This is a genomic window from Halonotius sp. GCM10025705 (assembly GCF_042662885.1).
Classification (GTDB): domain Archaea; phylum Halobacteriota; class Halobacteria; order Halobacteriales; family Haloferacaceae; genus Halonotius; species Halonotius aquaticus.
Genome location: NZ_JBHSZD010000003.1, coordinates 1 through 57,671, shown reverse-complemented (window position 1 = coordinate 57,671; position 57,671 = coordinate 1). Strand labels below are relative to the sequence as shown.

Annotated in this window: 40 protein-coding genes and 9 pseudogenes (1 of these 49 running past the window's edge); 19 read left to right on the top strand and 30 right to left on the bottom strand. The window is 53.3% G+C overall.

Annotation, left to right across the window (positions count from 1 at the left end):
• From ACFQJB_RS14610 to ACFQJB_RS14580, 7 genes and pseudogenes are all read right to left on the bottom strand, one after another.
• Positions 1-523, bottom strand: partial view of a hypothetical protein gene (locus ACFQJB_RS14610; protein WP_379728564.1) — the 5' portion only. It extends 260 nt beyond the left edge of the window; the window shows 523 of its 783 coding nt (coding positions 1-523); its start codon is at positions 521-523; its stop codon lies off the left edge, out of view.
• A gap of 349 nt (positions 524-872) precedes the next feature.
• Positions 873-1,229 (bottom strand): hypothetical protein, encoded by a 357-nt coding sequence (locus ACFQJB_RS14605; RefSeq protein WP_379728562.1) that lies wholly within the window; start codon positions 1,227-1,229, stop codon positions 873-875.
• A gap of 90 nt (positions 1,230-1,319) precedes the next feature.
• The gene (locus ACFQJB_RS14600) at positions 1,320-1,874 is read right to left on the bottom strand and encodes a hypothetical protein (RefSeq protein ID WP_379728560.1); all 555 of its coding nucleotides are present in this window, start codon (positions 1,872-1,874) and stop codon (positions 1,320-1,322) included.
• Positions 1,875-1,962: 88 nt separating this feature from the next.
• On the bottom strand, positions 1,963-2,397 hold the full coding sequence (locus ACFQJB_RS14595) for an acyl-CoA dehydrogenase (protein ID WP_379728558.1): 435 nt from the start codon (positions 2,395-2,397) through the stop codon (positions 1,963-1,965).
• Positions 2,394-3,386, bottom strand: coding sequence for a ParA family protein (locus ACFQJB_RS14590; RefSeq protein WP_379728556.1), 993 nt, complete (start codon positions 3,384-3,386; stop codon positions 2,394-2,396). Before ACFQJB_RS14590 ends, ACFQJB_RS14595 begins: the two co-directional genes overlap by 4 nt.
• 225 nt (positions 3,387-3,611) lie before the next feature.
• Positions 3,612-4,481: a hypothetical protein gene (locus ACFQJB_RS14585; RefSeq protein WP_379728554.1), complete on the bottom strand. Its 870-nt coding sequence runs from the start codon at positions 4,479-4,481 to the stop codon at positions 3,612-3,614.
• A pseudogene (locus ACFQJB_RS14580) lies at positions 4,478-5,427 on the bottom strand (MarR family transcriptional regulator). The gene ACFQJB_RS14585 and the pseudogene ACFQJB_RS14580 overlap by 4 nt, the downstream one beginning before the upstream one ends.
• A 56-nt stretch (positions 5,428-5,483) precedes the next feature.
• Between ACFQJB_RS14580 and ACFQJB_RS14575 the strand changes: the two are divergent.
• Positions 5,484-5,615, top strand: a pseudogene (locus ACFQJB_RS14575) (integrase core domain-containing protein); the annotation flags it as partial.
• A 71-nt stretch (positions 5,616-5,686) separates the two neighbouring features.
• Positions 5,687-6,361, top strand: coding sequence for a helix-turn-helix domain-containing protein (locus tag ACFQJB_RS14570; RefSeq protein ID WP_379728552.1), 675 nt, complete (start codon positions 5,687-5,689; stop codon positions 6,359-6,361).
• A gap of 96 nt (positions 6,362-6,457) precedes the next feature.
• Here the strand turns inward: ACFQJB_RS14570 and ACFQJB_RS14565 are convergent, their stop codons facing one another.
• The 12 genes and pseudogenes from ACFQJB_RS14565 to ACFQJB_RS14510 all read right to left on the bottom strand — a co-directional run bounded on the left by ACFQJB_RS14565 (position 6,458) and on the right by ACFQJB_RS14510 (position 28,098).
• A complete protein-coding gene (locus ACFQJB_RS14565) occupies positions 6,458-10,093 on the bottom strand; it encodes a UvrD-helicase domain-containing protein (protein WP_379728550.1) in 3,636 nt (1,211 codons plus the stop codon).
• Positions 10,086-13,273 (bottom strand): annotated as a pseudogene (locus tag ACFQJB_RS14560) (PD-(D/E)XK nuclease family protein). Before ACFQJB_RS14560 ends, ACFQJB_RS14565 begins: the two are co-directional and overlap by 8 nt.
• 107 nt (positions 13,274-13,380) lie before the next feature.
• Complete coding sequence (locus ACFQJB_RS14555; protein ID WP_379728548.1) at positions 13,381-13,653, bottom strand: hypothetical protein; 273 nt, start codon at positions 13,651-13,653, stop codon at positions 13,381-13,383.
• Positions 13,654-13,826: 173 nt separating this feature from the next.
• On the bottom strand, positions 13,827-15,290 hold the full coding sequence (locus tag ACFQJB_RS14550) for a hypothetical protein (protein ID WP_379728546.1): 1,464 nt from the start codon (positions 15,288-15,290) through the stop codon (positions 13,827-13,829).
• Complete coding sequence (locus tag ACFQJB_RS14545) at positions 15,271-16,539, bottom strand: hypothetical protein (protein ID WP_379728544.1); 1,269 nt, start codon at positions 16,537-16,539, stop codon at positions 15,271-15,273. Before ACFQJB_RS14545 ends, ACFQJB_RS14550 begins: the two co-directional genes overlap by 20 nt.
• 134 nt (positions 16,540-16,673) lie before the next feature.
• Positions 16,674-17,009 (bottom strand): hypothetical protein, encoded by a 336-nt coding sequence (locus tag ACFQJB_RS14540; RefSeq protein WP_379728542.1) that lies wholly within the window; start codon positions 17,007-17,009, stop codon positions 16,674-16,676.
• Positions 17,010-17,065: 56 nt separating this feature from the next.
• Complete coding sequence (locus tag ACFQJB_RS14535; RefSeq protein WP_379728540.1) at positions 17,066-20,707, bottom strand: helicase-related protein; 3,642 nt, start codon at positions 20,705-20,707, stop codon at positions 17,066-17,068.
• 322 nt (positions 20,708-21,029) lie between these two features.
• Complete coding sequence (locus tag ACFQJB_RS14530) at positions 21,030-21,575, bottom strand: hypothetical protein (protein ID WP_379728538.1); 546 nt, start codon at positions 21,573-21,575, stop codon at positions 21,030-21,032.
• A 223-nt stretch (positions 21,576-21,798) separates the two neighbouring features.
• Positions 21,799-23,931, bottom strand: a complete 2,133-nt coding sequence (locus ACFQJB_RS14525; RefSeq protein WP_379728536.1) for a DUF1156 domain-containing protein — start codon at positions 23,929-23,931, stop codon at positions 21,799-21,801.
• The gene (locus tag ACFQJB_RS14520; RefSeq protein ID WP_379728534.1) at positions 23,924-24,565 is read right to left on the bottom strand and encodes a DUF7680 family protein; all 642 of its coding nucleotides are present in this window, start codon (positions 24,563-24,565) and stop codon (positions 23,924-23,926) included. Before ACFQJB_RS14520 ends, ACFQJB_RS14525 begins: the two co-directional genes overlap by 8 nt.
• Positions 24,565-27,357: a DUF499 domain-containing protein gene (locus tag ACFQJB_RS14515; RefSeq protein ID WP_379728532.1), complete on the bottom strand. Its 2,793-nt coding sequence runs from the start codon at positions 27,355-27,357 to the stop codon at positions 24,565-24,567. The genes ACFQJB_RS14520 and ACFQJB_RS14515 overlap by 1 nt, the downstream gene beginning before the upstream one ends.
• A gap of 513 nt (positions 27,358-27,870) precedes the next feature.
• Complete coding sequence (locus ACFQJB_RS14510) at positions 27,871-28,098, bottom strand: hypothetical protein (protein ID WP_379728530.1); 228 nt, start codon at positions 28,096-28,098, stop codon at positions 27,871-27,873.
• A 227-nt stretch (positions 28,099-28,325) separates the two neighbouring features.
• On the opposite strand from ACFQJB_RS14510, the gene ACFQJB_RS14505 reads away from it, so the two are divergent.
• From ACFQJB_RS14505 to ACFQJB_RS14495, 3 genes are all read left to right on the top strand, one after another.
• On the top strand, positions 28,326-28,511 hold the full coding sequence (locus ACFQJB_RS14505; protein WP_379728528.1) for a hypothetical protein: 186 nt from the start codon (positions 28,326-28,328) through the stop codon (positions 28,509-28,511).
• Positions 28,498-30,999, top strand: a complete 2,502-nt coding sequence (locus ACFQJB_RS14500; protein WP_379728526.1) for an AAA family ATPase — start codon at positions 28,498-28,500, stop codon at positions 30,997-30,999. The genes ACFQJB_RS14505 and ACFQJB_RS14500 overlap by 14 nt, the downstream gene beginning before the upstream one ends.
• 358 nt (positions 31,000-31,357) lie before the next feature.
• Positions 31,358-32,386 (top strand): Cdc6/Cdc18 family protein, encoded by a 1,029-nt coding sequence (locus tag ACFQJB_RS14495; protein ID WP_379728524.1) that lies wholly within the window; start codon positions 31,358-31,360, stop codon positions 32,384-32,386.
• 131 nt (positions 32,387-32,517) lie between these two features.
• Here the strand turns inward: ACFQJB_RS14495 and ACFQJB_RS14490 are convergent, their stop codons facing one another.
• The gene (locus ACFQJB_RS14490) at positions 32,518-34,167 is read right to left on the bottom strand and encodes a DUF4143 domain-containing protein (protein ID WP_379728522.1); all 1,650 of its coding nucleotides are present in this window, start codon (positions 34,165-34,167) and stop codon (positions 32,518-32,520) included.
• A 528-nt stretch (positions 34,168-34,695) separates the two neighbouring features.
• On the opposite strand from ACFQJB_RS14490, the gene ACFQJB_RS14485 reads away from it, so the two are divergent.
• From ACFQJB_RS14485 to ACFQJB_RS14455, 7 genes and pseudogenes are all read left to right on the top strand, one after another.
• On the top strand, positions 34,696-35,268 hold the full coding sequence (locus ACFQJB_RS14485; protein ID WP_379728520.1) for a hypothetical protein: 573 nt from the start codon (positions 34,696-34,698) through the stop codon (positions 35,266-35,268).
• A gap of 364 nt (positions 35,269-35,632) precedes the next feature.
• Positions 35,633-36,115, top strand: a pseudogene (locus ACFQJB_RS14480) (hypothetical protein); the annotation flags it as partial.
• A gap of 2 nt (positions 36,116-36,117) precedes the next feature.
• Positions 36,118-36,428 (top strand): annotated as a pseudogene (locus ACFQJB_RS14475) (hypothetical protein).
• Positions 36,429-36,591: 163 nt separating this feature from the next.
• On the top strand, positions 36,592-37,872 hold the full coding sequence (locus tag ACFQJB_RS14470; protein ID WP_379728518.1) for a PD-(D/E)XK nuclease family protein: 1,281 nt from the start codon (positions 36,592-36,594) through the stop codon (positions 37,870-37,872).
• 67 nt (positions 37,873-37,939) lie between these two features.
• Positions 37,940-39,661, top strand: coding sequence for a hypothetical protein (locus ACFQJB_RS14465; RefSeq protein ID WP_379728516.1), 1,722 nt, complete (start codon positions 37,940-37,942; stop codon positions 39,659-39,661).
• Positions 39,649-41,301 carry an AAA domain-containing protein gene (locus ACFQJB_RS14460; protein WP_379728514.1) on the top strand — a complete coding sequence of 551 codons (1,653 nt, stop codon included), beginning with the start codon at positions 39,649-39,651 and terminating at the stop codon, positions 41,299-41,301. Before ACFQJB_RS14465 ends, ACFQJB_RS14460 begins: the two co-directional genes overlap by 13 nt.
• Positions 41,302-41,505: 204 nt before the next feature.
• Positions 41,506-42,150, top strand: a complete 645-nt coding sequence (locus ACFQJB_RS14455) for a hypothetical protein (RefSeq protein ID WP_379728512.1) — start codon at positions 41,506-41,508, stop codon at positions 42,148-42,150.
• Between the two features lie 303 nt (positions 42,151-42,453).
• Here ACFQJB_RS14455 and ACFQJB_RS14450 read toward each other — a convergent pair whose 3' ends face one another.
• Positions 42,454-42,789 (bottom strand): hypothetical protein, encoded by a 336-nt coding sequence (locus ACFQJB_RS14450; RefSeq protein ID WP_379728510.1) that lies wholly within the window; start codon positions 42,787-42,789, stop codon positions 42,454-42,456.
• 334 nt (positions 42,790-43,123) lie between these two features.
• Positions 43,124-43,804, bottom strand: coding sequence for a rhomboid family intramembrane serine protease (locus ACFQJB_RS14445; RefSeq protein ID WP_379728508.1), 681 nt, complete (start codon positions 43,802-43,804; stop codon positions 43,124-43,126).
• Between the two features lie 383 nt (positions 43,805-44,187).
• Between ACFQJB_RS14445 and ACFQJB_RS14440 the strand changes: the two genes are divergently transcribed.
• From ACFQJB_RS14440 to ACFQJB_RS14425, 4 genes and pseudogenes are all read left to right on the top strand, one after another.
• Complete coding sequence (locus tag ACFQJB_RS14440) at positions 44,188-44,853, top strand: helix-turn-helix domain-containing protein (RefSeq protein ID WP_379728506.1); 666 nt, start codon at positions 44,188-44,190, stop codon at positions 44,851-44,853.
• A gap of 306 nt (positions 44,854-45,159) precedes the next feature.
• A pseudogene (locus tag ACFQJB_RS14435) lies at positions 45,160-45,992 on the top strand (hypothetical protein).
• Positions 45,993-45,994: 2 nt separating this feature from the next.
• Positions 45,995-46,306, top strand: a complete 312-nt coding sequence (locus ACFQJB_RS14430; RefSeq protein ID WP_379728504.1) for a hypothetical protein — start codon at positions 45,995-45,997, stop codon at positions 46,304-46,306.
• The gene (locus ACFQJB_RS14425; RefSeq protein ID WP_379728502.1) at positions 46,306-46,953 is read left to right on the top strand and encodes a ribonuclease H-like domain-containing protein; all 648 of its coding nucleotides are present in this window, start codon (positions 46,306-46,308) and stop codon (positions 46,951-46,953) included. Before ACFQJB_RS14430 ends, ACFQJB_RS14425 begins: the two co-directional genes overlap by 1 nt.
• Before the next feature lie 211 nt (positions 46,954-47,164).
• Here ACFQJB_RS14425 and ACFQJB_RS14420 read toward each other — a convergent pair whose 3' ends face one another.
• Positions 47,165-47,671, bottom strand: a complete 507-nt coding sequence (locus ACFQJB_RS14420) for a response regulator (RefSeq protein ID WP_379728500.1) — start codon at positions 47,669-47,671, stop codon at positions 47,165-47,167.
• Between the two features lie 201 nt (positions 47,672-47,872).
• Here ACFQJB_RS14420 and ACFQJB_RS14415 point away from each other — a divergent pair.
• Both ACFQJB_RS14415 and ACFQJB_RS14410 read left to right on the top strand, forming a co-directional pair.
• Positions 47,873-48,065, top strand: a pseudogene (locus ACFQJB_RS14415) (ABC transporter permease); the annotation flags it as partial.
• 153 nt (positions 48,066-48,218) lie between these two features.
• Positions 48,219-49,023 (top strand): annotated as a pseudogene (locus ACFQJB_RS14410) (alpha/beta fold hydrolase).
• Positions 49,024-49,073: 50 nt separating this feature from the next.
• Here the strand turns inward: ACFQJB_RS14410 and ACFQJB_RS14405 are convergent.
• The 4 genes and pseudogenes from ACFQJB_RS14405 to ACFQJB_RS14390 form a co-directional block, all read right to left on the bottom strand.
• Entirely contained in the window at positions 49,074-50,141 is a 1,068-nt protein-coding gene (locus tag ACFQJB_RS14405; protein WP_379728498.1) for a threonine ammonia-lyase, read from the bottom strand.
• 61 nt (positions 50,142-50,202) lie between these two features.
• Positions 50,203-51,726, bottom strand: coding sequence for an amidohydrolase family protein (locus ACFQJB_RS14400; RefSeq protein ID WP_379728496.1), 1,524 nt, complete (start codon positions 51,724-51,726; stop codon positions 50,203-50,205).
• A 125-nt stretch (positions 51,727-51,851) separates the two neighbouring features.
• A complete protein-coding gene (locus tag ACFQJB_RS14395; RefSeq protein WP_379728494.1) occupies positions 51,852-53,216 on the bottom strand; it encodes a cytochrome P450 in 1,365 nt (454 codons plus the stop codon).
• Positions 53,213-54,523, bottom strand: a pseudogene (locus ACFQJB_RS14390) (cytochrome P450); the annotation flags it as partial. The pseudogene ACFQJB_RS14390 and the gene ACFQJB_RS14395, both read right to left, overlap by 4 nt.
• A 427-nt stretch (positions 54,524-54,950) precedes the next feature.
• Here ACFQJB_RS14390 and ACFQJB_RS14385 point away from each other — a divergent pair.
• A complete protein-coding gene (locus tag ACFQJB_RS14385; RefSeq protein WP_379728492.1) occupies positions 54,951-55,196 on the top strand; it encodes a hypothetical protein in 246 nt (81 codons plus the stop codon).
• Between the two features lie 151 nt (positions 55,197-55,347).
• Here ACFQJB_RS14385 and ACFQJB_RS14380 read toward each other — a convergent pair whose 3' ends face one another.
• The 3 genes from ACFQJB_RS14380 to ACFQJB_RS14370 all read right to left on the bottom strand — a co-directional run.
• On the bottom strand, positions 55,348-55,530 hold the full coding sequence (locus tag ACFQJB_RS14380; RefSeq protein WP_379728490.1) for a hypothetical protein: 183 nt from the start codon (positions 55,528-55,530) through the stop codon (positions 55,348-55,350).
• A 254-nt stretch (positions 55,531-55,784) separates the two neighbouring features.
• Positions 55,785-56,468, bottom strand: coding sequence for a helix-turn-helix domain-containing protein (locus ACFQJB_RS14375; protein ID WP_379728488.1), 684 nt, complete (start codon positions 56,466-56,468; stop codon positions 55,785-55,787).
• A 1,008-nt stretch (positions 56,469-57,476) separates the two neighbouring features.
• A partial coding sequence (locus ACFQJB_RS14370) for a hypothetical protein (RefSeq protein ID WP_379728486.1) occupies positions 57,477-57,671 on the bottom strand: 195 nt, incomplete at its 5' end.

The following is a 57,671-nucleotide window of genomic DNA, read 5'->3' as shown; positions in this document are numbered from 1 at the left end:
TTTTCTCAGTTAGAATATATGAATTCCCGTCGAAAACATCAGCTAGCCACCTTACCTCGAGGCCGCATCGGATACAACGGTACTCTCGCCCCTGATCAACGAACTCATGCCTACATGCGGGAATAAGATCTTTTCTAGTCCATCTACCCCCTTCGTAGGTGTGTTCATTGGATGTCTTCAACCCAGTTGGCTGATCGCTTAGCGGTGGTGGGGCATCACATTTCGGGCTATAAGCAGCAGTAGATTTCTTTCCCAAATCGAACTCCTCGAATAGGTTATCCATCAGAAACCTACCTCTATCGAAATCGGATTTGTCAGCCCAATATACGCTGATACCTTTTGACAAGTAGTCATGGGTTGTGGCTTCGATGTTTTTCTCAATATTTCTGTGTTGAACCTCGACTGCCAGCCCTTGGCCGAAGAGATCGTGCCTCTTCGTGAACCGCACCATAGCATCGGCATAACGGTTCGCCGGCGAGGTCTCCGTTTCAGAGATATTTATTTCCATCTCGACTTCTACCACATCGGCTATATCGGAGAATTCGATCCGGAGTGCCGAGACAGCCAGTGATTTCCATTTCTGATGGAGATCTGACTCTCCACCACTACAAGTGCCTGAATCCGACAAGTGATAGAAATGACGAGCTGAGCCGTTGGAAAACGGGCCACGTGGACGCATCCTTCCATTACACGTCGGACAAAACACATCGGTTCTATCTGGAATTTCCTCGGGGACTACGGTCTCGCCATTCAATTCACCAATAAACGGCATGTATACCGTATCAGAATTTGGTGAGGAGATTACTTAAATCCCAGATCAGTCCTTTCCTCACAGAAAAAGAGGATTTCAGAACCCATACCGGTTGTTTTAATCAATGTACAAGAGGATCACCTTCACCATTCTCTTCATCCTCTTCAGGTTCTTCTGGGATTTGCTGTTCGTCGGTGAAATAAGATCTCAACTGCGCCAAGAAAGCCCCAACTGTTGCAAATTGGGCAATCTGGACGGTGTCGAGATACCGGAGATCTTTCTCGTTGTTGTCTTGATCGAGACTGTAAACGTCTACAAAGTCACGGTCTGTGTTAGAGTATTGAATCCTAAGACCGTATATTTCAACGTACTCATCAGTGGCATAGATTCCTATGAGGAGGCTTCGGGCGCGCTTTCGCCAAAGTTGGTTTCGCTCTTCCTGTGATAACTCCTCGCCACTATCTCCATTTGTGGTCATAAAAACACGTTACCGGTATTGATACTTAAACCGTCAGAAGGTGAGAATCAATCGTCATGCCGATAATAAGCTACGATACTCCGGTTCTATTCAGTAATCTGTCTCAAGGTGGTCCTGCTCGGTCTCCCAAACTTCGCCACGTTGCATGAGCGACATCAATATATCCTCCGCCTCAGCCGGTTCAATACCAATATCGCTAACACGATCCAAGATATCCTCCATTGGAGCCCCCGCCTCATTATTTTGGGCGAGTATTTCAATTAGTACCTTTAGACGGCCTTCAATGGAATGTGGATCATCCCCCGAGTCATACGATGGGCCTTCGTACCCGATGCTTTCCCAATATTCCAACTTTTTCCGTAGCCACTCAGGATCTGAATATTCTTTTTGTAGAGGTAGATCATCTACCATCCACTGCATGATAGCTCGCATTACCCAGAGCAATGACAGAGTTTCCTCGTCAAGATCATCCGGATCTCGATCTGCAAAATGGACAAGTAGCACCTCAATCTGGTCAGTTGTTGGATCAGTAGTTTCCTCTAGATAATCGATGCACACATCGACGAACGAATCAATAATATACTCACTGTCTACCTGCGGTTGGTCTATTTCTCCCACAACATGATCGAGTAACATTCGGTTCATATGATACATCAAAGATGGTCTGTCCACTTAAATATCAAATTGATAAAGACTGAATAAGCGGCTCAATAGCGGTAGTAGGCGTGAAATATCAGCCGAAAGCTCCGTATCCTTCTTCCTCCATCAATTCAGCGACGCGCTCCGGATGTTTGTACGCCGCTAGCAGAGCAAACTCGCGAGCATCTGTCTTCGAGACTTCGTTGACATCGAGCTGTTCAGCGAGTTCATTTCGGAACGCACTCTCTTGATCGGCTACCTTGTCTCGAACATGGATTTCGAGGCGGGTATCGCGTTCGTCACCGACGTTGCTTCGCCGGACGAAGTATGGATACTGATCAGCTGAAGAGCTGGTTGTTGACTCGTCGATTGATTCCTCAGCTGGCTCAGTGGTCATTCGATCCGTTTCTGACTTCGTTGATTTTTGTCCACTGGACGTGGGGACTGCTTCGTCTGCTGTCTCAGATTCCGTGGACTCGTCGTCATCACCGAAATCGAGGTTCCCAGAACCCGATTTGAAATTGCTCATGTCGTCACCTCCGTTTTCTCATCCGCATCGATCTCGACTGTTCGCTCCCCATGATCCTGAATATCGAGTTTTAGTTCCGGATCGATCTCCGCATCGAATGTTTCGGTGGCAATGAACTGCGCTAGTTCATACAATCGCCGAAGCGTTGCAATCTCCCGATCTCGCACCCGTCGGTGGCCGGGTTCACTTACCATCTTACCGTCCTGTTCAAACGTTTTCCAGCGTTCCTCGACGACGCGGAATGCCGATCCTTTCGCTTCCCACATCGCATCCATCAGGCTCTCGCGATCAGCAATTGAAACTGGAGTATCGAACTGCTCTGTATTCTCGAACTGCTGTTGATACTGCTGGTGAGCGTTCGTTTGCCCAACACCTGATGGAACAACGCATGACAGGCCGATCTCGATATCTAACTCGTTCTCCATGTTCCCGACCAGTTCATCAAGTCCATCGAGGCTCAAATTCCCCTTTCCGGCTGGTTTGACTGGGGCAACAAGCGTTCGAAGAGCGAAGATAGCGTTGTAGAGCAGATCTTCTGCACGGGCGTTGGGATCGATCAGTATCGCGTCATACTGTTTGTGAAGCTCTTGTTTCTCCCAAAGGAGGTCGTGGAGAAGCTCGAAGCGAGGGTAGTCATCCCGGCTCATGTTTTTCATGCCGGTCTCATACGAGATCTTCTGTTCCAGATTGGACGTGAAATCACCGAGCATGTCGTGGCTCGGGATGATATCAACACCCTCCTCGGTTGGTTCGATGAGATCGCCGAAGTTCCCATCCGGCATATCGAGGATGTGTTTGACCAAGTTGTCGGCATCGGGATCGCTTCGCTGGGTGCCAGCATCGAAGAGACTCGTGAGATTGCCCTCCTGAGGATCCAAATCGATCATCAAGGTATCGAGTCCCATTCGTTCTAAGGCGACGCCAACGTTGGCCGTCATCGTCGTTTTGTACGTCCCGCCCGATTCAGAGTAAACCACGACCGTGATCATAATAGGCTATTATACAACAACAGACATAAATCTGTGTCAGACATCTGTGACAGCTATCTGTAATAGGTATCTGTAACATACGTCTGTAACACACATACATAACAGAATTTCGTCTATGATAGCCGTCACAAGTAGATGTTATAGATGCCAGTAGATGATCCTCAAAGAGAGACACCTAACTACTAACCAACAGAGAAAAGCGCAGACATCAGTTGATTAGTTGGTTCAGGCAAGTCGAACGACCCCGCCGTCCCGCGTGAGGATTTGTTTCTTACACAACCGATTGATTGCGTCATTGATAGCGTCGGTACTACCTGAACCAAGTGCTCGGACATTCGAGCTCACCTGTTCTCTTATTGCTTCTATATCGTTGAGTCCATCGTCAATCGTCACCAGGACGGTGTATTCGATCTGAAACTCTGTCGCGAGCCTATCAATCTGATCAGCAAACGAATCTGGAAGTCCGGACAATGAGCTTACTGCCATCTCGACCGCGAACAAGGGGTGTGAACGATCGCGGATCTGTTGGGCTTCTGTCGCCCCAGTGTTGAACGGTCGCTGGGCCTCGATCTCGTCCAAAACTGTCTCGTAGTCTATCCCTCTTTGTGCGTATATCCGCATGTCTTCGAGATCTCGTTGACGACCACTGGCTATGTCACCGCCTGAAACGGCCTTCAGCAGAAACATATCCTCATCCGAGAGAGTAAACGCCGTGACGTGATTCCCTGTCCAGAACTGTTCAGCTCGGCGGCGCATCTGGTCAGTGAGCCACACTTTCCCCACGACTTGCTGTTCGAAGAGGTCGATCCGAAATCCTCGCTGCTGGTGTGCTAACTCGACTGTCGTACCGACTTCTTCGAAAGATTTTGTCGGTTCAGCAACGACTGTAAATCCCTCCTCGATAAGTGTTTGATAGACGTGTTCGAATTCGGTGACGACACCCAATGCGAGATCAATATCCTCTGTTTGGTCTTTCAACCCGTGTACTGTCATCGCAGATCCGCCCAAGAGATACACGTCGACGGAATCAGACAGCCACCTATCTAACTCTTCGAGGAATTCCCGAATCGCATCGTCGCCTTTGAATACCGTCATGCTACTCCGTACTGCTCTTTCAGAGCCGTAAACTCTGCATCACTCGGGAGGATAATCGATGTCTCCTCAGAGCTATCGGTCTCTTTCTCTAATCGTCGATACACCTCTCTTACTGGTGTCTCTAACCCGTACCACTTGGCGATCCTCATAAGTTGCTCTTGCTCGACCCGCTCCTTTTCGATCAACAGCATGGCATAGCTGACGCGTCGGGAACCACTATCGAGGACGAGCGTATGACAAACCAGATCAGCAGCGGAGAGCGTCTCTTCAGGCCCATACCAAAATGCAGGCTCGCCTGCAAGGAAGAACTGGAGGCCGTACTCTTCGAAGCGTCCGAGCCCTGTCATCCGCCAGTTGGAATCGTCTGTGAGCGCTGCTGTATCCTCCCAGTTTGAACGCGGATGAGAGCTCTGGATGGATCACACCACTCCACAGTTGCACTCGGAGCAACAGCCCGCGCTCGCGACCGGTGTTCGTGCAGTACTACTGCCCGCACAAACGTAAGAAGTGGCTCAAGGTCTTCGCTCAACGCGTACTCTGGGCCGGATGGCGATAGCATCGCTCGATTTTTCAGCGGGTTAAGGCTATTGTGGACGCTTTGCCGGGTGATATCGAGGCGGTCAGCAATATCGGCGACCCGACGTGATTCCTCAAGGAACCAGCATACTCTGAGTGTCGCCGGTGAGAGGAGATCGGCCCACTCTACATGGCCAAGTTCTGAGTGAAGTGTTCGGTATGCTTCAACGACCGGGTGATCGGTGACGCGAACGTACCGTTGGTTGTTGGGACCACGGCGTTCGATCAAGAGTCTGTCCTCTATCAGCTCATCAACGACCTCGTACAGATGAGGCTTCGAAAACTCGGTAGCGTTCGTGAGTTCGGCTACTGTTGTCTCACGGCCGGTCGTTAGCACGTCGACGACTGTGAGAGCAGCCTTAGTGAGCATCTTGGTTAATTTTATCCTTATTTCTATATATAGGTTTTTGGATTTAAATTTACATATTTCATTCCTTTTGGCGGGGCAATCAGTCGAGTGCTCGTCGCTGGTTACGTCGCTCCAGGCATTATTACAACCATGATCGGCCGCACCAAGCAGTAGATAATCGAACGCCAGTTGAGGAGATGCTCAACTAAACAATACCTCATTGCCAATCAAGTAATATAATCATATTTTTAATTATTACTGGATTATTGGTAACCATCAAATGTATGAGGTGCTCGACGACACGGCCGCGCAGGTCATCCTCGCTATCGAGAGTGGTGACTCCATCCGCCGTGTCGCACAACACCTTCACACGCCGTACGAGACGGTGAGACAGGCCGTGAACCGTCTCGAAGACGCAGGCTACATCAGTTATGATGATGGCCTCTCCGTCGTTGACGAGCGCGTGAGAGACGCCGCACGCGAGATCGTTGCTGCCAGCGCCGGAGTCAATCCGCCTTCGATTGAGGAGGCATACGTCATCCCGCAGTTTAGTGACTGGCCGTACGCGTTTACGCAGATCGACGCCGTATACGTGTGGACACAGGGCGGCTATCAAGTCAGTCGCAACCCCGATGACTACCCGTTGTTTTTGGCCGTCCACGAGCAAGACATCAACGCCTGGGAGACGTTTTTCGAGTCGTTCGACCTCCCCACTGCATCCGAACGACAGCCCCGAGACGAGCTGGATGGGTCGCTACAGATTGTCCTTGAGCCCCGCCCGTCACTTGACATCAATCAGGTCGAAGGCTACCCGGTGATCTCAAGAGCTGAGACGATCGAGTATATGCGTGAGAACTACGCCCAGTTCCAGTCGGGGCTGGCGATGCTCGAACGGATGTACGAAGACCTCGAACTCGGCGTCGCGTATGGTGAGACGGAACGGACACAGTCATGACCTTCAAGTGTATCTGACAGAGCAAATAACTAATTAGAGTGAGAATCTGTCGTGGCTACTCATCATCACGGACAACTGATTGTCAAGTAGTGATAACTAAATGACCAATTTTACCATCGACCGTAGTTCTGATTCAATCTCCACCATCTGATCCGACTCCCAATTGAACTGTTCCTCTACGCCCGCATCAGTAAACCGGAGTGAAGCTCGTACGTCACGATTTCGGTCATGTTGGAGGAGTGCGAGAGCGTAAGCGAGCATCTGCGGTCGATAGTGTTCGGCGAGTTCCTCCGATGTCGTAGCTGAGAGGTCGTTGGTCTTGTAGTCGATAATGTGGAATGCATCCGGCGTGACGAGCAGTCGATCTATATCGCCGACAATCCTCGACTCCCCAATTCGAGCGACAACAGAGTACTCATCATAGACAGCTTGGAGCTGGGCAGCGGCCTCAACCTGATCAACGAATTCAACCGCATCTACAGCGTGATTGACAGCGTCACGGAGGTCTGATTCCGTCGGCTCCTCACCAGCCATCCCACTCAGACGGCGGATCAGAGCAGGCCATTCGTCTCTCGGTGGCCGAAGTTCGTTGATCCGGTGGACGACCGTCCCAAATGTAGTGGGGCTCAACCCCACCGACTCCTCCTGCTGCGAATAACTATGGCCGTTTGTAGACGCTTCCGCTACTGCATTCACGAGCGTCGTGGCTGCGATCCGTTTCGCTGGCGATAGCGATGGTGGTGACGGAATTGAGATTTCCGGCGTTGAACCAACAGTGTCGTCGCCAGTGTGCCAGTTCACCGGGCGCGGCGGCTTGCGAACGGTGTAGCTGGCCCCATTAATCTCCCCGGACGCCTGGCCGTCCTGGATCGCCTCAGCAACGAGTTCGCCGTCGAGGAGGGCTGGCTGTAGCCAGTCACGCCACCGGTCGGCGTCATCAAAGGCTGCAGGCTCACCAAGTTCGATTGTACCACCCTCGTCGATGTTGATATCATGCGTGCCGCAGAGGAGTAGGTGATCTCGTGTTCGTGTACATGCAACGTAGAGAAGCCGTTTCGACTCTGCTCGTTCTTCGGGCCGTGACTGTCGGTCAGCGTACTCGTGGACAGCTGTCTTCTCAATCGAGAACGCATCGCCAGGACTCGGCCCACCGACCGCCGGCACCGGTGGCGCGTCTTCAGTACCGTCTACAAGACGTACGTACCCGTGGTCATCAACAGAGCGACCGAAATTGAGGTCGCTTCCAAGATCTGGGACTGTGACAATCGGGAACTCCAGACCTTTCGCGGAATGGATCGTCATGATCCGTACGCCTTTAGCGTCACCCGGAATATCAGCTTCACCCTCTCGGGGATCGATCTCGGCTTGTCGGTCAATGCGATGCAGCAACCCAGCCGCTGTGTGAACCCCGTTTTCACTCCATGTGCGAACCTGATCACGGAACTTCTCGACGTTTGCGACGGCCTGCTGACCGCGTTCATCAGCACTCACACTCGCCAGATATCCAGTATCGTCAATCACTCGGGACAGCAAGCGGTTCCACGGGAGAACGCCATTTTCCGCCGGCGTCGCGCAACCACTGAGCGTTCGCCACTTCGACAGGAGGCTGAATGCATCCTCTAATTGCGGATCGTCCGTCTCGGCGAGGGCGTCCCACACTGACTCTGCCTCTGCCACCACCGGTGCGAGGCGATCATCAGCGAACCCGAACAGCGGTGATCGAAGCACTCCATACAGAGAGACATCATCCTGTGGGTCACCGAGCACCCGAAGCAAGTTCGTTAGGGCCTGAACCTCAGGTGTATCGTAGAACCCGACACCGCCGACGACAGTGTAGGGGATATCGCACTCCTCAAGAGCTCGTTGATACCGGTCTAGATGAGTTCGCCGGCGGAGGAGGATCGCCGTATCATCGGGTGTGGCGTCCCGATGAGTACCAGTATCGGGGTCTTGAATTGTAGGCGGATCGTTGAATAAGTGGGTCAGTCGAGCAGCCAGTGCTTGGGACTCGGCTTCGATGGTGTGGTCAAGTGCGCCTTCGGCGACCGGATGATCATCGCCAAAAAGTTCCACTGCCGTATCGGCGTCGTCGGGTACAACGAGATACTCAACACTCCCAGTCAATCCCTCGATGTCTTCGACTCGGTCGCGTTGTGTGGTCAACTCCTGCGGTGGTGCTTCGTAGGGCTCGTGAGTTTCACCTTCCGGTTGGAAGAGGTGCTCGAAGAGTTCGTTCAGGAACGATAGCGGCTCGTCTAGCGTCCGGAAGTTCCCGGAGAGTTCGAGCGCAGTCGGACTTTCGGCCTCGCTGTCGGGAACGTCGTTGACGCCACGGTTTTCGTTAACAGTCTGGAGTTCAGCTCTTGCAGCCCCGAACGTCGTCACGTCGGCCCCACGGAATCCGTAGATACTCTGTTTCTCGTCGCCGACCAGGAACACGTTCGACGCTGTCTGCTCGTCGACGCCCGTTAGAAGCTTGACCAGCTCCCACTGACGCGGATCTGTGTCCTGAAACTCGTCGACCATCACGGCCGCAAACTGGTCTTGAAGCCGCTCCGTGACGACATCGTTGGCTCGCAAGAACTCAAGCGTCGTCTCGATAACGTCAGGAAAATCGAGCGTATCGCGGCTCTCCTTCTCGGCAGTGTAGGCTACGAGTACGTCGTCGAAGACCCGCATCAGAGCGAGTACGTAGTGAGCACTATTTGCTTCCAGTTCACCGGGCGTCGTCTCGACCGCCTCTGCGTGCGGCTCAACGGCTCCAATGAGGGTGTCGATAATGTCTTTCAGGTCGTCGTAGACAACATCGTACTCTCCCCAATCCTCCCGATCTCCGACGACATACCCAGAACTACTGTAGAGGCCGCCATTCTTCTTCTCACAGGCCTCGTAAAGCTCAAGGATTGCCCGTTGACAGTCGCGGGGATCGCTCTTCGACGGATCGTCAGGAAGTGTCGTCGCAACCTCTGTAATGGTCTGGTAGGCTCTGAAGCCGTCATCGTCAGCAATCGTGGCCTCCGGATCGAGACGGCCCGCGACCGTCCGTAGATGTTCGAGAAGTCCGTTTGCGTACAGCGTCTGTCGGGCATCGTCGACGTCGAGGTCACAGACGACTTCCCAGAGAACATCGACATAGTCATCGACCTCGGCATCACGCCACTCATTGAGGATCGCCTCACTTTGTGGCCGCTCATCGAGGAGTCCAGACAGTACTTCGACTAACTGGTCGCGACCCCAGAGTTGCGCCAGGAGTGCGACATTCTCATCGTCCTGATTCCGTTCAAGAAACTCGGTCACGACCTCACGTTGCAGTGTGGCAGCACCGTCTTCGTCGAGCACATCGAACCCAAGCGGCACCGGGGCTTCGACGGCCCGTTCTCGTAGGAGACGTGTACAGAACGCATGGATAGTGTGGACGTAGCCGTCCTCCAGATCGTCGAGAACCTCTCGCCACCGGTGGTAAGCCTCCGGTGAATCAACGTCTTCCAAACGGTCATACACCTCTTCTCGGACGCGCTCTGTCAGTTCGGCAGCGGCCTTTCGCGTGAAGGTGATCGTAACAATGTTCTCAGGCGTGAGCGACGGGTTGTCAGCCAGAATCGTCACATATCTCTCGGTTAGCGTCGTCGTCTTGCCAGTTCCAGCACCGGCGGTGATTGCGACATTCCGGCCTTGAACGAGTGCATCCTCCTGTTCCTCTGTGAGCTGAATCTTCTCTGTTTCCTCAGTCATCACTCATCACCGCCTCGATGTCCTGATCGTCGCGAACACGGAGTGGAACGTAGGCCGCCTCGTCGGTTCGAACCTCGTTGACGAACTCTCGCTTGCGATGGTGCCGAACATCACATGCTCGACGGTAGTCACAGTATCGGCAATTCGCACCCCGAGCTGACAGAAGTGTCGTGTGGAACCGTCCGTTGGCAATCGCATCGTCAATTTGCCCCAGCCACTCTGGAACGATATCATCCAGGAAGCGGCGAAGTTCGACCTCTGAATCGAATTTCGACTCGACGCCGCGTGGAACCTTGAGGTCGTTTGGGGGCCGCACCTGATAGTACGTCGCCGAGAGCGAACCCTGATCGAATAGATCACCGGTGACAACATCGGCCGCAGCGAGCAGATAGATCGGGAGCTGGAACTTCGTGCCGCCGGTGGTCTTCGTCATATACGGTGCTCGACCAGTCTTGTAGTCGTACAACGTGAGAGACGGTTGCTCACCTTCGCGGTTTACGTCAACACGGTCGATGTAACCCCGAATCGAGACGGTCGAACCATCCGGTCGCTCGACTGTGAATGGGCCAGCATCTGAGTCAGGGAGTCCCTCGCCGAACGGTGCCTCGAACAGATGTGGGCGGTCGGTATCGTCTCGTGAGAGTTCGTTGTCGAGGAACCTTGCGAATAAGCCCTGTTCTGGCGCATTGTGGGGGTTGCTGCCAGCCTCGTAGAGCCCACTCCCCTCGTCGCTGAGGCCCGCGAATAGCTCAGCTTTCCACCGTTCGTAGAACAGCCCGTCGTACTGGAAGTCAGCGTCATGGAGTTCCTCGACAGCTATATCGCTGAGGTGTGTCGCCAACGCATCTCGGTTAAATTTCGTTAGGTCGATACTCTCGTCGATATCGTCCTGCAGATCAGCGAAAAATCGTTCGAGGACATCGTGAACATATGATCCTGTTTCGAGGGGTGTAGGTGCGACCTCAACGTCGTCCGGATCTTCGATTCCGAGGACATTGTCAGCGTAGAATTTGAACCCACACTCGACGTATCGCTCAATCCGACTCGCACTGTAGGGTTCTCGTTCCGACGGGGGTATACTTTATCGACTGTTTCAGGTTCTAACACACCGTCGTGCTTGGAGAGGCCAGCTGTTCCTCTGTTGTCCGCACAGTGAAGTCCCCTATCCATGCGTTTGGTCTGGTCGGGGGAGAGGTCACCTCGGTCACCGGCGCGGCTGACTGCCGCACGCTTGTCAGCCGTAGCTGCGATGTGTCGCTGGAGATCTTCACGGGATCCAACGCGTTCATCGACGCCGGTTTCGGGTTCAATATCGGTTACGCGCTGAAGTTCGTCGAGGACTGGCGACCGGACGACGGCAGATTCCTCGTCGCCAGCCTCAGGCGTGGTGATCGTGAGCTGGTCAACGTTCGCGAGGAGCGTCGCGAAGAGATAGCGGCCACGGAGTCGCTCATCGCCGGTGTCGAACCGTGGGTGGGCGTCGGTCATCTCCTCGAAGAAGGCCGGGCGTTCCGGCGTTACTGGGAAGTGCTCGCTCGTCAGTCCCACAAGGAATACCTTCTCGAAGGAGCGTATCCGGGCGTCGAGCAGCCCCATCACTTCGACGCGGCCGCCAGCAGCGCGCTGTGGAACCCGTATCGGCACGCCATCGAAGGCACGTGTTAAGAGTGCTAACGGCGAAAGATCGGTACTGACTGACGCCAGCGACTCGAACGAGGTGAGAACCTCGTCTACGAGGTCGTAAGCCCGCTGTTCAACGGCTTGTTCGGCACCGGTGGCGTAGTTTTCTGTCGCCTCCTCCACATTAAACCGGTCATCAAGTAGTCGACGGAGCGTGTCGGTTGCGTCCTCAATGTCGCCTGTTCGGAGCGTCTTTAGCGTGGCCAGCAGCTCCTCGATCAGTGTCGCAGCCTGGTCGTCGACATCATCGAGCAGAGGTGACACAGAAACCGTGTCACGCCGGCGAGCAGCTGCGGTGACGGTGTTGGCTTGGTCGGTAGGTACGATGTCAACCAATGGATTCGCTAGCAGGGACGTGAGGTTCTCAGCGCGGGGATCAGATTCGGCGAGGTTCAAGAGATCATGAACCACGCTCCCGGTGAACGTCCGGTTCAGCTGTGAAGCAGCGGTCGTAACGTGCGGAATGTCGAACGTATCGAACGTATCCTCGACGTACCCCGAATAGGCCTCCGTTCCCGGGATGACGATAGCCAGGTCGTCGGGATCACGGCCATTTGCCAACTCCGTCCGGAGTTCGCGAGCGACGAAGCGAATCTCGCGCTCGGGCGTCGGGAGTTCATGCCACCGGAGGCCGTCTGGAGTAGAGATGGTGTCGGGCTCCGGGCGGTAGAGTGCCTCAGTGATTGTTCCGAAGGTCTGCCCCGATTCATCGAGGGGGTTGATTTCTATTGTCTCAAAATCCAGCGATTTGTAGACTTCCATAGCATCTTCCGCAACGGCGTCGACTCCGCTCCAACCATCCTGGTGGAGCGGCAGCAGTGCAATCATCGGAAGTTCGTCGACCAGACGTTCGATAAGGCAGCGTTCGATAGGTCGGAACTCATGATACCCCGAAAGGATAACGACATCAAGCTCTGGAGAGAGATCCGATAATGGCTGCTCTGCCGTCGCTACTGCGTCGAACATCTCGCCTCGGATACAGACCCACTCATCGACATATTCGGCATGGAGGCCCTGATAGTGGCGGTACGCGTCGACAGTAGCTGCTGCGATATGGTCATCGAGGGCTGAGCCCTCAAACTCCGTTGCAAGCGCGTCAGCGGTACCGACGCCGGCGTCGTCGAAGAGCGAGAAGCGGCTACTGAACGAATCCGCGAGAGCGGCCGAGGCGGGTTCGCCGGCGAGAGCACCATCTGTCTCGTCTGTCGATCTGTCGAGTGCGTATTCCGCCAGCCGGCGGTTCAGCTGCCCGGCGAGTGGCTGGACTGGGCCGTGGAGATGCTCATACCAATCCCGAACGACCGCATCTAGCGTCTCGGCACGAAGACGGAGGGGGTCGTGGGTCGCGGCCCAGCTATCCTCAACTTCGCTTCTACGAGCGTCATTTCTGGTGATATAAAGAACACTCCCTAAAGAATCAGTAGCAATGTCATCAGCCCGCTCGAATGCCTCCTGTTCTAATCTGGCATGTTTTGAGCCGGTGAGAAGCGTCGAATCCATCGAACACTCCCTACCAAGATATCGGTCTCACTTCACTCTTGGCGAGACTGACAGCTTAGGAGTGGCTTACCGAGAGCGGCCAAAATAAATCAGAGAGGACTGAGAAGTCAGCCGACGGTGGCTAGCACCCGGACATCTGCATCCGAGTGTCGTTCACGCTGAGTTCGAGCACCCCGATCTTGCAGGAAGTCCTCGATCTCATCGGCCAGCGTATCGGCGTCCTCTCTATCGACGTGTACGATCAGTGTTGGCCGGTCTGGATCGTTGTTGTCGATGACAATCGATACGTCTTTGAATTCGTCCGGCTGTCTGTACGCCTCGAATTCCTTGGCGACCTGGTCAGCCAGGTCGTCTAATACGTCAATTGGGTTCCCTGTCATAGATCGGATTTTGGGTTTGGAGGGATATGCCATCGTGAACGGGTGAAAAACCGAACTTGGCTTTCAAAATCACCTCCATCTACCAAACTCGAATGGAGCCTTCTCACACCGATGGTTTACCGAAATGAAGACCGATCAACAGAGGGGACAACGGCCAGAATTCTCTCATATCACTACCAATGACACTCACAAAGAACCTCTACTGAAAATACCTGTTCAAGATCTCCTCTAGCTCTGTTGACCTCGATGAGGGTTTTGAAATGTTCGATGACTACGTCCCGGTTGATAACCATCAGACCTGAACGCTCGAGGAGTTTCATCCTATATTCCTCTGGCTGCTGGCCGACTTCCCTGAACACACGACGAAGATGCTCGAACGGCTCGGAGTTATACGTATCTCGATGGAAGAGCGGATAGATAGCGCGATTGAAGCTGGCAGCATTGAGTTTTAACTCGTTCGACACGACGCTTGAGAGATAGGCGGAAAATATCATGATAAGAGCATCTAGCGTCAGGACGATCATGTACATATTTTCCTCGTAATCGTCCTGCATCCGGTCGTAGAACTTGATCTCTTGTTGGCCATCGATATCTAAGACCAAGAAGATATGCCCCACAGAACCGTGCTTGAATGACATTTTCCGAGCTCCCTCCACATAGTCATCGTGCTTCCCACGGACTTTCTCCTGGCCAAAATTCGCATCCTGTCCAGACTTAGTGTCGACTAGACCAAGAATCGGCTCATAGTCAATATGCCCGTAGCTCCCTTCCTCCCAGAGATAGAACACATTATCTGGCAAATTTGCGCCGGAATCAGCTTCTCCCCCACGTTCTGGCTGGGTCGGAAAGAGATGCATAAACACAGCCTCAGCAGTGTTCTCCAGGAGTTCACCGCTCCCGCGACCAATCTCCCCGTTCTCCCGGAGCATTCTAATGTTCGAGAGGATGGAGAGGATGTATTTTGGGTTTGCTTTGACCTGTTTCCGCAGTTCTTCCACGTCCTCTCCGAAGCGCCGCCTCATAACGTTCTCGTCAAGCTGTTCAACTTGTAGAGCGGTGTCGGCGTAGTCGGAAAGGAGTCCGCTCTCATCTATCTTTTTGAAAGGAACAGCTTGCACAAGGTGGCCCGTGGAGAAAAGAAACTGAAGTTCCACGATGTCTGAGATAGTAACTTTCGGCGTGATGAGGATTGATGGGTTTCCCCGCTCGATCGCATCTTCATAGATGTCCTTGACGGTATCCTCGTAGTGACGCGGTGAGTACACGAGGTAAACGAGGAGGTCGCGTGAAGTCTCCCCGATGACGTACCGCGGAAGATTACTATCGTCTGTCGTGATGAGATCGGTTTTTAGTTTGCCAGCGATGTCCTGTAAAATTCGGTGAAATGACGGGAGATATCGGATCCGATCGGACTTCTCGACCGTTCGAAAATGGTTCGAGTGGCATCGAATTTCATAGGTGTCTTCACTCTCGTCAACGATGATTATCCCATTATTACAGGTCGGACACTCAGTCGGCTCAATCAGTCGCTCCTTAACGTAGTCAGTGCCTTCCAGTTGGTCCGGAACCTCTTCACGTCGTACTGGTTGACCGGATTCAATGAATGAGTGGAGTGGGTCAATCAGCGTCTGGGTCATTCATATCACTGAGAAGAATCTCAAGAGCTTCCTTGTTCCCGGCCGTGATTCGCGAGCCACGAAGCGGCTCCCAGTCACCAGCATTCAGTTGCACCAGTTCGTTCTGAATCTTGAAGATCAATTGGATGTTATCCCCTTCTGCCTTCTCCAGGTAGTCTTCAAAGCTGAGTTCTATCCCCTCAATAGTTCCGAATACATCGTTCAGGTCATCTGCGATAATTGTGAATTCATCGGTGCTGGTAGCTTGGTCGTTCGAAATGGAATACCCGACCAGTCTGAATGTCTCAGCCCGCTGTTTGAGATCCTCTTTCGCCTCGTCCGCCTCGTCTATTTCTTCTATCTGTTCAGTCGCAGCCTCCTTCCGCTGTTCCACCGCTTCGTGAACTGTGTCGGCAGTATCTGTCGACTCATCTTCTACCGCGGCCATAGTATCCTGCTGGATTTCTTGCACACCGGGAGCACGCTTCTCCTCAAGTTTGTCAAACAATTCTTCGACTCCGAAAATATCATAAAACAGATCTGAGAGTGTATCTTCCCAGTTATCCGCCGATTTGGAGAACGTGATAACCGTTTTACCATCCTCAGGCTCGACACCTATACTGATGTTTCGCAACGGATAGAACGATGTGCCACCAATAGATGGATTGACTGGAGCGTCTTGATTACCGAGGGACTGTCTGAACTCGAACTCGTTTCTATACTTTCGTCCGTATTCTTGTTGGATATCTATTGCTATGGATGACTCATTTTCGTCGACGGAGATACGGATTGGGTCAAGATTCTGCTCCTCCACGTTGGCCTTTCGGAGAAATTCCCGCACACGTTCTTCTACACCCTCAATATTGAGTTCCTGATCGAGTAAGAACTCGCGTTCGTTCTTGACAGCGAAGAGTTCAGAGCGGATGATCATAGACTGCAACTTGTCGCGATACCCATTCTCATAGAGCACCAGAAGGAGTTCATATCGCCCGTTGACATCCAGTTCCTCTCGGCTTATCCCAAGTGATTTGTTGAGGTACTCCTCGGCATATCGTCGATTCACACCTCGGTCACTCAACCTCTCATAATCCTTGAGGAACTGTTCCACCTGATCTGCGTGTCTATCTGCGAGGATTTCTCTCAACGTCGATCGATTGGCGTCGATCGACTCGTCAGCAAACACTTCATAGAGTCGTTCCAGAAACCATAACGGGCGAGGTTCAAGTTCTGAAACCAGTTCAGGATCAGGATCAAGGGGATCTACTGACACGGATTAATCCTAACAAGACATTCGTATTTCATAAATATATCTGCCTGAGCGGTACACTGGCGAATTTATCGGGGTCATTGACCGTAATCTAGGGGCAGTCGAGACGATTGAATACAACAGTACCGATGTGACGACTACAACATAGTGACACCACTATCGTCGCTATCGCCAGATTCTGTATTCAGAACGAACCCCGTCTGTTGGCCCTCAACGACCCCAATCCAACCGGCATCATGAAGAGCATCAAAGACGTCTGGCCAAGAAGCATGGTGAAGGGACGTTTTTTCTCCCATCCTTTGAGCTAACTCTTCTCTTTCGACAGGTCCATTCTCCCGTAGTTCGATAAAGAGCAGTTTAAGATCCTCAAACAGCTCAATTAGTCCAACAAGACCATCATCGTCTAATTCCTTGGCAAATTCAACGGCTTGTTCATCAATTGAGAAAGTGACCTCCACAGTATCTTCTGTCATACATAATTATTCTCACCTTTACTTATAATAGATATGGCGACCGATTCCAACAACAGTTATGACTGCTTTGTTGACTTATCTCGGTTGTCGAGGAATTGATCACACCACGTCGGAAGGGAATCCATCGATCCATTTTCAGCTACTGTCCCATCGCCTGCAACCCGGGTAAACACGCCGCCCCGCCCCCACGCACACACGACTGGCTCTTGATCTTGATCGGGTCGAGTCACGATCCGCTGTTGAAGCCGTGATGTATCCTCACTCACGTCCTGCAGTATTGAGAGGAGCTGTCCGAGAAGTGGATGACCTGGTGCAAGATGCTGAACTGATGGGAACTCGTCAGCACACACAGCCGAGAACGTCACCGCTACTTCATCAGCACCAGTCGCAATAGCCTGTGCAATCGTCTGTTCCCCATCCCCGGATGGGATCTCAATCGGTGCGTCACCTACTGAGAGGCGGTATGTACTGTCCGCAAAGTCGAAGTCTCCGTCATCGTACTCGAAGTCAATCTCGTGAACTGGGGTAAATTCGACACCGGCCTCGGCAAGAGCGTCGTTATCGACCAATACTGAGTGGAGGCCCGGTGTCTCGAACGGAGGTTGATACTCGTATTCCTTCTCCCCGACATCGATGAGATCCGGGTGAATGTAGGACTGCCACGCATCAAGTTTTGCTTCGTCGACGACATCCTGAGCGACGAGGTCGTCGACATCCTCCAGTGACTCTCCGACATCGACACGGTCGCCCTGATCGCGTTCTTCGAGTTCTTCAGAGAACTCGCGGTCAGCTGATTCGACCGCAGACTGGTCATCAGCGCTGTCCGCGTTCAAGGTCGCATCCCGAATCTGTTGGCTGACGCCAGAGAGTATAGGTTGCATCTCACCGACGACGTTTTCGAAGAGGCCGATCCGGTCGTCAAGGCGATCATAGATGTCCGTCTCAACTGTATCCTCGTAGCTGTAGTTGAGAATACGGATCTCGTCGAATCGTTGGCCGATACGGTCAATCCGACCGATACGCTGTTCAACTCGCATCGGGTTCCACGGCAGGTCGTAGTTGATGAGTGCCCCACACTCCTGGAGGTTTAGGCCCTCACTCGCGGAGTCGGTACAGACGAGGATATCGACCTGCCCATCATCACGTGAGAATTCACGCTTCACGCGCTCCTTGCCGACGTGCTCCCACGTTTCAGAACCGGGGTCGTACAGCTCGCCGCCACGACCGGAGTACGTCGCAATTGTCGCTCCAAGAAGATCCGCGAGACTGTCCCGGATGAAGTCCATTGTGTCCGCATACTGCGTGAAGACAATCACCCGGTTGTGACCAGCCCGATCCAGTTCGTCCAGGTCGTTGTACAGTTGCTGAATCTTCGGGTCTGTATCAACCAAATCTAAGTCATTGACGAACGCTTCCAAGGCCTCGATTTCTTCCTCGATAAGCTGTTTTCCCTCTTCAGTTACGCTCGGGATGAGTTCAGAGAGATCCAGGTCATCGCTACTAGCGTCGAGTTCATCCAGAACATCCCCGTCGTTGAGGTCTGCGTCTTGTAGCGTTTCGAGGACAACCTGCTCCGCATCACCATAGTCTCGGTCACGAGCGCGCTCCCGACCGGCAAGGACGGTTCGTTGCGCTCGGAGTGTCTCAAGCCGGTGTTTCAAACTCTGACTGATCGCATAGACACTCGACGTGAGTCGCTGTCGATACGTGGTCATCACGAACCCGATGGCGCGTGTTTGGGCTTCGTCAGTCTGTTGGGCTCGCTTGTAGAACTCGCGGGTGTACTCGTCGATCTGGTCGTAGACCGCCCGTGCCTCCTCGGTGAGTTCGATTTTCCGTTGTTCGGGATTCCGGTTCGGAACGGTCGTGTCGAGGAGACCGACCGCCTCGTACTTTCGGAGTGTATCCCGCGTATTCCGATGGATGAGCGCGTCGACGGGTGTGGACTCTGCTAAAACATCGCGGATGACGCGCCAACCGCCCGGAGAAAGTTCGTCAAGTGCGTCCTGTCGGTCGCTGCGGGACGCCATCAACCATTCGTCGGCGTCTTCCGGATAGAGGAGTCGTTTGAGTTTCGTATCCTCGCTCGCCTCAAAACGGTCGATCTCGTACTCTGCCATCGCGTCGTCGACGTGGTCAAGATAGCCGTCGTAGGCGTCTCCATAGGCGCGTGCGAGCCGGCAGGCGGTCAGCACACGCTCTTTGGCAATGGCACGGTTCTGTCCGTCCTCATTAATCTCAAGCTCGTCCGCAATGTGCTGGAAGACTTTTGAGGAGAATGGTCGATCCGTCGGGAGCCGGTCTTGGTGTTCCAGTCCATCGAGCGTGGCTTGCGTGTCCCAGGAAGCCTCCGTTTCGTCGGACTCTGAACCAGGATTGTTGAGAACCTCGTTGAGGGCCTGCGAAAGCCCGTCTCTAGTTTCAAAGAACTCCATGAAGGTATCCCGGTTGTCCCAACCACCCGGAAGATCCAGCAACTGCATCAGGTCATAGAGTTCGCCAGCGTGCAATTGCATCGGGGTAGCCGTCAGCAGGTAGTAGGCGTGTGTATAATCGCGAAGCTGTTCGAGAAGAGCGTAGAAATTACTGCCACGCCGGGCGTTGTGCGCCTCGTCGACGATGACGGCGTCCCACACGCCCATCCGGTCTTCCGTATCGTGGTCGCGTCCGCGGCAGCTTGCCGGGATGACGTCCCGAGACCGGTCGGATAACCGGTCTAAGGGAGCGACTTGATCCCACCGGTCGTCGAGACGAGCCGTGTGCCAGGACATAATGACGACCGTTGGCCCATCCAGCGGCGACGATGTATAGTCGTCAGTCGACTGCTGTTCGTAGAGGAACCGCCAGATAGGGCTGTCCGCCCATTCGTGCTCCCCGCTGAGGTCGAGATCTGTTACCGACGGTGGATAGTGGTCGCGGCCGCGGACGTCTCGGAATACGTGATCGCCCGCTGTGTCCCGGTCAAACCGGACGGCGTTGATATTAAACTTTTCCCAGAGCTCTTCCTGCCACTGTCGCTGTAGACTCGCCGGAACTAGCAACAGCCCAGTTTCAAGCTCGCCGGTGAGTCCAAGCCGCGAGAGTGTGAGACCGGCTTCGATCGTCTTCCCGAGTCCCACCTCATCACACAGCAAGAAGCTCTGTGGATACGTATTGACAAGTGTATCTGAGACAACTCGTTGATGCGGCCACGGCGTGATCGTGCTTGCTTCCTCGGCTAGTGCGAGCCCACCGGGCGAGAGCGGTCCATCCTGAATGATGTTCGCTTTGTCGCGCTCCGTCGGCGGAGCTGTACCGTTCGCGATCTGAATCGCTTCCTGGAGATCGCCCTCGGTGTCTGGGGCTTTCCAGTCGATAATGTCTTCTTCGATCGCCTCGGGGAGGTCATACACTTCGACGAAGGGGTGTTCATCACTCCACAGCCGCTCGAAGGTCTCCTCGTCGCCGGCGACGTAGTCCGCCTGTTCAGGAACCCACGACCGATGAACTTTGAACCGCTCGTAGTTGCGAGCCCAGCCGCCGACCGTCTCATTGACGCTGCCCTCGAAGGAAATCGTGTTTCCATCGTTATCGTGGAAGAGTCCAACTTTCGGATGGAAGATCTCCCAGTCGTGAGAGGGAGAGCGGGGATAGGCGACCTTGATGTGGATTCGTTCTTCGCGGAGGAGACGCGCGAGAATACGGAGATTCGCATCCAAGCGTTCGTCATCAAGATCCTCGAGGTTTTCCTCAGGCGGTCGGTGAGCGTCTCTAGAACCGGGCGGTCTGACTCGTAGAGTTCGGTGCCGACGATGAGACGCATTTCACCATCGTTCTCGACGAGGGCGTGAATGCCGTTGGCAGCGGCCGCGAGTGCCGTACTAGAGAAGTAGCCCGCGATCCGGTCGTATTGTTGACTGCTTTTCAGCGCGGGTTCGTAGAAGTCCTTGACAAGATGCGCGCGTCCCTGTTCGGGTTTACTCTCGTAAATGGACTGCCACTCGTGGTCACGTAGATTAGTCATACTGGAGGAGTTTCAGGTTAGGCGTGGTCACCAAGTTCGCTCTGCTCGTGCCTGTCTTCTGAGAGGTTAGTGAAATCGGTGGGGGTGAATTCGAGGCCAAGAGTGTCATGCGCTTTCCCTAATGCGAGGTCGCGGGCCGCTTGCCATTCCGAACTGTTCTGAGGGAGAACTTGTAGAAGAGCTTTCAACGTTGATTTGAAGCCAGCGTCTGTGTCGAAGTTGCGTTCTTTGAGCCAATCGATCGCGACGTCCTCACCCTGTTTCTCGTAGACGTGCATTGCGGCATGAACTGCATCGAGGGCTATCGTGTAGGACAGTGCTTCAGGATCAACGGGCGTCCGGTTAGATCTCTCTTCGGGTGGCAGAGTGATATCTTGGACTCGATCATTGTGAGTTTTCAGCTGAATGTCGCCACGTTTCTTCCCCCAAATTTTCGTAGAGCGTTTAATATCGTCAATGTCGACGCCAATACCGAGCCCCAGTTGATGGCCGTCATCGTAATGGAAGGTATCGGATTCGTGAACCAGCCAAGAGAGGATATACCACTCTGTAATGTCATCCAAGTCGTCTAGTCGCTCGCCTTCCAGATATTCCTCCACGAGGACTCGCGTTACGGCCTCGCGTGCTTCTTCTGAGCTCGTCGTGGAGGAATCTCATTATCTTGGTCGTCGACGACAGGATAGGCATCTGCGTAAACTTGCAGTGTCGGCCCGAACGCAGAAATGATGACGTCTGTTTTCGTCAGAGAGAGGCCAGCATCAAGCAGGTCTCTCGCTGCCTCTTTCGCTACTTCACGGGTCTCAGCACGGACATCGCTCCACAGAGTTGGAACCGTTTCAGATTCCGTCTTACTATCGTGCGGTTTTCTCCCTGTGAGCAGCAGAGTACTGTCAGCTGAACCTCCACCACGGGTGTCATCCGCTGTGGCATCTCGCTAGTGATCGGGTGAGTTGATGTAATAGTGAACCCTGATCGAATCAGCGACTTTGTGAGAGTGTCCCAGGCACTAGACTCCTTGTGAGTGAACATGACAGTCATCACACCACCGGGCTCAAGAACACGGTAGAGTTCCTGGAAAATCTCCGCCATCTTGTTCTCGTAGTCCTCAGCAGCTAATTCAGACTTGGATTTGGAGTCCGTGGCAACTTCCTCGTATTCGGCCACATTAGCAACCGCCTCCTGGCTTTTGTCAGTAAGATCGTCAGAGAATACTTCTGGATGAATATCTTGGAGATACTCTTTGAGCCAAACATAGCTCATATCAGACATTTCAGAATAGATGATGCTGTCGTAGTATGGGGGGTCAATAATAATGGATTGGATAGAATCCGAGTCTATCGGTAGATCTGCCGCGTCCCTCTGTGAGATTTGAACATCATCAGCATCTTCATTTTCCAAATACGTAGCTATCTCTTCGTAAGAGTCTCGAACACGATCGAGATGATCCTGATGGTCTTGGTTGCCCGCAGCAGGATTATTCTCTACGAAAGCCCATTGGAGAGTAAAGTGCTTACCACCTAAAGCATCGCCTAGAAGCCCATTACTTGTGTCTAGCGGTGAAAATCGTGTATTTCTGTCTATGACTTTGCTAGCTACCAAAGCCAGTATTGTGAGTACCGCCTCAGCTTTCTGTTCATCATATTGATTGAGTATCTCCTCCTGACACTGCTTGTATGCTTGGAGATATTCATACTGGGTTACAAGTTGTCTTGGAGTAAAAGCATCTCTCCATTTTGTAACGCCGTAAGGACCTGCTCTATCTTCATCGCCGATATATCGCTTGACGTCAAGGAGTGTACTTAAGTCAAAGTCTGTGTCAATACGATCAGCGGCTTTAGATTGTGCTTCGTAGTCTGCTTGTGTGGGTGCTCGCCAAGCGGTTCCACCGGATGATTTCTCATATTTCACCCCATAGATCTCATATCTGAATTCGGAATCGTGGATTCTGTCTTGTATTGCATCCGATTCCATCACGATTCCACAATTCAGGCACTCAGCACCACTACGAGTATGGGGGCCGTCCTGCGGATTGTACTCAGATTTCTTGACATCGTCCGGTAGCCTAACGACCTCGTACTCAATCTCAGTCCCATCCTCGGATACGGAAGGGCGTGCTGCTACTCCTTTCGAGGAAGATCGTTTCTGTAGCCACCATTTCTTTGCCATAGGTATATCGCAACCACACTCAGGGCAGTCTACTGCATAGGTACAAGCATAATGTGAGGGGGTCTGACGCTCACCCTCACTGGGGAAATAAGGTTCAAGCTCCTCCTCGGCGAGTTCATCAATTCGGTCGCCCCACCGATTGAGTTCGCTCTGGAGAGAACCAACGCTGGGCGCATACTCAAGGAGAACCTTAAGCATCACAGTCGGGACGGGGTTGAGTTCGTTTGCTGCTGTCGGTAGGCCATAGCGCAGAGATTCAAACGGAATAACGCCCCCACCGGCAGTCGGGTCTAAGACAGTAGGTAGCTCCCCGTCCCAATGATCCCGAAGCAACTCGTGGATATCCGCTTTCTCATCTGTTGTAGGTGTCCGAGTGTACGGGCGAGGATATCCGTAGTGGTCTTCTAAGTTTCCATCCCGATCATCTTCAGTACGCTTCTTTTCTGCCACGTATTCCTCAATATCGACATCGATTTCGTCACGAGGCTTGATCTGCATCCAATCCAGCAGAGTATTGGCGTCCACCTCTGGGGGAAGTATAGACGCAAGGATAGCCAGTCTAGAAGCTGGAGTTGGACGACGTGCAAACCACGGGTGAAGATATCGATGAGGCGGCATAAAGTAGGGGTTAGCCTCTTTCAGATTCTCAATGCCAACCGCTTTCAGGGGAAGATTCCCCTCAATTGCGACACGCTTCAGCTCCGAATCGCTATCCTGATTTTTGGGGTATTGACTCATAGCTAGATCACTCAATATGATTCGTCAGCAGCACTCGAAGAGCCTTTTCACCGTTCGGACTCGACGGAGACCGGCACTTTGCGTACCAGTAGTAACACTCCTCATCGCTCATCCGTGCAACGCCTCGCGCCAGCGACCGCATCCGGTCGATACGCTGGATCGGCTTCACGCCACGGAAGGCAACAGCAAGCCGAACCCCTGCCGTCTCGGGTAGGAACACGAATCCAGCACCCCCAGTGAGAACTTCTGATGAATCTCCTGGCGTGCCTTCAATCGCCTCCCGGACGACATCCTGAAGCGCACGTACACGGGTCGGATCAAGCCGTGCGACCTTTGCGCCGGCCCACTCATCCCACGTCCAGCCATCGAGCTTGGAAAGGAGGTCGTCCCCGGCAACGTCCGAGACAAGATCCTCGACTGGTGTGATACTCAACGAACGACCATCCCGCTCCAGACGATCACGGCGGGCTTCAGCCTGTTCGCGAGGGAGTAGTTCGTGGAGCGTCCACTCGCCGCCACCGTCTGTCTCTCGTCGGACGAGCGTGAACGTTGGGCGGCCACCAAACATACTCGTCCCGTAATGAACCAGCCGATCCTCATCCGTTCCCTCGGCCGGAGACGGCCCGAATTCCGATCCGCGACTCGCCATCAGACCGTCACCTCCGAGCTCGCCTGAATCGGGCCACGCCCTTCGACTCGGACGTCTATGTTGCCCGAATCGAGGTCATTATCGAGGGCAGCGAGGAGGTCGTCACTCTCGTCAGTAATTGGTTCGGGCTCGTCAAACTGGAAGCGGAACTGGATGGTCTCTCGATCATCGCCGAACGAGCCAGGCTGGTCGATCACGTCCCGGAATCGGCTCGGTGACCCTGTGAATTCTGCGCTGTACGACCCATCGTCAGTCCGGGTTTCGTACTCCATTCGAACCGTCACCGAGTCTTCGCGGGCTTTGAATCCGGGGCGTTGGCTGACGAACTTGGCCGCCTGGAAGGGATCATCCCCACCGACTTGGATTGTCACTTCTTCTAGCAGCGGCGTCCGGTCAGTCCCGGCCTTCGATTCTGCATCTCGACGGACTTCCGAGAACGCCCGCGAAGCAGACATCATCTTCTTGCTCGCCTCCCAGGATTCCTCGGGCTGGCACTCCTGGCATCGACCTCGTTCGTCCAGCAGCTGCTCGCTAGCGACCTCTTTGCCGCAAGAACTACAGGTCGTATCGGACTGGTGCTCCTCACAGTAGTAGGGTTCGCTGCCTTCTGGGTTTTCAACCTCCGCCCCACACTCGTCACAGGTGGCAACCGTCTGTTCTGGCCTGTCGATTTCGTCGAGGTGGTCGTCGACGAGCACGTCGATCTCTCGGTAAACGACGAAAGGCCCATCATCCTTCTTACTAGGAATTTGGACATCGCTGTCCCGAATTGGGGTCTCAACATCGGGGGATTCCGCGAACGGTTCCGGGTGTGGCCACGTCGACGGCTCTGTCGTCCCGGCCCAGAACGCCGTCCCAGACTCGCCATCCCAATATGCGTACCCGTGGTCGCTAACGAGAGAGGAGACAGTCTCTCGAATCGGTTTCGTGCTGAAGAGGTAGTCCAACCCCGGCTTCTTCGCGTATTGGTTGACCAACGCTTCGGTGGACATAGCGTCTTGAGTCTGCTGCCAGAGTTTCTGTTGGACGTGAGCAGACCCACGAGCACCGGCGTCCCGTTTCACAATCTTATCCTCGAGCGTTGTCTGGACAGCGTCGACCAGTGTCGTCCCGCCGTTGGATTCGGTCGCACCGATGGTGATGTGCGTAAGCCCGTCCCGGTCAGGGTAGTAGAGGTGCCGGTAGACATTCCGAACGAGTTCACCGAGCATCAGCTGTGCCTCGTCGCTCCGTTCTCGGAGCTCCTCGATTTGCTCTGAGGAGAGGTCAGCTTTCTGCTCAGGGCTATCAAGCAGGGCCTCTATGGCTTCGAGACGACGAGCCTCGTCAATGGCCGCTTCCATTCGATCAGCGTCAGGAGCGAGGAACAGAGCGTAGTTCTTGTAGATTCGCGTCTCGGTCTCTCCCTCGTGTTTTGCGGCTTGCTGCTCATAGAGCTGAGTCACCCGGTTTGGTGGCGTATCGCCGCCGTCTTCGACAGCAGCGGTGTCTGGGTGCATCATCGCGAGCTTCGGCGTATCCGGGGTATCCGGTAAGTCTGCCGGCGATTCAGGGAACTCCACCGGTTGGAAGCCACCATCGCCAATTTCCTTCGAAGTGAGACGGTTCTCGAAACGTGAATGAGCACTCGCTTCAGGGGTAGACTCAATCCGCTGGTCGATTATCCGGATCAGGTTTGGTTCTTGCTTGAACCGGAGCCGCTCTTCCTCATAGAGGAAGTAACACGCGACGTCCATATCGTCGCCCCGAAGTGCGGATAGTGCTGCATCGTAGTCGTCAAAATTCAGATCGGGATGGCCGATAGCGAGGTTCAGATCGGCGTGAGTTAGACCAGCGGCCTGTTCACCGTATGCGAGGCTGTGCCAGAGAACTGTCGTTGTCAGATGGCTCCCGAGAGGCGGGAGACCGTTTTCGGTCCATTTTCGATCTTCAAGTTGGGCGTGCGCGGTACCATCGTCGTCGTAGATGTCGGCGGTCACTGCAGGACCGAGATCGACGAAGTCGAACAGGCGCTCACGAAGTATTGTCTGAATCCCACCACCAGGATCGTCGTCGGCGACTGTGAGGTCATAAATCCGAATCCAATGGCGGTCGTAACTGTCGGGCTGGTGATTCCAGAGATAGTAGACGGCACGAGCAAGTAAGCGGAGGGCATCGCGCGTGCGCTGGAATCGGGGGATTGTATCGATCTTGTCCGTGAGAGCGTCGATTAGGGAGGGATGGAAGGGATATTCGCGTGCGAGAACATCCACGTAGCCAGCGTCGGTGGCTTCCTGTGGGTACTGCCGGTCTTCCTGGTCATAGAATTGGAAGTATGAGTCTGCGGCTTCACGCGCGGTATTTTCTGGGACTTCCGAAAAGAGGCGGTGCTGGAGAACCTGCCCAATCTCGTTTTCGTCGGTCGGCGTGACTGTCTTGTGCTGCCGCCGGCCAATCTCATTGACCTCCTCAATGTGATCACGGACGCCATCACGAACCCGGTCAGCCTGCTCACCGAATGCCGTATCCGCGATGGAGTAGACAACCGTGACGTGTTCCGATTCGGCAGCTGCTTCGAGGAGTGCCATCACGAACGAAAGCGTCTGATCGGCGAGTGTCTTGTCGCCGACAGGCGTGCCCGCGGCCTTGTTCATGTAGTCGGCGATTTCGTCAATCAGGATGAGAGCAGGCTGGTCGTACTGAGCGAAAAGTTTCGATAGCGTTCCCTCACCGGGTGCGTCCCGGTCTTGGTCGTAGTCCTTGAGGTACTCGTAGCCATCGAGGCCGTAGAGCTGGTACGCGAGTTCCCCCACATCGTCCGAGTGTTCGGAGCATCCGGATCATCGTCGGCATGGCGGGCATCCTTACTATCAGCCTTCGTTCCGATGAAGACTCCCGTCGCAATATCGAGGCCCTCTGCCACCGCATCTTGATAGTCGGCCGCAAGCTCATCGTCGCCGTCCAGCAGGTAGTGCGAGAGGTCGTCAATATCTACGGGGTTCTCAGCAAGATGGTAGGAGGCGATAAGATCGTGAGTTTTCCCACCACCGAACCGTGTGTCGAGACAGAGAATGCTGGAAGTATACGATCCAGGATCGTACTTTGTCGTCGCTAAGAAACGCCCTGTGAGATTGGAGAGCAGCGTCCGGAGACCCTCCGTGGGATAGGTCATATCGTAGAAAGAGTCGGGGTCTCGATAGACTGGTGCTGCCTTCTCAGGGTTGTGGACGACAGTCGAGAGTTTTGCAGCGAACTGTTCCTCCTGGAGCGAGCCGTCTAAGACGTCGTCTCGTGGTTGACAGCTTTCGAAGAGAGAGGGGTACTCACTACTCATCGATTTCCTCCGTGGGTGAGGAATCAACTTCTGGTTTGGACACGATTACGAATTCACACTCCGTGCTGTTCTCGATGATCGCCTTGGCGATTCCCTTTGACTCGGCAACATCAACCTTGATTGTGTCCCCAACCTCTGCATCAAATTGGTCGAGTTCAGGGCCCGACAGATTCACCCGGCCCGATTGACCGGTGTTCTGTCCAATTGTCTTCTGAGTCATTTTGATACTCACATCACCTGACGGGAATGTTATAACCTTTACTTAGTCTAAAGCGAGTGATGGCCCAATTTTTAATTCACCATCCTACAGAGATAGTTCTCGATTAACTCTATCAGTTTGTAGATGTAGTCATTGGTGATGATTGACCCACTATTGAGACCCTCGAACAACCCCATTATAGCTGGGTTGGAAAAGGAATATACCCTTAGCAATCACCAAGTGAATCTATGACGAAAGAACTCAATAGCCTACATAGGGAGATTCTCTCGGAGTTCAAGCGGCGAATTGAGAACGATGAGGATATTCCAGATGACGTTATCGCTGCTCTACAAGACGAAGACGACCTGGGACTAGAATCGGTCGATATCGTAAAATCCGCAGTAAGTAAGGGAATTACTGATGAGACTGAGTAATCTTAAGATCAGAGAATTTCGGGGTATCAGATGCCTTGATATCAATTTTTCCTCCGACGGAATTCTCATCTATGGACCGAATGGAGTCGGTAAGAGTAGTATCATTCAGGCAATTGAGTTCCTACTCACAGGAGAAGTATCGAACGTTACGGGCACCGGAACTGGCCACAAGTCACCAACTGATGACATTCACCATCGAGAAGCTAGTCCAGAAGAGTGTGAAGTAACCGCTACCTTTGAAACAGAAGATATCGAAGTTTGTGTCCAGCGATGTCTTGAAGACGGTGAACTCACCCTTGTATCCAGAAGTGACGAGAAAGACGACGAAGGACTCCCCCAATCTATTCGAACTCTTCAGGCAGCGACGAAAAGCAGACTGAATTTCCTGACTCGTGAGGACTTGCTAAGATTCGTCGATGCTCCAGACAGCAAGCGAGGAGAGGCATTAAACGAGATGCTCCGGCTGGACAGGATTGATCAGTACCGGAAAACGCTCCAACGGGCCGAAGGAGACTTCGAAAGCCAACGGAGTCAGACTGAAGAGGAAATGGACGAGGCGCGTAGAGAATTTTATGACGAATTAGAAACGGGAGCAGAGGAAATTCTCGGCAAAGGGTCTCCTGCCGTGGCTTCCGACACGACTGCGCTTGAGGTGGTAAACGCACTTCGAGCCGAGTACGACGCAGATCCAATAGATGATCTTGGGACGATAGAGTTCACCGGCGGAATCACCGAACCGAGCCAACCCTCCGTTCATCCACTTGCCCGCACCAAGACCGTCGACAGACTCGGTGACGTCGCTTCAGGCGTAGACGATCTCCGAGAGGATATAATAGAACCTTTCGTAGATTTGACAGGCACAATTGAGAAGCTGGATTCCCGCCCAAAACTGAGACGGGATATCCAGGCACAAAGCCTGATTCAGCAGGGACAGAAGCTCGTTGATGACGATACCAACCAGTGTCCACTCTGCTTGGATGACTGGGGCGACCGCGACTTGGCAGGGTTACTAGATGATCGGCGTGAAAATGTTACCGAGGCTGAGCATCTGCGAAACCATATTAGCGAACGGATTGACGATCTACAGAGTGCCTTTCGTGATCTGGAGCGGCCTCTGGAGTCGCTGATCGAAGATCTTGAACACGAGATTCCAGAAGATTACGAACCCCTCATATCAGAACGGGAACACCTGGTAGAATTCAGCGAACAGCTGGCAGAGACACGGAATGAACTCACCTCAGGAGATCTCCTTGATATTCCCCACATAGAAGCGGATTCTACGGAACTCGAAGCTTCGTTGATTCCAGCAGGCATCAACGAGACGCTCAATCATCTCCAGAGGATTGCCGAGAAAGTTGAAGAACCCGATAATCGGATGGCCGCCTATAGAACGCTTGCAGTAGCGACCGAACGCTACGAAAAATACAGACAGACTGCAGAAACTCTTGATGAAAAAGAGCACCTTCATAGGATCGCCGAAACGGTTTTTACAGAGTTTCAGAGTGTCCGACAGCAGCTTATGGACGACACGCTGTCTGAAATATACAATGAGTTCGTATCTCTCCTCGATACTTTCTCCAGTGAGTTGATGGTAGATCCGGATGACGGGACGTTTCAATCAACAGATGCCGGAGTCGAGTTCCGGGTTCCGTTCCACGACGGCGAGACACATCGTCCGAACCTGCTGTTCAGCGAGGGTCAGCAGGACATCATTGGGTTAGCACTGTTTCTTTCAATGACCCGTGCTGTCACCCCGGAGTCGGTCGATCTTGTGCTACTGGATGACGTTCTTTCTTCCGTTGATGCCGATCATCGAGCAAACGTGGCCAGCATTCTAAATTCTGAATACGGGGACGAGTTTCAGTTCCTATTCACAACTCACGATTTGGTCTGGAGCCGCCATCTCCGACGCAGCGATCACATCGACAGTGAGGAAAACGTAGTTCATTTGAGTAGCTGGAGCTACCACGCTGGCGTACACCAGCACATCGATATCACCCAGCCTCGTGAAAATATCGAATACCATCTCAAGAATAATGATCTAACGGCAGCAGCAGCTTGGGCACGGAAGATGTCCGAATACTATGTTGCGAGAGGATGCGAGAATTTCAATGTAGAAGTTAGATTCGACAAGATACGAAATCTTTCGCTAAGTGACTATCTTAATTCGCTAATGCCTGTGCTTTCCGATCGACTAAGAGAAGGGGAAACAGACGACGAGACTACACTAAATGATGGAGAAGTTGATGACTTGCTCGATACTATCGGCGACATGCAGATGTTTATCGATCAGAATCTCTGGGGTATGAATAAGAATGTCCACTATTCTGAGCCTGAGGCTGCGTCATTCACTAAAGGTGAGCTCCAGTCAAACATAGAGGCTTTCGAGGAAATCTTCGAAGTAATTCACTGTGATGACTGCGAATCCTGGCGAAGTGAGAGTGATACAGGAATTGAATGCGATTGTTCGATATTATTGAAAACGTAACTACCAGACATCCAACGAGAATAACCTGCTCTGTTGAATAGCGGTGCTCCGAGAGAGGGGCGGAAATTGAGAAGACTTCTGAGCGGTTGATGGTCGCAACCTCAAAACCGGCACCGCTTCAACAACGCTCAGAGGACGCTATTCAACACAGCAGAATAACCCTATCGCATAGGATGACCGTTAATTCCGACTGAAATGGAATGTGAGATCAGATGATCCCGGAAACCACAGGCTCCGATTGGTCAAACCAACACACAGCGTACGGATATTGCCTCTCGATTTACTGCTCAGGCTGCTTTCCGGAAACAACCCAATCAGGCTTTTATAATCTGACCTAAAACCAGTTTACCAGATATAGATGATCCGCGATGCTCGCGTCCTCCGTGCCGGGTTTGTACCTAAAGAAATTGAGCATCGCGATGCCGAAGTTAACCACCTCTCCACCGTCCTCGAACCAATCACGTACGGTGAACCCGCCGACACCGCCATCGTCACCGGCCCCAGCGGTGTCGGTAAGACCTGCATCTCGCAGTTTGTCACCGAACGTCTACGTGAGGAGGTTCTCGATGTCGAGACCACCTATGTAAACTGCTGGCGGAACTATACCCGATTCCGCACGCTCTATCAAATCCTCGAAGACATCGGCGCGACGATTGACATCCACAGGCAGTCGACACCACATGACGAACTCGTCGACCGTCTCCAGCAGCATGATGACCAACGAACCGTCGTCATCCTCGATGAGGTGGATCAGCTCGAAGATCCGAGCCTCATTTACGACCTCCACAGCCTCCCACAGTTCGCGATCATCTGCATCGCGAATAAGGAAGAGGAACTGTTCGGCAGGATCGATGACCGGCTCGTGAGTCGGCTGCGCTCCAGCGAGCACGTTCGAATGGACAAATACCGCGACAAACAAATATACGACATCCTGAGTGCTCGCTCGAAGTGGGGTCTCGACGAGAACGTCATCACCGACGATCAGCTCTACCAAATCGCCGACGCGGCCGCCGGTGACGCCAGACTGGCAATTGGCATTCTTCGGACGGCAGCCAGCACGGCCGACCGCAAGAACCTCACCCGGATTACTGACGAGATTCTGCACGACGCCGCCGAGGACGCTCGGGCTCAGATCAGACAAAAAAGTCTCGATACGCTCACGCCACACCAGCGGATCGTCTATGAGATTGTACGTGACCACGGCCCGGTAGGGCCGAGCGAAATCCACGACCGCTACACCGAGGAAGTCGACGAACCTCGAACCAAGCGGACAATACGGACATATCTCTCAAAGATGAGCCAATACAACTTAGTTAAGTCCGAGGGGACGAGCCGAGACCGGCAATACGCACTATTAACCGAGACAACGCAGTCACCGGCAAAGTGAGTATAACTTGTGTCGGGAGCAAGGAAGCACGGTTTTAACCTACAAACTCGCGTGAAGAGTTCGTAATTGTTGGTTAAAATATCCCATCGTGGAGAACATCGATTATCGCTAGACAATAAGAATCGTATCAATCAGGAAATGAGCAAGAAGAGCCAGTATGGGAGATAATGAACGGTTTCGCCGTTGAATTCGCCACTGAAGGTCTCCCTGGACTTGAGTTCTCGTGGGAAACTATCTGTGAGAACAAACCGAGTCGGACAGTCATAGTCGAGATCAACAGCATCACCTGTTGTGTCGGAATGATTCCCATCTGAAGGGTCGAATTCGACTACCGCATGTTCGGCTTCAGCGGTGTATGGATGATACGATAGTGCGAACGGAACTACAAGCCCATCACCTTCCAAAATGTAGTCTACAACGCCGCTTTCAGTTGTCTCATACTCAACAGATCCTGATTCAGTGGGACCATCTGGCATCCGCCAAGCAAGCCGGCGAGCATGATCGTAGAGAACTGACTTGGCCAGCTTATGCTGGAACTCATGATTAAGCTGCGCAGGAGAGCCGAAGGTTTCATATCCAAAATGCTCCTGTTTCTGTGATAACGTTACTAAATGTCTAGGATTCCGAAGATACAATCTTGTTCTCCGGTGTTGACGTATCGAATACTCGTTGGCCTCTGAGACCGCTTTTCCGGCTTCTAGTGTCTGCAAATATGAATCGATTGTCCGCCGATCAACGCCGATCTGATCTGCAATTTCAGTATATTGGAGCTCTTCACCGGCTTCTGTCGCAGCAATTGAGCTCAACCGATGCAGATTTGCTGGCTCTTGTACCCGCTCAATATGGGCGAGTTCCTTATACAGATATAGTAAGAACCGCGATTTGACCAGCTCATTCCGAACGATGGTATCGGGGGTTCGATATAGAATACCACCGTGTCGTAAGTAGACCTCTGCCGCTTGATGCAGTGTCTGTCGCTCCGATTCAGTGAGTTCGTCGAAATAGAGTTGTTCAAGGGACTCAAGGAATCCGTCCATCTCACGATTTTTCAAATGTGTTTTAGCCTGTTTGATCAGCGGTGGCGTATCGGTATCTATTCGTGTTTGATATCCCCGAACCCTCTCGCTTAGATTCGTATCAATGCTTAACGAAATGTCTGCGATTTTGTCAAAGGTTCTCTTTTTTATCGTATCGATAAACTTCATCGTCAGCATTGGGAAAACCTTGTTTCTAACATCAATGCCGTCAGGAGACAGATTGCTGTCAAAATCTACTTGTGATTTAGTGTGGCCAGCAACGAGCACGACAGATCCGGGCTCGAAAATCTCTAAAAATTGTTCTTCCAAATTTTCATCTAAGCGTAGAGCACCAATATCGTCGAGGAAGATGAATCGTTGTTCAGTAGGATTAGCAATATGCGATCTGAAATAATCAAGCACATTAGATAGCGCAAGGATTGCATCTTGTGGCGAGTCGAGATTATACAAGGACTCTTCTAATGGAATATAGAGGATCTGACTCGGAGATACCGACTGAACCAAATCCTCCGATCGACTCTCTGGATCCCACTCGAACTGAGTTGACTCGATCAAGCCCGCGATAAATTGTTGTATCAACGTCGTTTTGCCGATACCAGTCTGACCATAGATCGCATGTATATTTGCCTCGGTGGTGGCTGCTGATTCCTCGAAATCATTGAGTAGCCTGAAGAAATCTGATCGCGGCGAGTACTTCGTTACTTCATCAAAATCAGCGGAGGCCAAGGTCGATTTGACCACCATGGATTGTGATGTTCTGCATCGGAGATATAATCCTCAGCACTGCCAGCGGTCCCAAGCATAAACTCATACAAACACGCTGTAGCAATAAAATTTTACATCGAAATGTACTCTCTTTCGGATATAACGTTCCTTCGCATACAGATAGTATTATTCGATATAAATACTGTTATAAGAACTCTACCGCACTCATAGACGAGTACAATATTGAATTATATATCTTCATCGCAAATCCATATTTCAGAGATTTATTGAATTTACAATGGTGTCTTCCCTAGTTATAAGTACGACCATAACATACGTGCCAGTAACCACTGACAGAAACTCAGTCGATTCAAAATGTCGCAACGAAGGAAGCCGTCCACGAATTGCGTGGAAACCTGGAGTGGACGGCTCTCGACCGTTGTTCGCCCCGACAAACATCCCAACCAGTCACCCATGAGTGGGATCCTGGGAGGTGGGGCTTAGCTTCCCCTATGAACACTCTAGATAAGTGTTTTTCCCTTCCTTCTAGGTGACTGGTAGATATGTATGAGTACTGCTACAAATCCAGCCGACTCAGGTCGCACCCCATGGGAGAACCTCTCCCATCATCGACAGCGACTGCTCAAAGCGATTGCCGAAGTCCATGGCCGAGGCAAATTCGAACGGCCTGATCTGCAGGCTGATATCGAAGCCTCGTCAACAGTAAGCGACATCGTCGATTCTCAAGCAAAGGTCGTGAAATCATTGAATTCCACGACACTACTTAACGGCCTTGTTCGAGACGGTTATCTCGACAAGACTCACCAAGGTGGTGAGAGTCCGATCGTACTCTACTTGGAGTATGATGACAGCCATGACAATTACGAAGTTGCCCCGTTCGGCAACCTTAGCAAATTCCATGATCTGGTATTCCAGATCTTGGACTCGCATGACCTCTCTGAGACAGCTTTAGGCGAGGTCGATATGACGGATTTCAATGCCGTCGTTGATGCTGTCAACCGTGCTGTAGGTCACACAGTACTGGTTATCGTCTCCGAAACGAGCGAGTACAAATGGACCGACGATGAAGCCTACGAAACGGCATTCGAACATGCGACCGCCGTCCGAGAGGACAACTGAAACATGAAGCATCGCACACTAACCAATTGTCACTACCAAACGGAGGTGAACTATGCATAAACGACATGCTCAATCCCAGACAGAGATTGACTTCCTACCACCATTCGGTGAGCCGGAAGTCGTGACGACGGGTAACGCAGCCGGCGATATCGCGATAGCTGGTACGGTTGCTGCCGTCGGCTTAGCTGCACTGGCAAACAACTAAACTTAAACTAACCACACACCGGTACAGTACCGTGTGTGGTATTCATAACTAAGAATCGCTGCACCGTTAATGGCTCTATCATTCACAATCAGTAAATCGTGACGAATTAACCAACGATATATTCGGATACTAATTTTGTTGGTTAATCAGATTGGTATACCCGCTCTCATCGTCGCACCGGCCGTCTACGCCCAAGAACGAGCCGACGATACCCTCAGCGAGACTCACGCTGAAATCCTGCAGGCCCGAACGCTTGCCCGGCTGGCAACCTACGCCGATGAATACGATATCCCATTGCTCGTTACAAGAAACGAACGAAACGAATTCACCGAGCCAATTGCGACGGCTGCCGACCACCACATTGAGTGTGAGCAAACCCGGATGGGGATCACGGATCGTCGGCGAGGACTTTGAAACACTCGTCTATTCCGTTGACGACGGCGCGTATTACCAGACGACGTTCGCTTACTGGCGACAGCTGCTCTCAGCGCGTGCCACGCAGGTTGGAGTGGAACCAACACATCGTCAACGCCAACCCCAGAGGGCGTCGGGACAGGCATCACAGTTGACGATGAAAAGGTAGCAGCCACCGCAGATGCGCTGCTCGATGCGTGGATGGCCACCGGTGAAGGAGGCCGATAGCGATGGGACGCACGAATCCGACATATTGAGATGCACCCCGAGGATCGAAGAGCGGTGGGCAGGGTTCCGCCGGGCACTCCGCCGGCGAGATCAACCACGATTCGACCGGCTGTTCGAGTACGCCCAGGAGCACGCTGATGCAAGCAGGCTGTTGAACCACCAGAATCCGCTCCTGTCGGCCTTGTTCAGCATTTGCCTCGAGCAGGAGAGCCGGCTCGATTACCACGAACACCGATTGGATATAGAACAGGCGTTAGCACACGAGGACGCGCTAGAATCTGGAGATGAAACTATGGAGAGTGAGACTCGATGATACTTCCACTGCGGTAGGCGGACGCTTATAAGCGAAGCCACGGATGAATGCCACAATGGCTACCCCACCGGACGCTTCCACCGATATTCTCAAACCCGCAGAGATTGGCGAATATCTTTCGCTCGGTCAGTGTAGCCGATTTTTTAAACACCGGATCGACGATGTGAGTAAATCGGAGCATCACGACGGCGACGAGTATGACGAGGCGTTCACCCCGCTCAATCTGTTACTCTCTGAGGCTGGCGAGCAGTTCGAGCAGGGTGTCAAGAGCCGCTACGAGCGTCAGGTTGACGACGTGGTCGACCTCACGAATGATGACGAGGGCGACGAGTTTGACCCCGACCACGGGACGGTTCTTGAGACGATTACAGCCGCTCTCGCCCAGCCAGCCGAGACGGGATTCACCGTTCTGTTTCAGCCCACACTGAAAGGTGAGGTTGCGGCCTACAATATTGCCGGCCATGCGGATTTCGTGATCGTGTGGCCGACTGAGTCAGGGGCTGGCGTTCGCGTCATCGACGCCAAATCTACGGCCGAACAAAAGAGCTACCAGCAGATTCAGGCCGCGATCTATACCCGATTAATTGAGCAGGCAGTAGAAACGAGTGCTAATATAGACAGCCAAGCTGTCACCTACTCCGCCGGTGTTGTGACCCGTGAGACGGAGTGGGAATCCGAATTTGATATTTCGAATCACCCCTCATTCGACTACCGTTCCCGGATTGCCGACGTAACCCGGATGCTACAGGCCGACGGTGAGATCGCCTCGACGAGCGAGCACGACCTTTCCGACGCCCCGCACGCCATCACCGACAAATGCAGCCAGTGTCCCTACACAGAGTCGTGTACGACCGAGGCGTTCGAGCAGTCCCACGTTCGATTACTTGGCTTGAGCGAATCCGAGCAGAAGGTTCTCGTCGAGAACGGCATTACGACTATCGACGAACTGGCCGACCTGTGTACTGCCCCGAATGATGATGAGTGGGATCCAACAACGCAGAAACGAGCCGGGTTCGTGTCGAAGGATTCGCTGTACTACGATCTGAAAGCCGATACGACAATCGGCGACAGCTTACCAAATCTCGTGTATCAGGCCGAGGCGATTCGCCGACAGCTATCCGACCCTGACGACTATCAGAATGGCTTGTGGATACCCGGAACCGGTAAGTTCCAACTCCCCGAGGACGATCCATTCGACCCCACAGAGGTCGAGTTCGCTCCCAACTCGATGATTCGGGTCTATCTGAATGTACAGCACGACCACCTTCGGGACCGACTTGTCCAGTTGAGTGCGCGAGTATCGGTTAGCGACCCGGATATTGATTCCATCCGTATATCGAAGCAGCGGAGAACGACCAGTCGGGTGATGAGCAGATCGGGTTTGACTCAGCGGCTGCCGATCACAGCGAGCAGTCGTTGCTTACGAGATTCGTGTCCGATCTAAATACGGCGATAGAGGCTGTCGCATCTCGAATGGATATTCCAGTGGGTTCGGCCAGGACAACCCGCTGTTGCAATTCTACACCTACACAGCGGGTGAGTATGATGCGCTCAGAGAGGCGATAGAACGAGCGACTGACGCCGCTAGCGGCGACGCTGATAGCGATGCGGCTGATACCGATACGAGTACATACCCCGAACCGATGACCGGTGGACGAGTCGAATCCCCGGAGCAACTGATTCAGGCGTTTGCGGATACGCTTGAGGGCCAGCCGGGAACGGACACACCACGGGTTGCTCACATCAAGCCGGAGATCAAGCCACGGCTAGCAATACCGACCACGTCATACGGCTTGCTCCACGTCTACGACTTTCTCAATCCCCCGTCGGACGAATACAGCAAGCCGAAAACGCCCGATGGGTGGCAACACACGCCCGTAGACGCCGCTAGTGGCGAATCGGTCGATATTCGGTCGCTGTTCCGGCATCGACTGTTTAATACCGAGCGAGCATGGCGTCGGACGGACGATGGAATCAGTGTTGACCCAACCGATTATCCCAACAGTCAGGGCCTGAAAACCCGATATCGCTACGGTGCCGAGATACCACTGGGATATATTTGGGCGGCGATGGGCCGGATTGATGAGCAGTGGATCGATGACGTCGAGATGGATATTTCCGATGACGCCTACAACATTAAAACCGACATCAACAGCTATCTCTACTACGACCCTGTTGACCGCGAGCGAAAGATCAGCGAGACTGATGTGACCGCGCTTGGAAAGCATCTCGTCGACGCTATCGAACACGTCGAGCGGGCTGCCTTCTATCGAAGTGAGAAGATCACAGATCGGAATCCCGAGGTTGACCCGGCGACACTGTGGACGGATACTCGCGAGACGGCGACAATCGCCGAGGCATCACGCGACTATCTCGCCGTCGAGCATACCGCCCAACAGCAGGAACTATACGAGTTATACCGAAAGCTCCCCCGACAGCGAATCCTCTCCGGGGAGACGATCCCAGTCAAGATCAAGTCCATCGATACCAATACAGGCCGGAATGGCAGTATCGTTGTGTCGGGCGATATTCCGTATGGCCACCCCAATCTGTTCGGCGAGGAGAACGCTGAGGATGCCAAACTCGTCTGTAAAAAGAAGGGGAAAGAAGGCACCTCCGGCGGCGATTGGATGGTGGCTAACCGCTACTACCCGACAACGCATACCACCGAGGCGACCACGCCAGCAGAAATTGAGATGGGTGTCAAGGCGACGATTCGTTCAATTGACCTGAAAGCACAGGAGATCAGCGTGGAGCTACGCAATATGTTTTGGGATCCCGGCCGGTACGACTCTGAACACCGGGATTTCACACTTGACGGAGTTGAGGCTCGTGGTGACGGTTTTATGACGTTTATTGACACCGACGAGTGGCTAATTCTCGATCCCACCACGCAGAGCTTTTCGGCCGACCGTGCCGACAAGGCCCTCGAAACCGCCGATCAGAACGCGCTTCATACACTTCTTGAGGGGTTGCGGTGGGGAGAGGACGACGCTCTCAGCGATACTATGTTCGATGCCGACCAGCTGGATGCCTTCGCTGGCTGGATGCAGGACAACATCGATCCCGACACCTATCCGAACGACGAGCAGGCTGAATTTATCACCACCGCCGATCAGGTGGCGTTACTGCAAGGCCCGCCGGGAACAGGGAAAACGGACGGGACGCTGCCCCGACACTGTGTGCCCGGCTGTTCGCTGCCGGACAAGTCGGACAGAGCGTGTCCGGGCTGATCACCGCGCCGTCGAACACAGCCGTCGACGAGGTTTTAGAGAGTACCGCTGACCGACTCAACACGCTCTCTGAAAACGGCGTTCACGGACTCTCCGAGGAGACAGTCGATATCGTCCGGGTGACACACGAAACACCAGACAATCCCGTAGATGGTGTCGAATACATCCACTACTCCGATGGCGAGGGAGCCAAACGACTTCGAGAGTTGCGCGATCAGATGCAAAGGACCGACAACCGGGTTGTTCCTGCCTCCCAAGCTGACAAGACGCCGACAGCCGACGGTGGATCAACACAAAGCCAGTCCGGACAGGCGACAATCGATGTGTTCGACCAAGGAGAATCCACGGAGACTGACGTGACCGACGATGGGCCGCCCGCTAGCGAACAGTCACACACGCTCATTTTTGCGACGCCGACATCCAGCTGGGGAATGCTGAAGAAAGTATGTACGGCGAGTAGTCCCGACCCCGAAGATATCGCTAACTTCGATCTATGGGACCTAATCGTCGCTGACGAGGCTTCGATGCTCACACTGCCAAAACTCATTCTTGCCGGCACCGCGATGAAGCGGTCGGGACAACTCCTACTCGGCGGCGATCATCGGCAGCTGCCACCCGTTCAAAAACACGAGTGGGAAGATACCCACCGGAAGTCTATCGTCGAGGCCGCACCGCACCTATCGGCCCTCAACTACTTCCGCTTGCTCGGTGGCGATCTTGATGATGACCATGCCCATACGGACAGTGGCGAGGGTGACAGTGATACCGACGAAGAGAGGAGCAACGACTCGGTAGCGAACAGCGATACTGACGTTCTCGATGCCGATGAGCGCGACCGGCTTGCCACCAATATTGATCCCGACAACAATCCGATTCCGTTGATTCAGTTGGATACGACGTTCCGTTTCGGCCCGGAGACAGCGGATTTTATCGGAAACACAGTGTATGATAAGGACGGGATCGACTATTCGGCGACCGAGCATGACGACATCCCAGAGCTGCATAGGGCCGACACTGAGCCACTACAGGCAGTATTTGCCGACAATCCGATTACCGTCATCACCTACGATTCCGACCGCACGTTTCAGCAGGTAAACCCAATTGAGTCAACGATCTGTAATATCCTGTTGTTGAAACACAGCCACGAGGCGACCGCCGGTGTCGTGACACCCCATAACGCTCAACGAAGCCGCCTTCGATCCAATATTGCAACCATCCAGCAGCGTGTTGAGAACCCGCCAGTCGACCTCGATAACGGCACGCAGGTCGAGACTGTCAATCGGTTTCAGGGTGGGCAGAACGACATGATGATCGTGAGTGCAACCGCCTCTAATCCACAGTTTATCCGGTCGGAGAGCGATTTCCTATTGGAATTAAATCGAGCCAACGTCGCGTTCAGCCGTCATAAGTACAAACTGATCGTCGTCATGGCCGAATCCCTACTCTCCCACATCCCCGATGATCCCGACACCTACGATCAGTCGCTTCTGTGGAAAACGCTGTCTCGCGACGCCGGCGAAGCCCCGACAGTTGACGCCAACCCAGTGTGGAACGGAACGCTTAGCGAGTTTACCGAACCGGTGACGCCGCCGAATCAGGAACTAGCTGACAATACCGACGTGTCAATCTTTCACCTCTAACAGACAGATTGAGTTCTAGTGGGCCACAGAAGGACGTAATATACCAAAGCTCTCTGTGGGTTAGAATCCCACAGAGGTTGATCTGTAGTCTGAATTTAGCTGGAAATGCAGAATTGCTTATTCCTGAAGTATCGACCTTCGAAGCAGCTTCCATAACAAACATGCTATTATTCGACTGTCATTACGACAGAGAGGTCTGTGAAGATGGGTACACTTGTCATCGACATTGAAACCGCGAGTCCGTTCGAAGAGCCGCCGGAGAATTCAAACGATACCCAGTACTTCGAATTGTTCGCTGTCAGCCTCGCCTATGCTGACGAGGTGAATAACATGCCAGAAACCGAGGTATTGTTCCGACGCGGTAACTGGGACGAACAGTACACAATCGATCTATACGAACGGCTCTTCGATTGGTGTGACCAGCGGAATGTGGATCGGCTCCTCACATACAACGGCACTTGGTTCGACGGCAAGCACTTACTGAATTGGGCCCGCGATACCGATGAGAGTGGTAGCCGCAACTTCTCGGCACGCATAGAGACTTTGTTCGAAAACCACGTTGATGTCGCACTCGCGGCTGCCGACGAGTATGAATCCGGCTCTGGGACGATCAGCACATCCTCCCTGACTGGAAAGTCTACGACCTCACCGGGATCGAAAACGACAGCATCTGGTACGACGACTACGACTTCCCCGACACCTATCTCTCTGAGATCGAAGGGAAAGCTGTGCAAGGCAAGCACATCGGGCAGACTCTCGGCGAGAAATACGTGCAAAACGTCGAAGCAGGTATCGAACATACCGGCGTTCACCGCGAACTTACACAACTACTCAACGACTACTGTCTAAGCGATGTCGCAGATCTCATCGACCTATACACAGCACTGGGTGGCCCCCGTCTCGACGATACATACCGCCGTACTGCCGCCGACATCGGCTGATTTTGATAACACAACCGGGTTCGTCGAGTAGGAAGCGTAGCGTTTCTGTTTCCTGTAGAATCTCTCTGGAATCCATTGCCGTCAGATCTGTTGTAATTTTAGCTCCTCCGGCATAACTGGGCCTCGGTGCAGTAGATTTACTCTGTTCTGATGAAATCTCACATCACCCAGAATTTTGTCCAGAGCATCCAGAATTAGCTTATTTTGTCTGTTAAATCCTCAAAAAATGCTTTTTTAGGATATCATCTTCTTCATCTATTTTTTCACCATAGAATTCACCACTTCCAACTCCTATAATACCCACATTCCTACCATCATGGAAAATAAGTGCCTGGGTTGGTTGTACTGTGAGATTATCACCTTCCCCAGGGAAATCAGCTATCGACTTTGGCCCATCTAAGTCAGGATTTAGTACAACATGCCACTCCTTGTCCTCACCGAAACTAGATTGAAATCGCTCGGTGATAAGCCCGGTATCTGTCGAATCTTCTAGGTCAACATATTCTGTTAGCCGGACAAAAGAATTCACAGAGTCGGAGGCATCCATACTTCAGTAGTAACATTCGGGACATTTGTAATTTAATGCATAAGTCAGTGATATAAATCAGAAGGGTATCGTGAGCTGGCTGAGAGTTTGAATGTTGGTCTATTGCTGGATTTGCGCGATCTATTCAGCAGCTGGCGAATCAATCTAAACGCTAATTGAGGGATAGCCGAGTGACCGACAGAGAAGAGGTACGTAGCAACTGGTCGTCGTTTGATTTGCTCCATAAGCGATGAAAGAGCCGTTAGGTAAACGTGCGAATTAATTCACATGACCAACGAAAACTCCCGAATCATCTGAGGGAAGAGGAATCACATACACTTCCATCTGTTAGCCGTTAACGGCTAGTGTAAAGTAGTGCGACGGTTGCCCCGAGAATCATACCGGATAAATGGGCGATACCTGAAGCTCTTTGTGAAAACGACAGATATGGTGTGAAGTCGTTGAGTAGTTGTCCGATGAGGATAATGAGTGCAGCGAGAATAAGTCCAGGACGATGATCTGTTGGTGATGTAACTGTGGGAGGGCTCCCGTTGAGCGGTTCCAGCAGTGCGATGACCGCAAAGGTAACGATTGAGAATGTTGCCCCACTCGCTCCGACCATCCCGCCTGTGATGCCTTTGATGTTGTATTCAATTACCTGAAATAATGTGGTGATGAGTCCAACTGTGAACAGGAATGTGAGATACTGTTGTGTATTGAGGCGGCGTTCGACGATACTCCCGAAAAGTAAGAGTTGTCCAGCATTTGCGAGGAAATGGGTGATACTGACGTGTGAGAGCATCGCTAGAATCCACCCAGGAGACGGGTTTGCTGTTGCGATGAACCAGTAGGTGGTTGTTGACTCGTCGAAACCAAGCGGGACGTACCAGATGATGACGTACCAAATGAATAAGAACGCGAAGACAGTTCGTGTAATCTTGGTGTCGGCAAACCACGTGTTGATTTGATCTTGAACTTGTCGCAGGCTTTGCTTGGTACTGGTTTTTCTCATCCCTAATTGTGAGTAGTGTTGCATAGAAGACTTGTAACGATGGTTGTTTTACGATCTTACAGACAAATCAGGCAACGCTGATTCTCGGTGAACAGTGTGCTGTATTCGTACCCTCTATCTTCCACTCAATTTTCTCCTGCAGACTATCGCTTGCGCGCTCGATACAACGACACTCTGTGCGGCAGCGACCTTTGTGGGGTGTTTCTGCACCAGGTTCGCTTAGAGTCGCGTCCCGGCCCGTGCGTAGTCGTAGGTTTTGTGTTGGATTTCAGCTTTGCTCGTCTAACGGTAGGTAGACTCCGTAGTAATCGGGCATTGCTGAAGTTCTATGTATTACTATCTCTTTAGAGATAACTACGAACAAGAGTACGGCCGCGAACAAGGCACTACCTACAATGATCGAATTGATGGATGCTACAGCTGGAAAGATTGTCTTAGCAGTCAAACGTGGGGATTCTATCAACCACATCGCGAGTAAGATCGATGTCTCGTACTCGTGGGTATACGACTGGGTTGAGCGGTTAGAAAATGCAAATATTATCGCTAATACCGATAACGGACTTCAGATCATCGATCACGAGATGCGCCAGCAGTACGCCGAGATGATGGCTGCGTTGTACAGCCGCGACACCATCTCGCAGGACGACGCGTACGTCATTCCACACTTCGCTGGGATGGAGTTTGCGTTTACAGAGATAGATGCTGCGTATGTCTGGACACAGGGCGGCTACCAAATCGCGCGGAGCCACGACGACTATCCGGTGTTTATCGAAGTCCACGACCGTGACATCGAACGGTGGATGGCGTTCTTCCAGCAGTTTGGTGTCGAGACGACACTCAACGAGCGTCCAGACGCCAACGAGGTCACTGGGAATGTTCACTACGTATTGTTCCCGAAGACAACCAGTATCGAAACCGAGTGGGTCGACGGTAACCCTGTCATCCCGTTAGAGGATGCAATCGACCAGATGATGGAGAATCACCCAGCATACGAGCCCGCCTTGGAGATCATCGCCGACAAGTACGACAGAGATATCGATGCGTCACACCACGATCCGCCGAGCCCAGATTAACCAACAAACCGCTCGTGAATTTCATTTTGTTGGTTAAGCCATCAGCGTAGGTTGCGACTTGTTCTGGAAACGTTCTCGGAAATAGTCGCTCATTTACAGAATCTCTACCATAGGAGGCAGTTTACATCCGTCTCGTCCCCTTCCCTGAAGCACGGAAACATCACGCCGCGAGTTATCGGGGACAGTGATAACTAGTCGAGTATGCCACCCCATTCAACCTCGAACCGATTGGCGGTCGACCAGCCGACCCGCGACGCCGACCGTAATCAGGCCTTCGCTGACCAAGCCGATCCGGCTACTGACGAGATGCTGTTGCCGCAGCTCGACGACGGCATCACGCTGCTCGATGTCGAGGAAGCCGTGGCGTCCCGATCCTGCAGTCGCTCGTCCTCGATCATCTCCTCCTGCACGATGGGCCTGCCTTTTGGGTCGACGCAAACGGTCACGCAACAACGACTACACTCGCCCAGATCGTCCCCAGCCAACGGTTGCTCAACCGAATCCATGTCGCACGCGGGTTCACCGCCTACCAGCACTACAGTACCGTCTGTGATCTCCCAACGGCGGTGAACAAGACTATCCAGGCATCGACCGCCAGTCCCGGCGCAAAGAGTCGACACCCACCAAATCGTAGCAAGGACACCTCTCCCCACACACCTGCCCTCGTCGTCGTGCCGGCCGTCGACTCCCAGTACCGCACCGACAATACGCTCGGTGAAACGGACGCGGAAACGCTTCAGGCCCGAACGCTGGCACGGCTGTCGAGCTACGCCGATGGGTACGACATACCCGTGCTCGTTACGCGAAACGAACGAAACGAATTCACTGAAGCAGTTGCGACGGCCGCCGATTACCACCTGGAGTGCGAACAGACTCGGATGGGACCACGGATCGTCGGCGAGGACTTCGAGACGCTCGTCTATCCCGTTGGCGACGGCGCGTACTACCAGACGACGTTCGCGTATTGGCGGCAGCTGCTCGCAGCGCGTGCCACACAGGTCGGTGTGGAACCGACGACGACGGCGGCGTCGACTGCCAAGGGCGTCGGGACAGGCGTCACAGCCACCGGTGAGACAGTGGCGGCCACCGCAGACCCGCTACTCGATGCGTGGACGGCCACCGGTGGAGGGGGACGATAGCAATGGGACGTACGAATCCGACATACAGAGACGCGCTGCGGGCCATCGAAGAGCGGTGGGCAGCGTTCCGCCGGGCACTCCGTCGGCGGGATCAACCACGATTCGACCGGCTCTTCGAGTACGCACGGGAGCACGCTGATGCAAGCGGGCTGTTGAACCACCAGAATCCACTCCTGCCGGCACTGTTCAGCATCGATCTCGAACAGGAGGCCCGAATCGATGACCACGAACAGCGGCTAGAAGAAATAGAGCAGGCATTAGAACACGAGGAACTGCTAGAATCTGGAGATGAAACACAGGAGTGCGATAAGTGATGACACACTTAAAGACAGTCGCCTTCGACATCGAGACAACCGGGTTCCACACGACCGATCAAGTAACCGTCATCGGATTTGATGCCGACATCAGCTCACGAGTCTTTCTGAACGCCGGCGACCGTGAAACGCCGAGTTCTCTTGCCGAACGGCTGGACGAAGAAATGAATCCGGCCGTCGTGCTCTCGACACATGAGAGCGAGGCAGCACTCCTAGAAGCAATGACTGACTTCGTGGAATCGAACCTCACCACCCAAGAGATCAAGCTGGTCGCCTACAACGGCGAAACGTGGAAGGGTGGCTTCGATCTCCCATTCGTCCGGACACGGCTCAATACTCACGATATGGAATGGCCCTTCATCGGATTGCCGTACATCGATCTCATGGACGTTTTCGAAGCCCGGTTCAATACAACTGAAACGTCGCTTACAGCGGTGTACGAGGAATTACTCGGAGACGATCTAGGTAAACTGGATCCGTTCGATGACAGCGGCGAGGCCGTTGATGCGTGGGAACGTGGAGATTTCGAACCGATTGTACGTCACAATGTGGCGGATATTCGACGGACACGAGCCCTGATGGAGGTGGCTGAAAGATACTGCTCGAAGTCGGATTTCTCGATGAAATCACTCGATCCCGTCGCGTGATAGTGCAACAGTCCCGTGAAGTATGTCGGGATAGATATAATTTTAGAAGATAGTGCAAGATGTAGAGTTTCTATGTAGCAGTCGGTAATGCTTAGTGTCAAATCGTTGTAGACCCTACAGCGCGCCTCGTTTAATGGTTGGATTACTCAAATAATTCAATCAAACAGAACTATGCCGGAGCCTGATTGGCAACATCGTTTTGAAATAACTGTTAGGACAACTGATATAGTTCAACAAGCAGTGAGATCCGATTTGCTAGCATACGAAAACCTGATGGGTCAGATGATTTCTGGAGAAACGAATCAATGCCCGCCTCAAGAGCTTCCGAAGCGATCGTATCGCTGTCCTTACTGGTAAATAATATGAATGGAACCTCTGTGCTGTGGGATGCGACCTGCTCGTAGAATTCCAAACCGTCCATTGTGCCCATCTGGTAATCGCTGACGATACAGTCAACCTCGTTGGCCTTCAGATATGCTACCGCAGCTTGTGGATCTGACCGAGTGATAAGCGTAACATCGTCAAGTTCCTTAGCGAGATATTCGCTGGTAAGTTCAAGGAAAGCACTCTGATCATCGACATGAAGAACGGTTGTACCATTACAGGAGGATTCACCTCGTTGTGTATTTTTTTGTCTCAGTTGGGGGAATCCATAGTTCTCCCTACACCCCGTAATTGATATATCCGTTTTGTATGGTAAAACCGCCATCTTAATCATATCAATACCACCGATGGGTCGACAAAGGCTTCCATAAATTGGTAGTGATATTCGATTGGCTCCTCAGTTTCTCTGTGAGCTTGTGGGTTTGTCTATCCAGCCCGAGATCTGTATCGTATAATTTGCTGTATTTGCACTGTCTATTCAGCAGTTAACGAATTAATTTATACAATAGTTGATAGATAGTCGAGTGACCGATACACCTACGGCGTAGACGGTATCCGCGCTCTTCATGCGCGGACAGGACGTGCTGTCGGTCTTTGAGGTTACGGCGTTTACTGGACTCTGGAACACCGTCGTCCCTGCCGTTGCTGTGCTTCTGGGGTTCAACGTCGTTCTTGGCGGCAGTGCCGTGGCACTCCTCAAGCGAGCTTCGAAGTCTGAAGTTCAATAGAGAGTTCTCTCTCTGTTTTCGCTACCGGTTGGACGCATATTCGGAATTAATAGTGGCCGAGTGCCAACACCGACAGTAGCTGGTTCACACTTAAACGGCCGAATAGCTGAGAGACAGGGTTTCACCCGCCCTGAACCAATCACAATCTGCACTATGCAGACAGTCGCTTCAGCAGACGGAACCAGTATCGCTTTCGAACGTCACGGAGCAGGCCCGCCACTGATACTACTTCACGGTGGCTCCGCTCCGCAGTATTGGAAGCCAATCGTACCACGACTTGCTGACGATTACACTGTAATTATCCCGCACCGACGTGGCGTTGGGGAAAGCGGTGACACCGAGGAGTACACCCTCGACCGTGGCGTCGAAGATATGCGTGCGGTTATCGATGCAGTGGAGGGCACTCCGGTGCTGTTTGGCCACTCCTTTGGCGGTCTCTTAGCACTCGAAACGGCTCGGACTGCATCGGTCGAGAAACTCGTTGCGTACGAACCGGCGGTTCTCGTCGGCGAATACAGGGAGAAGGCCGATCTCGCTGGACAGATGCAGGCACGAATCGATGACGGCGACCGTCGACAGGCCATGAAATTCTACATCCGCGAGGTCATGCACGGTGGCGACATCGATGATCTCGACGGTTGGCTGCCGAGTGGCCACCTTGGCCCGACATCGTAGCGTTGACCGAAAACGTCGCACGAATCAATCGCGCTATCGAGCAGTACCAACTCCCCGATTCCATAGACATCGATGCACCGACACTTCTACTGACTGGGACTGAGGACCGCCTCACCTGAAAGACGGTGTTCGTGCGGTGGACGATGTTCTCTCGGATAGTCAACTCGTGGAATTCGATGGAATTGGTCATGGTGGCCCGACGGAAGCACCTGATCGTGTCATTTCAGAGGTTCGGACGTTCATTGAGGAGACTGAGGCACCTACTCCTGCGGGAGCGGACTAATCTCAAACCACTCCAACAGGTTCGGAATAGCCACACAGATCCGGTCTCGTTCAGGCGGTTTTAGAAACTAACGTCTCAAGTTTCTCAAGGTCGATATTCCGACCTGAAATCGGGAAAACGACGGTAGCACCCGAAAGTTCGTCCCCTCGCTGTCGCATGGCAGCGAGACTCGCTGCACACGCACCTTCCATCGGGATCCGTTCACCTCTGTAGAGATCACCAACACCCTGTTTGAGGGCATCTTCACTCACAAGCTGGAAGTCATCAAGCCGATCACGAAGCAGCCGCGTTGTGAGCGCGAACGGCACTCGTGTGGCTATACCCTCGGCAAAGGTTTCCATTCGGTCGTGTGGTTCAAGATGATCGTTCGCCCAAGCCCGATACATCGCCGGTGCAGCCTCGGACTGAGCACCGATTACAGTGGCCTCGGTCAGTGCCCCGACCGTGAGGCAATAACCCGACGCACTGGAGCCACCGCCAACCGGACAAAACAGATAATCAATATCAGGCAGTTCTTCGACGATCTCCAGACCTGCTGTCCCCACGCCAGCGACGAGTGCAGGCTCGTTTGCCGAATGCACGTATCGATAGCCCTTCTCGGAGGCTAACGTTTCCGCCTGGACGCGAGCTTCATCGAAGTCGCCGCCGTCGAACAGCACCGTCGCACCGAGACGCTCCATCGCTGCTACCTTGGCCTGATTCGCATCCTCTGGAACCACGATTGTCACTGGGATATCGAACTGGCGTCCGGCGTAAGCAATGGATTGTCCGTGATTACCTGTGCTGGCAGCGATCACACCTGGGTCGTGAAACTTGGAATCAAGTGTAGAAAGCAAGTTCACGCCACCACGAACTTTGAACGCACCGGTCGGTAGCGTATCTTCTCGTTTGAGATATACCTCAGCGTCAAATTCGGCAGATAACGCTTCACTCCGAACCAATGGCGTTTTCGGGAGATGCCGACTGACGCGGTTGCGGGCACGCCAGATGTCAGTGGTCGTCGGCGGGCTCAGCTCATGGTACGGAAACACAGTCGTTTCGTCCGGTGATTCAACTGGATCCTTTGACATGGTTACATAAATTATAGCGTGTAATAGAGGCGCGTCTGTAACGCTCATTCGTGACTGGATGTATTTGAGGATGGTGGTGGACCTCATGATCCATCCGCTGTTTTACTCATTACGGTGAGAGTCGCAGTGTGTCCTTGATGGACTGCAACGCGTATCTAGCGGCCATGCGCGTTGGGCCACGCTTGGGCGCATTCCGGACGACCGACCATGTGCTCGGTGTTTCGGTTCCATCATGATCGAACGACCATTCTGTGTCGGCCTCGAACCGCTCCATCGCCGCCTCAACCCGGGCGAGGACGGCGTCTGAATCCATCGTCAGTACGTCCCCGTCACGCATCAGCAGCTCGCCGTCAACGATCACCGTCTCTACATCGGCCCGGGTCGCCTGGTTAGCCACGTGGGCGTAGATGTTGTTGATCGGCGCGAACTTCGGAGAGGAAAAGTCCAACACCAGCAGGTCTGCCCGCTTGCCCGCTTCAATGCTGCCGATCTCGTCGCCTATATTCAGCGCACGTGCTCCCTCGATGGTGAGCATGCGGACAAGCTCCCGGGACGTAAACTGTCCGTGCCCCCATTGGAGGTTTGCCGCAAGTCGAGCCTGTCGGGCCTCTCCGAGCAGATCGTATGAATCGTGCCAGTAGTGGTCGTCAATGCCCAGTCCGACATCAACGCCTGCATCTAGCAGGTCGGGGACGGGCGTCCACTGCATACCTGCATCGGGGTTCCAGTAGCTAAAAATCGACGCGCAGTGTGCGACGCCGGCATCCGCGTTCGCCGTCCGCTGGATGTCCTGTTCGTCTGCCACCCGGAAGTGAGCCGCAAGCAGCCGGTCGTTGAGGAGTCCAGTATCTTCCAGCAGATCCAGCGAGTCGGTCGCACCGTTAGACCGGGCAATCGTATTGCTCATCTCCAGTTCGAGCAAGTGCGTGTGGACGAGTACGTCGGGGTACTCGGCGGCCACCGACGCAGTCCGCTCCCAGAGTTCACGGGTACACGACCAGTCGTCGTGGGGACAGATCGTCGCCTGTATCCGCCCGTCATAGGAACCGTGGTACGCTTCGACGAACTCCCGGGTACGGGCAAACTGCTCGTCGACCGGGATGTCCCAGAACAGGTCTGAGATCACCGAGCCGAAGAATCCCCGCAGGCCAGCCTCACCGAAGACATCCGCACCGAGACTCGGACGAGTGTCCATCGAATTCACCGTCGTGACCCCGCTGGTGAGAAAATTCAGTGCCGCGAGTTTGTATCCGGCCTTGCAGAGATAGTCAAACTCACCGTCGAAGAACCGGGTATAGAGAGGCGTATTGTACCCCCACAGTTCGAACTCACCCAGTTCGCTGGCACCAGCAATCGTCGGGGTGAGTTCGAGATGTGTGTGGGTGTTGACCAACCCCGGCATAACCAGTTTTCCCGAGCCATCGATGACCACGTCCGCCTCCATATCGGCGTCGCTATGGTTCGATTCCCGCACCGCCACGATCTGTCCATCCCTGATGCAAACCGTTCCCTGCTCGTACAGTTCCTTTTCGTCGTCGACTGTCAGCACGAGTGCATCGTGGATCACGATGTCTGCGTCGCCTGCTGAGCTGACGGCACCACCGGACGACTCCTGAGCTGTTGGTGCTGTCATATGTTGATGTAGGGACTTAGAAGTATAGCTAATGGAGGTGTTTCAGGATCTGAAACGTGATGAGCTTGAACACACGAAGTTATGCCCTGCTATAGATGTTATTCGGAGACCTCAGTTCTGTGGGTTTAGGGGTGACTCTCGCCGTTCGAACCGTACCTCAAGCGCCTCGGCGGGGAGACCGTTGACCCGATATCAATGTCGACGGTCTCATACTCGTGATCGATGTGACAGTGACGGACGATTGTTGCGAGCGCAAGTTTGAGTTCCATCTGTGCGAACCGCATACCGATACAGTGTCGAGGGCCGCCACCGAACGGGAAGTACGCATACTCCGGCCGGTCACCCGGTGGCTCCGAGATGTCGTCCCACCGTGATGGATCAAAGACTAGTGGATCATCCCACCAGCGGTCGTCTGTATGGACGTAAAACTGCGGCAGGACAAGGTATGTATCCGCTGGCAACTGATAATCGCCGAGTAGGACATCGGTGTCCGTCTCTCGAAAGATGGCCGCTGCCGGGGGATACCGACGCAGCGTCTCTTGAATCACCTGCTCGGTATATTCCAACGCCGGTAGATCCAAAACCTCCGCATGTGAACCGTCGACAACATCGTCGACTTCATTTCTGAGTCTGCCAGCCACCTCCGGCTTCCGACCAAGTTCGTATAACGCCCACGTCAGCGCAGTCGCACTGGTTTCATGCCCGGCGAACAGGAACGTCACGAGTTGACTCCGAATCTCACGCTCTGTAGGGCCTTCATCATCGCTATCCATTGCCGCGACGAGCAGCGATAAGAGGTCCTCTCCACCCGCTCCGTCGGGTTGGTCTGAGAGAAGTTCGTCGATGACGGTCTCAAGCTCGGCGATCCCCTGTTTGTACCGACGGTTTCTCGGGGTCGGGAGCCACTCGGGAATATCGACGGAGACTGGGCTTTCACTACTCCGCTCACGGATCGCCTCAGCCCCTGCGCGTATCGCCTGTCGGTGCTTCTCGGCTTCGATGCCAAACAATGTTTTCCCGAGTACTCGGAGCGTATACGTGGAGGTTACCTCTGTCAGATCAACTGGGCCATCGGAGGCTGCCCACTCCTCTGCGGACGCAGCTGCGTACGTTCCCATTGTCTCAGCGTATGTCTCGATGCGATCCTGATAGAACAGTGGCTGCAGGCGTTTCCGTTGCTGCTGCCACTGCTCGCCATCACTCAATAACAACCCCTCGGAGAGAATATCGACGCCCCCGGCGTCGGCTGGCTTCCGGTACTTGTCGAACGCTTCGACCAAGACCTCCTTGATATTTCTCGGATGCAGTACGGCGGCCATGTCCGTACTCCCCATCGAGAACCGAACGATATCGCCGTAGGTTGCCAGATCCTCGTAGAACGCATAGGGGTCACGAGCAAACGAGACTGCGCTTCCGACCAGTGGAACGCCTGACCGTTTCGGAGGGAGGTTCCCCTGCTGGTCTGTGTCTTTGTCTCCATTGTCCGTCATTTGTGAATCACCATCCTAACATCGTCAGCAGGCTGTAATGTCAATTCCATGTTTATCTCGGGATCGGCTGAACTCACGAGTTCGAAGTCCACGTTTCGGGCGAGAATCGGGATGATATGTTTCAGTTCCATCATCGCAAAGTGCATCCCGATACACTGGTGGGGGCCGCCGCCAAAGGGGAAGTACGCAAACTCCGGTCGCTGGTCACTCCGGTCGTCGGCAAACCGCTTCGGACGGAATTCATTTGGAGCCTCAAACCACCGCTCGTCAGTGTGGACAGTGAACTGTGGGAGGAGCAGTTTCGTCCCTTCAGGGATTCGATACCCGCCGAGTCGTGTTTCCTCGGTCGCTTCGCGGAATAGCATTGCCGCGGGCGGATACAGCCGCATCGATTCCTTGGCTACCTGTTCCGTGACGGAGAGGTTAGAGAGATCCGCAGCCGACGGCGGGCCGTCCAAGACGGTCGTAACCTCCGTCTGTAATCGGTTGCGTTCTTCGGGGTTGGTTGCTAAGAGGAGCCACGTGAACGTCAGTGCCATCGCCGTCGTCTCGTGACCGGCGATCAGGAACGTGATCAGGTGATCGTGAATCTCCTCATCGCTCATCGAATACTCGTGATCGTCCTCCTTTTCGAGCATCATCGTCAGGAGGTCGTCGTACTGGCTTGGATTGTCGCGGCGTTCTTCGATGAGTGTGTCGACGGTCGCATCGAAAGCCTCCATCGCCTGCGTGTAGCGGCGGTTCCTGTGTGTCGGCACCCACGACGGGAGGAGCATCTCAACGGCCCCGAGACCACTCATATCAGCCATCGCTTGCAGTTCGTCGGCAGCGTCAGTGATCACCTGCCGGTGCTCCCCGAGATTGAAATCAAACAGCGAGTTCGTTAGAATCGACAGAGTCAGCCAGGAAAATTCCTCGTTGATTGCGACTTCCTCGCCGTCGTCCCACTCTGTGACCAGCTGTTCTGTCGCCTCAACCATCGCCGAGCTAAATCCTTCCAGCCGATCCAATCCGAACATCGGCTGGAGAAAGTGTCGCTGTTGTTTCCACTCCTCCCCACGGGTGAAGGTGAGTCCTCGGGGTGCGATTTCATAATCGAGGAGCTCTTTCAGTTCATCGAAGTTCCATCGCTCATAAGTACCTTGTCCCAACAATACGTCACCGATGTAGTCAGGATGAAACACAGCGACAGCATCGATACGCGGGAACTCACAGTGGACGAGGTCGCCGTAGCCTGCAAGCTCGTCGAAAAACCCCATCGGCTGCTTGAGATATTGATGTGTATTTCCTACCACTGGGAAGCCATCGGGTCCGGTGGGAGTTCGTCATCGCCACGCTCCGGAGCTGAACCCATGGTATCACCTGTCATACGATTGTGAATGACCAATATTAGAGATTTCCACAACGGAAATCGTGTTACAGAGCAGCGCGTCAAGTGCCCCGAAGTGTGAGCCTGTGATCATATATCGACGAGTTTGTGACCACGATTAATAGAGTGGTACTGACCGTTTCAGGAGCTGAAATGTTGCCTGTACGTGTTTTTATGCTACTTCCGAAGGTACACCCGATGAAGCGTCCAGCATCCAACGATACCTCAGGGCTGGCATCGGTCATTCCCCTCTCGGTGGGGGTACCAGCGATAACTCCCGTCGGATCCTCGCTGGCGGCGGATATGGAATCGCTCTGGTAAGTGCGCTATGTAGCGTTATCGCTCATGGAATACTCCCGGAACAGATGCGAATCCATTGGACACTCGGGATCGGGCCGTACTACGGGCCGGAATTTGCCTCAACAGTACTCATGCTCACGGTGTTCCCGGTAGGGATCGCCGTGGCGGCAAGTCTCACATGTGTGGTAGATGCGAGGCTGCGAGATGCGCCGGCTTTTGCTGGTCTTCGGGCGGTCTACATCATCACCGTGCTAAGTACGCTCGGCATCCTGCTTGGAGTCCATATCACGCTCATCCTCGGCAACCTGTAACACAGCTTCAGACTCAAAATCTCATTTTCACCATCAAGGGTGCTTTAGTCATCGCTTGGCAACTGTTCTTCAGATGTCTTCCTCACCGCTATTCATTGAGCATTCAACGGGCACCCTCGATACAGACAAAATCATAACGGAGTCGATCCCACTAACCAAGCTTATCGGCCTCGTAGGGGTGGTCGCGCTGATTCCGTTTGCGGTTGCCTCGACCTTCCGTGTTTTCGAGGGTATATTTATTCTGCTCACGCAGTTCATTCTCGCTGTCGGATCCGGTATCGTTTTGTTGTATATTATCACCCGAGCTATCCAACTCGCTGAGGTGTGATTCCATGCGAAAAGTCGGACTCTGGGTCAATGTAATTGGAGTCACGATCAGCTTCATCGGAACCGTGCAACTCCTACTCCATGTGACAAGTAAATATCATTCCGCTATCCAAGATATTGGCTCAATAGCGGTGGGCTACCTCGGAATCATTTTATTCGGGGTGTCGATATCGGTCACCGGCGGCGCACTCGTGGTGGGAGCCAAAGGATGAATATGCGTCAATTGAATAATTACCAGGGAAATTCGAAGCACATGGTGGTTCACTCTGGGAGCGGCGGCCACGTTGTCGCCACTGTTTCTTCGATAAGTCTCGTCTGAGCACGCCGTAATCGTTCGGAAACCGATGAGGCAGAAATATCTAACTCAGCCGCGACTTCTTGCAGCGAGGCTCGACGAGGGATATCGAAATAGCCCATCTCGTAGGCTGTCCTGAGTGCCTCCTGCTGATGGTTGGTCAGTCCATCACCAGGCGGTTCGGACTCGCCGTCACGAGTGAGACGAGACAGTTGAAAATCGGCGTTCTGTTGCCAGAACGAAGAGAATTCGCTGAATGCGTCTCGGGTGGCAAACCAACCCGTTTGTCGCCAGCCGTCCGGTAATACCTCGATCCGTTCGATAATCGCGTCTGCAGCAAGCGACTCAAGACCCGCCAGATCATCTATATGATCGCCGAGTTGTTTCTCGAAACTAAGTGCCGGAACCACCTGATACCGACGCGTGTCACCTGCCTGTCCAATAAGCGTCCACTCAGCGACGTCGTAGGCGTCAGTTAGCGCGTTCGCTACCAGTTTGTGCGACCCGTCTGTTACGGTCACGAGAAAAAGCGGTCGTTCTCCATGGTTGAATTGCAGTTCGAGGAGTATCGTTGCCTCGGGTACTGTTGCTGCGACCTCGACGAGCGGGAGCGCGTCGCAGTTGATCTCGAATTCAGCGACGACCCTCATATTTCGATGGTAGCAGTCGATACTATTGGTAGCGTCGAAAGAGTTGGGTAATACGAATCGATTCACGGTGACTACACCGACAGGAATCCAAGGGTTGAGAGCTGCCAGCAGAACGCGAGGCCCAGGAGAGACAGCACCATCTGGTGGATGCGTGCAGGCAGTGACAAGTATCGGTACCGCCATGCCAGCAGGGCACCGGCAGTCTTCCCGAGCGTCAAGACCGCGATGAGATACGGGGAGTGAGTGTGATTTGCATCGGTAGCGGTCGTGTGAAGATCGTGAGATCGCCGCTGGACTCCAAGATCAAATAATGGTACTGTCGAAAGATCCCTCGCAATCAGTGGTTGTATGCTCAACAACGGCCGAGAGTACCGTATACGACGGCTGGCACGGATTTATCACCAACTGTAGCGAAGGTGATATCCAGTCCAATGGTGATGCATGACTGGTCACCAGCGTCTTCAGTCAAATCCACGTGGATGGGTGGGTCATCGTCGGATTCTGAAATATGTGCATACAGTTCATATGCTCCTGCTTCACTCGGTAGATCTTCCGGATTAGCGAACGGATTTGCCCTGCTGGAACTGACACTGATTGCCAGTACGCAACATCTCCGTCTTCTACCAACAACACGCTTACCTCAATTTCACGATCGATACGGTTTCGAATCGTTATCCCCGAGACCGTCACTGTTGAAGCAGGTTGATTCCCAAACCCCACACAGCCACTGAACGCGCTGGTGATCGCAGTGCCACTGAGTTTAATCATTGACCGGCGATCCATATTCAGGTTTACCAGATGGGCTTGTTACGGATTCCGATACCGGACAGAGCCGAAGCAGCTCTTAGCAGAGTACTCGCGGTGTTCACGAAACACTTCCTCACAGCCGTCTCAACGAAACGATGGTGGCAGTCACAGCGGGGTGGTAAAGCCTCCAAAACAAAGCGAGATACCTCAACTAGGAAAAATAATAGGAGCGGTGACAGTGGGTAGTTCGGACAGCCAGTTCTACTTGTCACCCTCCGATGTGTCCATGGTCACGATGAACGTTTCACCAGCCTGTGAGCCGGCTGTGCTCGCATTGATGTGGAACTCTGTCGACTGTTCAGCAGTGTAGGGTGAACCGGTCTCCGCAGTATTCTGAGTGTTCTGGTTCAGTTCGTAGTCGGTTCCGTTTACCGATACATCGCCCTCGCCACTGGC

Bases quoted from the DNA above. Each gene is read 5' to 3' on its own strand.
- ACFQJB_RS14375 (WP_379728488.1), bottom strand. From the start codon at position 56,468: ATGAGGGTCGTCGCTGAATTCGAGATCAACTGCGACGCGCTCCCGCTC.
- ACFQJB_RS14440 (WP_379728506.1), top strand. From the start codon at position 44,188: ATGGATGCTACAGCTGGAAAGATTGTCTTAGCAGTCAAACGTGGGGAT.
- ACFQJB_RS14585 (WP_379728554.1), bottom strand. From the start codon at position 4,481: ATGACGGTATTCAAAGGCGACGATGCGATTCGGGAATTCCTCGAAGAG.
- ACFQJB_RS14455 (WP_379728512.1), top strand. From the start codon at position 41,506: ATGGGTACACTTGTCATCGACATTGAAACCGCGAGTCCGTTCGAAGAG.
- ACFQJB_RS14555 (WP_379728548.1), bottom strand. From the start codon at position 13,653: ATGACAGGGAACCCAATTGACGTATTAGACGACCTGGCTGACCAGGTC.
- ACFQJB_RS14605 (WP_379728562.1), bottom strand. From the start codon at position 1,229: ATGACCACAAATGGAGATAGTGGCGAGGAGTTATCACAGGAAGAGCGA.
- ACFQJB_RS14405 (WP_379728498.1), bottom strand. From the start codon at position 50,141: ATGAGCGTTACAGACGCGCCTCTATTACACGCTATAATTTATGTAACC.
- ACFQJB_RS14490 (WP_379728522.1), bottom strand. From the start codon at position 34,167: ATGGTGGTCAAATCGACCTTGGCCTCCGCTGATTTTGATGAAGTAACG.
- ACFQJB_RS14485 (WP_379728520.1), top strand. From the start codon at position 34,696: ATGAGTACTGCTACAAATCCAGCCGACTCAGGTCGCACCCCATGGGAG.
- ACFQJB_RS14510 (WP_379728530.1), bottom strand. From the start codon at position 28,098: ATGACTCAGAAGACAATTGGACAGAACACCGGTCAATCGGGCCGGGTG.
- ACFQJB_RS14430 (WP_379728504.1), top strand. From the start codon at position 45,995: ATGGGACGTACGAATCCGACATACAGAGACGCGCTGCGGGCCATCGAA.
- ACFQJB_RS14570 (WP_379728552.1), top strand. From the start codon at position 5,687: ATGTATGAGGTGCTCGACGACACGGCCGCGCAGGTCATCCTCGCTATC.
- ACFQJB_RS14590 (WP_379728556.1), bottom strand. From the start codon at position 3,386: ATGATCACGGTCGTGGTTTACTCTGAATCGGGCGGGACGTACAAAACG.
- ACFQJB_RS14395 (WP_379728494.1), bottom strand. From the start codon at position 53,216: ATGACGGACAATGGAGACAAAGACACAGACCAGCAGGGGAACCTCCCT.
- ACFQJB_RS14385 (WP_379728492.1), top strand. From the start codon at position 54,951: ATGCGAATCCATTGGACACTCGGGATCGGGCCGTACTACGGGCCGGAA.
- ACFQJB_RS14600 (WP_379728560.1), bottom strand. From the start codon at position 1,874: ATGAACCGAATGTTACTCGATCATGTTGTGGGAGAAATAGACCAACCG.
- ACFQJB_RS14505 (WP_379728528.1), top strand. From the start codon at position 28,326: ATGACGAAAGAACTCAATAGCCTACATAGGGAGATTCTCTCGGAGTTC.
- ACFQJB_RS14540 (WP_379728542.1), bottom strand. From the start codon at position 17,009: ATGACAGAAGATACTGTGGAGGTCACTTTCTCAATTGATGAACAAGCC.
- ACFQJB_RS14450 (WP_379728510.1), bottom strand. From the start codon at position 42,789: ATGGATGCCTCCGACTCTGTGAATTCTTTTGTCCGGCTAACAGAATAT.
- ACFQJB_RS14400 (WP_379728496.1), bottom strand. From the start codon at position 51,726: ATGACAGCACCAACAGCTCAGGAGTCGTCCGGTGGTGCCGTCAGCTCA.
- ACFQJB_RS14380 (WP_379728490.1), bottom strand. From the start codon at position 55,530: ATGGAATCACACCTCAGCGAGTTGGATAGCTCGGGTGATAATATACAA.
- ACFQJB_RS14595 (WP_379728558.1), bottom strand. From the start codon at position 2,397: ATGAGCAATTTCAAATCGGGTTCTGGGAACCTCGATTTCGGTGATGAC.
- ACFQJB_RS14445 (WP_379728508.1), bottom strand. From the start codon at position 43,804: ATGCAACACTACTCACAATTAGGGATGAGAAAAACCAGTACCAAGCAA.
- ACFQJB_RS14520 (WP_379728534.1), bottom strand. From the start codon at position 24,565: ATGGCGAGTCGCGGATCGGAATTCGGGCCGTCTCCGGCCGAGGGAACG.
- ACFQJB_RS14425 (WP_379728502.1), top strand. From the start codon at position 46,306: ATGACACACTTAAAGACAGTCGCCTTCGACATCGAGACAACCGGGTTC.
- ACFQJB_RS14565 (WP_379728550.1), bottom strand. From the start codon at position 10,093: ATGACTGAGGAAACAGAGAAGATTCAGCTCACAGAGGAACAGGAGGAT.
- ACFQJB_RS14495 (WP_379728524.1), top strand. From the start codon at position 31,358: ATGATCCGCGATGCTCGCGTCCTCCGTGCCGGGTTTGTACCTAAAGAA.
- ACFQJB_RS14550 (WP_379728546.1), bottom strand. From the start codon at position 15,290: ATGACCCAGACGCTGATTGACCCACTCCACTCATTCATTGAATCCGGT.
- ACFQJB_RS14500 (WP_379728526.1), top strand. From the start codon at position 28,498: ATGAGACTGAGTAATCTTAAGATCAGAGAATTTCGGGGTATCAGATGC.
- ACFQJB_RS14420 (WP_379728500.1), bottom strand. From the start codon at position 47,671: ATGATTAAGATGGCGGTTTTACCATACAAAACGGATATATCAATTACG.